Raw genomic sequence first — 44,642 nt, 5'->3', positions numbered from 1 at the left:
TGTTGTTCAAGCACCCCGAGGGAGGCCCACCGCTCTCCCTCATACAAGTTGACGATTTAAGAGGAAAAACCCATCAGGGAAGGTGGCCGTACTCAGGCAGTGCGGCTTTCGCTCTCGTCGTCGAGTCCATGACCTTGGATTCCTTCGTGACGTGTGCGGGGAGCATAGCACAGGCTCCAGGCGTGGTAGCCAGACGGCTGGTCGTCACGTCAAGTCCATGCGCAGGGGCCCGTAGCCACTGAGCAGTCTCGGACCGTCGCGGACCACCCACCACCGCTGTCCCACTGTCGCTGTCGCTGGCAGGTGAGCCCGCTAGGAGACGGTGACCGTCGTGGAACGTCCAAATGTTTTACCTCAGATTTCTGAGGCCCTACCCACGCTGAACGGTTCGGCGGCCCCACCGCCGGGGGTAAGTCCACCCGCACGGGCTTGCGCGATACGGGCGGGGGCTAGTCAATCTGCTTCAGTCGGCGAGGTGACCTGTCTCGACCTAGGTTGGTCTGGAGATCCTGCGCAGGGCGAAGAGGAGGAGTATGGGTGGGGTCCAGCATAAAGGCGGACGCTCAGGAGCGAACAGTCACGCCAAGGGCCGACCAGCCTTCGCGGAGGTGTACAGCGGCTGAGTAACGGCAATCGAACGGCAACCGAAACCCGACACCAGGCCCTAACGCAAAAAGGGCTCAGGCTATTTTTAGCCTAAGCCCTTCTTTTTATTGGCTCCCTGGGACGGGCTCGAACCGCCGACCTAGTGATTAACAGTCACGAAGCCGATACATGAACGACACCCCATCGGTTACGATATTTTACGATTAGACAACACCTTACGGAACCACCCGCCCCCGCCTTGTGCTATGATTTACGCTGAGTCACCACCGAAAACCATGCTTCCTGGTGACTCAATGGTGACTCAGTTGGTGACTCAAACTCAACGGCGGGCGGACCCACATGAAACTGACCAAGCGCGGCATCGACGCGACAACCTACAGCGGCGACAACAACGCCCGGCACGTCTTGTGGGATGACGAGGTTCCCGGTTTCGGCCTGCGCCTCTACCCGAGCGGCAAGAAGTCTTTCATCCTGTCCTACCGGACTGGCGGCGGAACCAAGCGACTGTTGACCATCGGCACCTATGGCGTCTTGACCCTGGAACAAGCCAGACAGGCGGCGCGTTCCGAGCTGGCGAAGGTCGAGACCCAAGGCGCGGACCCGCTGGCGGATCGCGAGAAAGAGCGGCGCGGCGAGACCGTGGCGGATCTTTGCGCGGCCTACATGGAGCGACACGGCAACGCCAAGAAAAGCGCCGACGCGGATCAACGGCGGATCGATCAACACATCCTGCCCCTGTGGCGCACCCGCAAGGCGAAGGCGATCACCCGCGCGGACGTGGCGGCCCTTCATGCCAAGATCGGCAAGGCCCACCCCTACGAAGCCAATCGGACCCTTGCCCTGCTGTCGAAGCTGTTCGAGCTGGCCCGGCGCTGGGGTTTCGTCCCGGACGGACACCCGAACCCGGCGCGCGACATCGACCGATTCCGGGAAGCAAAGCGCGACCGTTGGGTAAGCCCCGCGGAGCTGCCCCGGCTGGCGGAAGCGATCAACGCAGAACCCAACGAGACCGCCCGCGCGGCTTTGTGGCTCTACCTGCTGACCGGCGCCCGGAAAACCGAACTACTGACCGCACGATGGGATCATGTGGACTGGGACCGCGCCGAACTGAAGCTACCGGACACCAAGGCTGGACGTGTCCATTACATCCCCTTGAGCGGCCCGGCCCTTGCCCTGTTGCGGGCAATCCCGCGGACCGAGGGCAACCCCTTTATCCTGGTCGGACGCGGCCCCCGGAAGGCGACCACCGAAGAAAAGGCGCAAGCCCCGGCGCATCTGATCAATGTCGAAAAGGCGTGGGCGCGCGTAAAGACCGCGGCAACGCTGTCGGCATGGCGAGAAGACGCCCGCGCGGCGGCACTGATCGAGCGGTTGACCGCAGAGCGTACCCGCACCCGCAGCAAGCACACGGCCAAGGATTACAGCCCGACCCCGAGCCTAGCCGAGATCCGAGCGGCGGCGGCGGCCGAAGGCGTGGAGCTGCCCCCGGCGATCGATGATGTTCGCCTTCACGATCTGAGAAGGACGGTCGGAAGCTGGCTAGCCCAAGCCGGTAACTCGCTGCACCTGATCGGCCGCATTCTGAATCACTCCAACACGTCAACCACCGCGGTTTATGCCAGATTCGGTGAAGACTCGGTACGGGCGGCCCTTGAGCAACACGGCGCCCGGATCATGGGCGCGGCGGGACTCACTCCCACCGCAGACGTGACCGAGATCAAGACCAAGCGCACGGCATAGCCCGCAACGCAATAGGCCCCGAGGCGGCACCACCCGCCCCGCGGCCCACCATCACCAACCTGATGCAGAGGCTAGGCAATGGCCGAAGACAAGCATACCGCGCCCGAGGTCTTCTTTGACTGTGGCCTATTCGATGAAGCGGCCCGCGGCAATCGTGAAGCCGTGCGCGTGCTGGCGAAAAACGCGGCGCACAGCCTGAGATTGAAGAACGAACGCGAGGACCTGACCCGTTGGCTTATGGATTGTCTCGGGCGCGTGGCGGCCGGCGAGGAACCCAACCGAGCATTCGGCTGGACCGTCGGCAACCGCCCGCCCATCAAACGCGAACTGTTGAATTGGACGCTTGCGCGGTATGTCTCGGACCTAAGAGCCTGCGGACACTCGCGGAAAGATGCCCTGGATAAAGTCGGGCGTGCGGCGAACATGGACGGGCGCAAGGGCGGTGCCCTGGAAGCGATCTACGACCAGTTCAAGGGCGTAGCCTTCGAGGATTTGGCATGGACCCCCTTGCCTGCCGACTACTCGGAAAGGACCGCCAGCATCGAAACCCGCCTGTCGAACATCCTCGCAAGCGAACCACCGAAGTAACCCCCCGCCCTTCTTTCTGCCGACACGGTGCCCCTCTATCGCAAATGATGCCCCCGTCATGTAACCGACGAGGCATCAGCCAATGACCGCAGCACCCATTACCCGACTGAACACAGAGCGAGAAGAAGCCGACCGGCTCAACGCGAGCGTGCGCACTTTACAGGCGTGGCGGACCCGCGGCGACGGACCGCCGTTTCTAAAGCTCGGGCGCGCTGTTCGTTATGACCCCCGCAAGACGGACGAATGGCTCGCGACGCGCGCCCGACGCCACACGGCCGACCAAGGCGAAGCGATCCAGTAGGCGGCCGACATGCAGACCACCCCCGTTCCTGATTTGATTGCCCGAGCGCAATCGCGCCACGGGATGACCGGCGCGACGTTGGCGGCACACATCGGCATCAGCGGCGCCCACCTTTCGAGCGCGCGGCACGGCCGGTATCGGCTATCGGCCGACGTGACCGATCGACTCGCGGCGCTGGCCAATGCCGAACCCGCGGCGGCCCCGCCCGATCTGTTCGAGGCGGCGACCACAGCCCCCGCGGCGCCAGCACCCGCAACGACACGCGAGCCCCCCGCCGACAACACGGGTTTCGTTGACATCGCGGCGACCGCCCGCGCGGCCCTGGACTGCGCCGAATCGGTCCTGTCTGCGTGGCTACCCGAGGGCAAGCGCCAAGGCCCCGAGTGGGTTTCCCGTAACCCGACCCGCCACGACACCAAGCTCGGCTCTTTCCTGGTCAACATCACCACCGGCGCGTGGTCGGACTTCGCGACCAACGACCGCGGCGGCGATTTGGTAAGCCTCGTGCGCTACCTGGACGGCCTGCCGACCCAAGGCGAAGCGGCGCGCAAGCTGGCAAGCTGGCTCGGAATCGCCCCGACCGACCACCCGGCGACGCGCCACAACGGCACCGAAAGGCCCGCAGCGAGCCCGACCCGAAAGACCGCAGCAACCCATGCCCCGATCCCGAGTGAGGCACTGGCGGCCCGCCCCGAGGCTCACCCGACGCTCGGGCGGCCGATCGCGACTTGGGCATATCGGGACACTGCCGGGCGGCCGATCGCGTTCGTTTGTCGGTTCGATCTGCCGGGCGGCGATAAGACATACCGCCCCCTGACTCACGGCCCGGACGGTTGGACCTGGACCGCACCACCCGAACCGCGGCCCCTTTACGGACTTGATCGGCTGGCGGCCCGGCCCGATGCCCCGGCAATCCTGACCGAGGGCGAGAAGGCGGCCGACGCGGCGGCGGCGCTGATGCCCGATTGCGTCACTGTGACGACAATGAACGGCGCCCAATCCCCCCAGAAAGCCGACTGGTCGCCATTCAATGGGCGCGTGGTGCGGATCTGGCCTGATGCCGACGCACCCGGCGCAGCCTACGCCGAAACCGCGGCACGGCTCGCCACCGAAGCCGGCGCGGCTGCCGTCGAGATCCTGGACCTGTCGAGTCTGGCTATGGACCCGAGCACCGGCGAGGTGCGCAATCTGCCCGCGGGATGGGACGCAGCCGATGCGGCGGCGGACGGCTGGACCCCCGAGACGTTGGCCGGCGCGGCACGCTGGAACCCGCACATCGGCCCCGACACGGCGACCCCACCCGCAACGACCCCGAGCCCCGACGCATGGCCGGCGCCCCGACCCCTGCCCGAGCGCGGCGACATGGCCGAGGCGGCGGCCTTTCCCCTTGATTTGTTGCCTGCCCCCTTGCGAGACGCGGCCCGAGAGGTATCGCGGTTCTGCAAGGCACCCGAGGCGTCGGCCGCACTGGTCGGCATCGGCGCCCTTGCAACGGCGATCGGTAAACGCGCGATGATCGAGGAACGGCCCGGACTGCTTCACTACCCCGCGCTTTTCCTGGTCGGAATCGCGGCGAGCGGCGAGCGGAAAAGCCCAGTCTTCCGGGCAATGGCTCGCCCGTTGGAAGACTGGACCGAGGCACAGGCGGAAGCATGGGAAGCCGACGCCCGCCGAGCCCGAGCCCGCAACGCGGCGATTGACGCGGCCGTTGCCAAGGTCAAGAAACAGGCCGGCTCGGACGTGGACGCGGCAACGCGCGAGATCGAGGAATTGGACGCGAAACGCGAGGAAATACCGCCTTATCCCCGGCTTTTTACGACGGATTGCACCGAGCAACGCCTATTTCAATTGATGCACGAGCGCGGCGGCGCCTTCGCGGTCCTGAGCGCCGAAGGGCGGCCCGTGGTCGACGCAATCAACGGGAAATACTCGGGCGACGGGCGCACGGGCGACGCGATCTATTTGGCTGGCGTGTCCGGCGACGCAATCACCAGAGACCGAGTAGGCGGCGAGGGCGGCCCCGAGGATCGAGTCATATCGCGGCCCTGTCTCAGCGTTTGCATCCTTATCCAACCCGATAAATTTTTGGAAGCGGCGGCCCATCCTGCCCTGAGATCGAGCGGCGCACTTGCCCGGATCTGGCCCGTGTGGCTGCCGTCCCTGGTCGGCACACGCATCGAGGCCCCCGACGAGGCCGGTCTATCCGGCGAGGCAATGGCCCCTTTCAACGCCTTGATTCGACGCCTGCTATCCCACAACCCGCCCGAGGACGAGGACGGCCGACCCGCCCCGCACCGCGCGACCCTAAGCCCCGCAGCGGCCGAGGCCCGGCGCCTGTACCACAACGCGATAGAGCAATTGATGGGCGAGGGCGGCGAGCTTTCGGACGTGCGCGACATCGCGGCCAAGGCGGTTTCGCAGACTGCCAAACTGGCCCTTGTCCTGCACCTCGCTGCCGATGCCGAGATCCTTTCCCGGCCCGCAAGCGCGATCGACGCGGCCACGTGGGCGACCGCGCAAGCGATCGGAACATGGTTCTTCGAGGAAGCCGTCCGCGTTCAACGGCTCGCCGACGAAGACCCCGCCCTAGACGCGGCGAGGCGCGTTATTCGTTGGCTTGCGGCCGAGCGGCGGCAGACCGTCAACACGACCGACTTGATGCAGACCGGCCCCCGGCCCCGGCCCAAGGCCCGCGAAGCAATCGCGACGCTTGATCTGTTGGAAGACTTCGGATGGGTTCGAGCCCAAACCGAGCCCCCCAAGAGGCGCCCGATCTATCTGGTGCACCCAAAATTAGCCACCCTAGCCAAATTAGCCGGGAAAGCCTTATGAGAAAAGAAGCGACGCGAAACCCGGAAACGCCCGAGCTGGCTAATCTGGCAAATTTGGCTAATCAAAAAGCCCCCGGTTTTTTGACCTTGACCGACCTATGCCGAGACCTTGCGGTTGACCCCACAACGCCCAAGGCCCGCGTGTCGGTCGGGGAGCTGGCGACGATCCTCGCAGCCGGCGACATCCCGCCCGCCCTGGTCGATCGGTTCGCGGTCGCGATCGGCAAGGCGCACGGCCGATGAGTGGACTTCAAGCCTTGCGAACGCTGGCGGCCCAAGCGATCGAGCACGCCAGCACCACACCCGAGCCGAAGACCCTACACCCGGACGACGCCCGGCTCGCGGCGGCCTTTCTGGACCACATCGCGGAACACGACCCGGCATTGAGAGCCGAGTATCAGGCGACCATCGCGGCCGACCAGAGGCTGATCCTTCAAATGCATGAGGCGTGCATCGCGGCCGGGATCGCGACCCGCGAGCCACCGAGCACAACCACCCAACCAAACCGAGGCACCCGCAATGACCCGACCCGCCGAGATCGACGCCCTTGAAGGATCGCTTACGTTTCAAAGGCTGGCCCGAATGTCCCACACGTTCCCGCTTGACGCGACCGACGCCGAGGACTTGAAGACCGCAATTTCAGTTTGCGCGCTGCATTTGATCGAGGCGATCGACCGGAACAGGATCGTGTTTCGCGACGATGAGGACAACGCAATGTTGCACGGCCTGTTGCTCGCGAGTTTCGAGACGCTGGCCGATGGACGATTTTCGACCTGGACGCGACAGGCGGCCGTGAACTAGGGCCGAAACCCCCAAGAACCGCCCGCAATGCGCTAGTTCCGGATACGTATCCGGAACTAACGAGTGAACTAGGGCCGAAACCCCCAAGAACCGCCCGCAATGGCACCACAAACCAAGAGGAACCACCCTTCCCAACCAGACCCCGAGCCTTGTCGCGCTTCACGTCGAGATCGACGGCAACGCATTGAGCGTTGTCGAGGCGCCCATCCTTGCATGGGCGATCCAAGGCAAGGAGCCGACGCCCGTGACCGTCGCACCCACCGGCGCACTGTACGCGGTACTCGACAAGGACACCGGGCGCGCGTGGGGCATGGAACGACGCTATCCGTCCCGCGCGGCGGCCGAGCAAGGCTTGCTCGCACTGGCGAAGCTGGCGCTTTCTCAAGAGGACATCCCGCAGATGCACGCCACCCGAGCGGCTATGACGTAGACGGAAAACACCCGCGAAACCCGCCCGGAATTGAGCCTAAATCATTCCGGGCGGCGCCCTGTCTCACCAGGCGCGGCGGCCCGCGTCTCAGTCTGGACGCGCGCGATTATCACTTGGACACCACCGGCATTGATTCAGAATCGAGGAAAACCATTGGTTCTTGAATCAGTGCGGCGACCCATGCGGCGGCGATTTTCGACGGCAAGCCTGCAACCAAGTCTGCAACTGACCCGGCCACCGGATCGGAGGCATGAGGGGAGGCGGCTTTTTTTAGCGTTTCCGCCGGCCACCAGCCCGGCCACTTCGCCACTTCGAGGCCCCGCTTTTTTTAGGGCGACGGGCGGCAACATGCGCGTCAACTTCGGGCGCGGACGCAGCCCCGGCGAGCCTGCCGAGCACCAGCCACAACCGAGGCTAGGCCCCGAAATCCATCCTGCCGGTGACTCTATGGTGACTCAAATGAAAACGGCCTAGGCGGATTTCGCCTAAGCCGTTGTTTTATTGGCTCCCTGGGACGGGCTCGAACCGCCGACCTAGTGATTAACAGTCACCCGCTCTACCGACTGAGCTACCAGGGATCTATGGGAGCCCGTAATGTTAGCCGGGCGCCCGATTAGAGTCAACTTCGGCGAGAGGCCGCTTTCAGGCAACCGCAGCGGCGATCCGCTCCAATGCCTGCTCCAGATTTGCGCGGCTGGTGGCGATCGAGATGCGCGCGTAGCCGTTGAGGCCGAAGGCGGAGCCGGGCACGAGGGCCACGCCCGCCTTCTCGATCAGGTATTCCGCGAAGTCCAGGTCGTTGGCGATTCCGGGGAGCTTATCGATCGCCCCTTGGACCTTCGGGAAGACGTAGAAGGTACCGTCGGTGGGCAGGCATTCGATGCCGGGGATCTGGTTGAGGCGCTCGACCACGAAGTCGTGGCGCTCGTGGAACGCCTTGAGCATGACGCCGATGCACTCTTGCGGGCCTTCCAGGGCGGCTTGGGCGGCGACCTGCGAGATGGATGTCGGGTTGGATGTGCTCTGGCCCTGCACCTTCTTCATGGCCTTGATGATCTCGGCCGGGCCGCCGGCATAGCCGATGCGCCAGCCGGTCATGGAGTAGGCCTTGGAGACGCCGTTGAGGACCAGGGTCCGCGGGTAGAGCTCCGGGCAGGCGTTGACGATGTTGACGAAGGGCTCGGGGCTCCAGCGGATGTGCTCGTACATGTCGTCGGTGGCGATGAGTGTGCGCGGGAACTCGCGCAGGACCTCGCCGAGCGCTTCGAGCTCCTCGCGGCTGTAGCCCATGCCGGTGGGGTTCGAGGGGCTGTTGATGACGACCAGGCGGGTCTTGTCGGTGAGTGCGCCCTTGAGCTGTCCGGGGGTGATCTTGAAGCGCTGATCGGCCCCGGCGTGCACGAGCACGGGCGCACCGCCGGCCAGCAGGACCATGTCCGGATAGGAGACCCAGAAGGGCGCCGGGATGACGACCTCGTCGCCCGGATCCAGGAGCGCTTGGGCGAGGTTGAAGAAACTCTGCTTGCCGCCGCAGGAGACCAGGATCTGGTCGTGGTTATACTCAAGCCCGTTCTCGCGCTTGAACTTGTCGATCACGGCCTGCTTGAGCTCGGTGGTGCCGTCCACCGCAGTGTATTTGGTGAAGCCGGCGCGGATCGCGGCGATGGCCGCTTCCTTGATGTGATCGGGCGTGTCGAAGTCCGGCTCGCCGGCGCCGAGCCCGATGACATCCTTGCCCGCGGCGCGCAGGGCCTTGGCGCGGGCCGTGATGGCCAGGGTGGCGGAGGGTTTGACAGCCTGAACGCGCGCGGCAAGCTTGATGGTCATCGGGTGTCTTCTCTGGGCTCGTGTGGTGAGGGTCGTCGTTGTTGTGACTGGACATGCGGTGTCTCGCTCCCAATCATAACGAAACCGCAAACACCCGGCACGCACTCCGATGTCCGAACGCCCCTTTCAACTGGTCTCGCCGTTCGCCCCCGCGGGCGACCAGCCCGAGGCGATCCGTCGCTTGGTGGAGGGCCTGAACGACGGCGAGTCGGCCATGACCCTGCTCGGCGTGACGGGCTCGGGCAAGACCTTCACCATCGCGAACGTCATCGACCGGGTGCAGCGCCCGGCCTTGATCCTGGCGCCGAACAAGACGCTCGCCGCCCAGCTCTACGGCGAGATGAAGGAATTCTTCCCGCACAACGCGGTGGAGTATTTCGTCTCCTATTACGATTACTACCAGCCCGAGGCCTACGTCCCCTCGACCGACACCTATATCGAGAAGGACTCCTCGATCAACGAGCACATCGAGCAGATGCGTCTCTCGGCCACCAAGGCGCTGCTGGAGCGTCCCGATGTCATCATCGTGGCGAGCGTCTCCTCCATCTACGGCTTGGGTGACCCGGACGCCTATCTGAAGATGGTGCTGCATCTGAACCGCGGCGATCTGATCGATCAACGCGCCCTGCTGCGCCGGCTTGCCGATTTGCAATACCGGCGCAACGAGATCGAGCTCTCGCGCGGCACCTACCGGGTACGCGGGGACGTGATCGACATCTATCCGGCCGAGTCCGACGACGAGGCGCTGCGGGTCGAGCTGTTCGACGAGGAGATCGAGTCTCTCTCGCTCTTCGACCCGCTGACCGGGGAGCAGCTGCGCAAGGTCCCGCGCTACACGGTCTTTCCGAAGACACACTATGCCACCCCGCGCCAGACCATCCTGAACGCGGTCGAGCAGATCAAGGTCGAGCTCAAAGAGCGGCTGACCTGGCTGCGGGACAACGACAAGCTCGTCGAGGCCCAGCGCCTGGAGCAGCGCACCCTCTTCGATCTGGAGATGATGCTGGAGGTCGGCTACTGCTCCGGGGTCGAGAACTACAGCCGCTATCTCTCCGGACGCGGACCCGGAGAGCCGCCGCCGACCCTGTATGACTATCTGCCTGCGGACGCCATCGTCGTCATCGACGAGAGTCATGTCACCGTCCCTCAGCTCGGCGGCATGTACAAGGGGGATCGGTCGCGCAAGGAGAACCTCGTCGACTACGGCTTCCGGCTGCCCTCGGCGCTCGACAATCGCCCGCTGCGCTTCGAGGAGTTTCAGGCCCGCCAGCCGCAGACCATCTATGTCTCGGCCACCCCGCGCGACTACGAGATCCGGCACTCGGGCGCCGTCGTCGAGCAGGTGGTGCGCCCGACCGGCCTGGTCGACCCGGAGGTGGAGGTTCGCCCCGCCCTGACCCAAGTCGACGATCTGCTCTCGGAGATCGGGCTGCGGGTCGCCGTCGGCGAGCGTGTGCTGGTCACCACCCTGACCAAGCGGATGGCCGAAGACCTGACCGAGTATCTCAACGAGCACGGCGTAAAGGTCCGCTATCTGCATTCGGACATCGACACGGTCGAGCGTGTCGAGATCATTCGGGACCTGCGGCTCGGCGAGTTCGATGTCCTGGTCGGGATCAATCTGCTGCGCGAGGGGCTCGACATGCCGGAGGTCTCGCTTGTCGCCATCCTGGATGCGGACAAGGAGGGTTTCCTGCGCTCGGAAGGCTCATTGATCCAGACCATCGGACGTGCCGCGCGCAACGCCAACGGCAAGGCGATTCTCTATGCCGATCGCATCACCGGCTCCATGGAGCGCGCGATCGGCGAAACCGAACGGCGCCGCGCCAAGCAGATCCTCCACAACACCGCCGAGGGCATCACGCCTCAAACCATCCGCAAGGCGGTCGCCGACATCATGGAAGGCGCCATCCCGGGCGCACCCATGAAGGCGCGCCAGTATGCCAAGGTCGCCGAGGAGATCATCGAATACGCCAGCCTGACACCGCAGCAGATGGCCAAGAAGCTCAAGGCGTTGGAGAAGACCATGTACCAGCACGCGAAGAACCTCGAGTTCGAGCAGGCCGCCGCCGTTCGGGATAAGATCAAGGAGTTGCAGGGACGCGGGCTTGCGGCCTGACGTTTAGGGTTGAAATCGAGGCACCGGGCACTCGGCCCGGCCCCGCACTTTTACCGGGAGATGCCGATGCCGAAAAACGACCTTTACGACGCCGACATCGTCGCCTGGGCCGAACAACAGGCGCACTGGCTGAGGGCCGGCGCATTGGACCGGCTCGACCTCGAGCATCTCGCCGAGGAGATCGAAGACGTGGGTAAGAGTGAACAACGCGAGCTGGCCAATCGCTTGTCGCTCCTGCTTGCTCATCTGCTGAAGTGGCAATTCCAGCCGGAGCGTCGGGGCAGCAGTTGGCAGCGCACGATCCGCGAGCAGCGCCGAGCCATCAAGGCCAGACTCGACCGAACCCCCAGCCTCAAGGCCATGTTGCGTGACGCGACTTGGCTGGACGAGATCTGGGCCGACGCGGTTGCCGACGCCGTCGGCGAGACGGGGCTCTCGGCGTTCCCGGACGACTGTCCGTGGCGGCTGGCCGACGTGCTCGAGGTGGATTGGCTGCCCCCCGAGTGAGACTCGTCGCGCCGGAACGCGCCAGCCATCATCGGGGGTCAGCTCAGGACCCCTCGGATGCCATGCCCCGGCCGACCGATCGCAGGGCAGACCGAAGGACTCGGCGCGTCTGTCACAGGTTGCTTGGGCTTGCGCCGAGGCCGGACCACGCGGGAGCGACGCGGCGGGCGTTGCGGCCGGACACGCGTGCGCCGCGGCCGCCCATCGGCATCGTCGGGGACGCGCTCGAAGACCATGCACACAAGGCTCAGGATCACGAAGAGACCGGAAAGGCACAACAGGATGACAAAGAGGTCGGCAAGGGTATTCATCGTCGGCTCCGCGGGGTTTGCACTGGACGGAACCACAGCATGCCGCGAGGGGTGGCTCAAAACGTGAGCCCGCGGACCCCGATGCGCGACCGTTCGTCGGCCGGGCGCCGTCGGCGTCGCGCCGAACGACGATTCGGTGTTTTTCGGGGAGAACAGGGACGGGTGTTAGACTGGCTGCGAGCGCAGAGCGCACCGAGCCCGAAAAATCCATGCACGACATCCACGACACGACCCGACCGGCGACCTCCGCACGACTGGCGATCCTCTTGCGCCACGCGACGGCCGAGACACATGATGCGGTCGAACGCTTGCCCCTGATGGCCCGACTCACGTCGCCGAGCGTCACCCGCGAGGACTATCTCGATTATCTGCATGCCTTGGCCGAGGTTTACGCGGCCCTGGAAGGCAGCCTGCTCGACGCCCTGGACGAGGCGATTCGCAATGACCTGGGGGTTCGGCCCAAGCTGCCGGCGATCCTCGAGGATCTTGCCGAGCAGGGTCAGCCGCACATTCCGCACCCATCGACGCAGCTCGCCCCGACCGGTTCAGGTGCCGCGCTCGGCGGTCTCTATGTCCTGGAAGGCGCGACGCTCGGCGGTCGGGTGATCGCGAAACATCTGCGACGCTGTCTCGGTCCGGCGCTGGGCTCGGCCGGTTTCCTCGACTTCCACGGCGAGCAATCCTCGGCGGCCTGGAAACGGTTCGCGAGCATCCTCGACAGCCTACCTGCGCACGGCCGAATGGATCCGACCGAGGTGATTGCGGGGGCCTGCACGACCTTTTCGATGGTTCATCGGATGCTCGAAGGCGCAGGGGCGCCGAGCGCACCAGCGCAGGCCGGCCCCGAGCACGCCGGACCGCGGGGTTCGGGGGGCAGATGCCTTGCGGCCTCGATCGCTGCACACCACGAGGATTGATGAAGGACGAGGAAAAAGCGCCGGAGACGACCGGGGTGGACGCCGGATTCGAGGATGGATCCCCGGCGACGCCACGCGAGCCGACGCCGCAATCGCACGTTTTTTGCGTCCAGCCCATCGGCCATGACCGACACCCACTCAAGCGCGTGGGCCGGTTCCTGCTCAAGGGGCTCGGCAATCTGGTACTGCTCTCGATCGTACTGGTCTTGACGCTGCGCTGGCTCGACCCGCCGGCATCCGCCTTCATGCTGCGGCACGCCTACAACCTTTGGCGGCTCGACCAGTCGCCGCCCTTCTACCACCAGACATGGGTTCCCTGGGATCGGATCTCCCTGCCGACGCGGCTCGCGGCGATCGCCGGCGAGGACCAGCGTTTTCCGAGCCACCTGGGGTTCGATCTGATCGAAATCCGCCTGGCATGGGCGGACTACAAAAACGGCGGTCGCCTGCGCGGGGCCAGCACCATCACCCAACAGGCGGCCAAGAACCTCTTTCTCTGGCCGGGATCGGATCTGCCGCGCAAGCTGCTCGAGGTCTGGTTCACGTTGCTGATGGAGATCTTGTGGCCGAAGGAGCGCATCCTCGAGGTCTATCTGAACATCGTGCAGTTCAGCCCCAACACCTACGGGATCGGCGCGGCGAGCCTGCGCTATTTCGATCGGCCGGCGAGCGAGCTGACGATGCGCGAGGCATCGCTCCTGATCGGCGTGCTGCCTGCGCCCGGACACTATCGTCTGGACAGGCCATCGGAGCGCTTGGAACGACGCGCGGCCTGGATCACCGATCAGGCGAGCCGACTCGGTGGAACCCGGTACCTGAATCGGCTTTAAACCGCGTCCCCGCTATAAGGTTGTGGATGCTCCAAACGTCGAGGTCACTCGACAATGAGCATCTCGCTCTGGACGCGGTTTAGGTGATTTCAAGCTACAGCACGCGTCGGCGCATCACGGCATCCGCAAGCTCATGCAGCATCGGTACCGTATCGTCCCAGCCGATACAGGCGTCGGTGACACTTTGACCGAAGACCATCCCGTCGCTGCTCCCCAGATCCTGCCGACCGCCGACCAGGTGGCTTTCGATCATGACGCCCATGATGCCGCGATCCCCGCGCGCGATCTGACCGGAGACATCCTGGCAGACGCGGATCTGTTTCTCCGGGCGCTTGCGGCTGTTGGCGTGGCTGAAGTCGATCATGATCTTGGGCTTCAGGCCGGACTCGATGATCTGCTCCGCGGCCGTGCTCACGCTCTCGGTGTCGTAGTTCGGCCGCTGGCCGCCGCGCAGGATGATGTGGGTATCGACGTTCCCGGTCGTGCTGAAGATCGCGGACTGACCTTCCTTGGTGACCGACATGAAGACGTGCGGACGCGCCGCGGCATGGATGGCATCGATGGCGACCTTGACGTCCCCGTTGGTCGCGTTCTTGAAACCCACCGGACAGGACAAGCCGGAGGCCAGCTCGCGATGGCCCTGGCTCTCGGTCGTACGCGCGCCGATCGCGCCCCAGCTCACCAGATCGGCGATGTATTGCGGGCTGATGAGGTCGAGGAACTCGGTCCCGGCCGGGATCTGCATGCTGTTGAGGTCCAGCAGGAGTTTGCGGGCGATGCCGAGACCCTGATTGATCTCGAAGCTGCCGTCCAGGTTCGGGTCGTTGATCAGACCCTTCCAGCCGACCGTGGTCCGCGGCTTCTCGAAATAGACGCGCATGACGATCAACAGGCGATCGCTCAATTCATCGCGAAGGATCTGGAGACGCTCGGCGTACTCGAGGGCGGCGCGGGGATCGTGAACCGAGCAGGGACCCGCGACGACCAACAGGCGATCGTCCCGGCCATGGAGGATCTGCTGAATGGCGCGGCGCGTGGAATAGACGGTCTCCGCGGCCGCCTCCGAGATCGGGAATTCCCGGTGCAGGGCGCTCGGTGAGCGGACTTCTTTGATTTCGCGGATGCGCAGATCGTCGGTCTTTTGCATGGGCTGGGGTTACAACGGCGTCGAAAGACCCGGAGTATAGCCCAATCGATCCGATCGCCTCGTCTCGATGCTCACGCAATGCCTGCGCACACCACAGGAAACGGGCGCGATCGCGCGCCGGCAGATCAAGGTGATTGCCGAGTCGGAAACAACCACCCTGCAGGCATCCCGGCTGCCCATGCGCGGAAGGCATGACGGGGTGTGCGTGCGAATAAATTCGCACCTACACGCCGGTAGCTCCTTTCCCGGGAATCGCCTAAGACAACTTCCGGGCGTTGACCCACTCGATGCTCGGACCGAAACGCCCGTGGCGGACCCGCACCAGCCCGGCGTAGTCGATGCGGATGCGGTACCAGCGGCGCGCATCCGCTCCGAGCAGGTGTCCGACCAGGGCGCGCATCACGCCGGCGTGGCAGACGATCAGCAGACGGCGGCCCGGATAGGCGGCCAGATGACGCGCATAGGCGTCGGAGACGCGCGCAAGCAGGCGCTCCAGCGGCTCGGCGCCGGCCGGGCGCTCGCCGACGGGATCGCGATAGAAGGCGGCGAAGCGGTCGGGCTCTTCCTCGGCAACCGCGCTGCGGGCCCGCCCTTCCCAGGCGCCCATGCCGACCTCGATCAGGCTGGGGTCGACGACAAGCGGCAATCCATTGCGCCCGGCGAGATCCGCCGCAAAAACGCGACAGCGCGACATCGGCGAGCTGATGATCTGGTCCCAAGGCGCCGCCTCGCCGAGCGCCTCGGTCATCTGCGCCCAACCCGTCGGGCTGAGCCGGTCGTCGGTCCCGTTGCCGCGATAGCGCGCACCGCCGACAGGCTCGCCGTGACGGATCAGATCGACCAGGATCTCGGACATGGGCAGACATGGCAGTCGGAGAGGCAAGGCGCTAGAGTGTAGCGGATATCAACCAGGACAGACCTTATGAAGAGCAAGATCTACGAGGGCATCGACAAGCAGGAAGGCGGCGCCATGACCCCGACCGCCAACATCATCCGAGACGCCTGGGTATTCGGCATCATCCCGGAGGATCAGACCTGCGCGGGCTGGACCGTTCAAGGGATAGAGGACCTCTACGACAAGGTCACCGAGGCGTGGCACCCTTACGGGCATATGGTTTCCAGACTCCCGCCCGATCTACAGGAACGTCACTCACGGATCTATTCCGAAGCGATAGAAAAGGCACGCGCAGCCGGCTGGGATCCGGAGCTCGGCGACAGCGACTGAGCGGACGCAGCTCCTCGGAGCGGCCGAGCGAGATTCGGATCCACGGGGCATCGCGACATGGCCGATTATCTGATTCGCGAGACCTTCTTTCGACCCGACGAAGCGGTCGCGCACGAGCAGACGCGGATCCCGGCAGCACTCTACAACGGCCTGCAGCTGCTCCTTCGACGCAGCGCCGGGAGCGCCGTCTTCATCCCGATCAGGTCGATGCAATATCAGGCCGTGGTCGATCGCGAGGAGGTGGTCTTTGTCGACAGTCACGGCGGTTATGCCTATCAGGACGGAGAAGGCGGTCGCCTGATCCGGATTGCCTGGCGACCGGCGGTCGGACGGGAGTCCATTTCGAACCCCGTCAATTGCGAGATCGTCTATTATTTTAGGGATATGCGGGAGACTCAGACGCGACTGCTCGGCGAGATCCAGCCGGTCATCAAGCAGATGCTGGAACGGCAGCGAAGTACCGGCGGACCGACACCGGCCCCGCGGGTGTTGCCCCTGAGGCGCCCCGCTTAGAGCCGCAGCGCAACCGAGCCCGAAGACGGGCTCCGACCGAAGCATGACAACAACAAGACGTCCCTTGGTCTGGACGACACAGCGGACCCTGCGCCCGACCCATTTCCCGGCGGGCGCGACCCTTCGGTGCCCGATACCGAGGCGCCGACTGCACGACGGAGGACCCGATGACAAGGCTTTTGACTTGGCACGACGAATGGTCTCTCAACATCGACGTCCTGGATGAGGAGCATCGAGGGCTGATCGAGCACCTCGCGGACATCTGTCACCGTTTCGGTCCCGAGGCATCCCCGCGACGCTCCGGCGACGCCTGCGCCCTCATCGATGCCCTGACCGATCTCGGCGAAGCCGTGCGGGAGCATTTCAAACGGGAAGAAGAACTGATGCAGACGGTCGGCTACGAGGACGTCGCCGAGCACCGCACCGAGCACGCACTCTTGATGGCCGAGTACACCGATCAGCTACGCCATTGGCGGGCGGAGGGCATCGACGTCTTCCACGAGGAGGCGCAGGAAGACGCACGCGACTGGATCCTGGACCACATCCTGGGCGCGGATCGCGATTTCGCGAAGGCATTCCACGAGATCGAAGACCACCTGACCTCTGCGGGGCACTGCCACGACGTGGCGGCGCGGGCGCGTCTCAACGCGGCCCGAAGATATCCTTGAGCATCTGCACCGTGGTCTGACGCCCAAGCTCGCCGATCGCCGTCGTCAGCGGGATCTCCTTGGGGCAGACCCGCACGCAGTTCTGCGCATTGCCGCAATCGCTCAAGCCGCCCTCGGCCATGATGGCGTGCAGACGTTGTGTCTTATCGTAACGCCCGGTCGGATGGGCGTTCATCAGCCGCGCCTGCGCCAGCGGGGCGGGGCCGAGAAAGGCGGAATGCGGCCCGAACTGCGGACAGGCGGCCATGCAGCAGCCGCACGACATGCAGCGGCTGTAGAGATAATTCGCCGCCCACTCGCCCGGCCCGATGCGCGGGGCGCCTTCATGTATGTCCCACACGCCGTCGATCTTGATCCACGCCTTGACCTGCTTCAGACCCTGATCGATCCGACTGCGATCGACCAGCAGATCGCGCACGATCGGAAACCTCGGCAAGGGCTCCAGCCGGATCGGCTGCTCGAGCTCCGCGACGAGTGCCGAGCAGGAGGGGCGCGGGACGCCGTTGATGAGCATGGCGCACGCGCCGCAGACCTCCTCCATGCAGTTGTGCTCCCAGATGACCGGATCGACCCGCTGGCCCGAGATCGTCACCGGGTTCTCCCGCAACGCCATCAGCAGCGAGACGATGTTGTGGTCGGGATGGCCGGGAATCGCAAATTCCTGCCAATAGGATGCGCTGTCGGGACGATCCTGACGGCGGATGTGCAGACGGATCGGCTGCTCGATCATCGGTAATCCCTCGGCTCGGTCGGCGCATAGACGCTCAGGTCGACCTCCTGGTAGCTGAGTCTGGGCCCGTCCTCGGTGTGCTCGGCGATGGTGGTCTTGAGCCACTGCGCGTTGTTCGCGTACCAGCGATTGCGATACGCCTCGAACTCGGGGTCGCCCGCAAAGGTCCCCTCCGGGATCGGGATATGGAAGGCGGGCTTGTAATGGGCGCCGCGACACTCGTCGCGAGCCAGCGCGCCCTTGGTCACCACGGCGGCCAGCTCGATCATGTCGCGCAGTTGGCGCGCGAAGGCCAGACTTTGATTCGCCCAGGTGCTCGATTCCCCGAGGCGGGCCTTGCTCAGGCGCTCCTGCAGCATCTGCAGCTCGCCGAGGGCAGATTCCAGCTCCGGGTTCGAGCGCACCACTCCCACTTTGGCCGTCATGAGCGCGCCGAGATCCTTCTGGATGAGATAAGGCGTGTCGGCCCCCTCGGCCCGCATCAGCTCGGTGTTGATCGCCTTCTGTCGCGCGACCTCGGCCTGCGGGATCGCCGGAGCCAGCGCTCCGCGATCGGAGGCGAGCCCCTTGAGATAGCTCACCACCGACTCCCCGGCAACGCGTCCCGAGTAGCTTGCCGAGAGGAGCGAGTTGGCACCCAGTCGGTTGGCCCCGTGATAGGCGTAGTCGCACTCGCCGCAGGCATAGAGTCCGGGGATGTTGGTCGCGTGATTGCGCGGGCTGTCGGGTTGGATCCCGCCGTCGGCGGAACGCTCGAAGTCGACCCAAAGACCGCCCATCCCGTAATGCGCTGCCGGAAAGATCTCCATCGGCTCGGTCATCGGGTCGACACCGGCGAATTTGCGATAGATCTCCAGGATGGCGCCCAGGCGCGAGCCGATGAAAGCCGGATCCAGGTGTGTCAGATCCAGATAGACCCGGTCGCCGCCGTCGGCGCCGATGCCGAGACCCATCTGTCGGGTGACGGTCCAGATGGCGCGCGCCGCCTCGTCGCGGGCGACCGTGTTGCCGTAGGCCGGGAAGAACTCCTCGAGGAAATAGAAGCGCTCGGCCTCCGGGATGGTCTTGGGCGGACGCCGGTCGCCGGGCGTCTTCGGCACCCAGATGCGCCCGCCCTCCCCGCGCGCCGCCTCGCTCATCAGCCGGTTCTTGTCGTGCCCCATCATGGCCGTGGGATGGAACTGGAAGAACTCGGCGTTGGCCATCCAGGCGCCCTGTCGGTAGCAGCGGCTCGCCGCGGCACCGGTCGAGTTGGTCGAGGTCGTGCTCTTGGGCGCATAGAGCTGGCCCATGCCGCCGCTCGCCACGACGACCGCGTCGGCCGCGAAGGCGCGCACCTCCAGACTTCTCAGTTCCATCGCCACGATGCCGCGACAGACGCCGTCGGCATCCAGCAGCAGGGACAGAAACTCCCACCACTCATGCTTGACGACCTTGCCCTCGGACTCCAGTCGCCGGACCTGCTGGTCGACGCCGTAGAGGAGCTGTTGTCCGGTGCTGGCGCCCGCAAAGCAGGTCCGCTTGTTCTTCACGCCGCCGAAGAGACGCTGATCGAGCAGACCCTCGGGCGTGCGCGAGAAGGTCACGCCCATGCGCTCGAAGGTACGGATCAGCCCCGGTGCATCCTCGCACATCGCCTTCACCGGCGGCTGATTCGCCAGATACTCGCCGCCCTTGATGGTGTCGATGATGTGCTGACGGATCGAGTCGTGCTGCCCCTTGGTGTCGAGCACGGCATTGATGCCGCCCTGCGCACAGACCGAGTGACTGCGCTTGACCTCGAAGAGCGAGAAGAGCGTGACCGGAAAACCCGCGTCGGCGATCCGCAAGGTCGCCCAAAGCCCGCCAAGGCCGCCCCCGATGACGATGACGTTCGGCGTGCTCATGACAGAAACCCCATCAGGCCATGGATACCCATCGCCGCCAACAAGACACCGATCAGGACGCAGACCCAGCCGAACAGCGTTTGCCCACGGACCGAGGTCGTGAGTCCCCAGACGATCGCCATCGAGGCGAGCCCGTTGGCCAGATGAAACACCGAGAGCAGCAGACCGACGAGATACAGCCCGAGCATCCAGGGCTGGATCAACATCGCCTGCATGTGGGCGAAAAGATCGTCGCCCACGCTCGGATCCCAGAAACCGGCGATACGCGTCATCCCGACATGCAGCAGCAGAAAGAGCAGGATGCCGATGCCCGAGACCCGCTGCATCCAGTAGAGCCGATTGCGCGTGTAGCTGTAGCGCGCGAGCTCCGCACGCATCTGAGCCGTGATCACCAGACCATATCCGGCGTGGAAGAGCAGCGGCAACGCGATCACGAAGATCTCCATCAAGGGTAGATAATTCATGCCCTTGAGCGCCGCGACGACATGCTCGTTGTAATGCTCCGCACCGAAGCGCGACTGAGAGTTCTCCCAGAGATGGAAGATCAGGAAGGCGCCGACCGGGAGCAGACCAAGCAGGGAGTGCAGACGACGCAGGAGGAAATGCGGGTTGTCGATGGATGCGGACATGGGCGATCGGACAGCGGGGATCAGGGGACAGCTTACCCGGATCGGGCCGCCGGGGATCTGATCGGGCTCAGTCGGGAGTCAGATTGCCCTGAAGCGAGGCTAGCCCTGCTGCTTAAGGAACACCAGCCGCCCGTCCGATGCCAAGCCGCTAAGCCGGCGGATGCCGGTTCTACACGCAGGCATGACTCACGCTGCGAGTTTCACATCGGTAAGCGGAAAGTCATCGCCCTTGAAGAGTAACGGCTCATCAAGGGCACGGGCCAGGGCATAGGAAAAACAGTCACCGAGATTCAATCCTGCCGGGTGACGGCCCTTGCCGAAGCGGCGGAAACCCTCACGAGCCAGCCGTGCCTGTGCCATATCGAAGGCCACGAACTCGGTACCGGCGGTTGCCAGAAAGAGGTCCAGATCGCGAATACCTTCCGCACCCCGGCGTGCCTCGATGACGATCGACAACTCGACAAAGCTTGCGGTCGACAGGCGCCGTTGGCTTGCGGCTTCGATCAACTCATTGAACGCCCGGCGCTCGGGCTCGTCTTGCAGAATCGCCAGCAGGGCCGAAGGGTCGATGACCATCAGCGTGGCAGGCCATTGGCGTCGTAACCGAGAATGTCCTCGGCGGACCTCGGATCGAGCAGAGGCAGACTGGCGGAATGGCGGGCAATCGCGTCGAGCTCATCTGCCAGTCGGGACCTTCCAGGCGCCCGCTCAAGGCGCTCCAGGCGCTCGCGCAGGGCTAAGGTGACCGCGGTCGTCTTGGTCTCGCCGGTCAATGCGGCGACCCGCTCGGCGAGGCGTTCAGCCTCTGCATTGCGAATGTTGAGTGCCATAGGATGTCCAGTGTGTAGCCATCGATGGGGCAGTGTAGATTGCCATGCCGCCAGCCTGCAAGTGTTCGCTTCAGAACGGATTTCATGAGCCCCTGCCGGAACGCCCGACGCTCGGACTGACCCAATCTCGCATGGTCGCTCACTGAAGATCGACCCACTCCCAGTGGTTTTGCGGGTGTGTGGTTTTTCCGGGAATCGCCCGGCTCCGACAATGAGAACCCCCAACCAGCCGCGTCAGGGCTCGGACCGCCTGGGTTGCGGCAGCTCGCCTTCAACCATAATCGGCTTGATCGCATGCAGGATGTTGGCGAAGAGATGGCTGTGCTCGGCTTCTTCGCGGGCCAACAGGGCCTTCATGTGCTCGCGGCGGGTGGGCATGGAGAAGCAGGCGGGGCAAGAGTCCATGACGACCGGGAGGCACGCACGCTCGGCATAGTCGGCGGTCTGACGCTCTCGGCAATAGACCAGCGGGCGGATGATGCGCACGTCGCCCTCGTTGTTCAGATAATGGGCCTTCATGGTACGCAGTTGCCCGCCGTGGAAGAGCGACATCAGGAGACTCTCGGCGAGGTCGTCGAGATGCTGGGCCAGGGCCAGCACGCCGTAGCCCTGCTCGCGGCAGATGCGATACATGATGCCGCGCTTCATGCGCGAGCAGTAGGCGCAGAAGGAGTCGCCGTCCATGTGCTCCTTGGCCTGGTCCATCAGGGGCTGCTGCTCGTAGAACCAGGTCACGCCCAGACTCGTGTAGTAGTCCTTCAGGTGCTCGGGGTCGAATCCCGGCACCTGCGGATCGACGGTGAGCACCGCCAGATCGAAGCGCACCGGGGCGTAGGTCTGCAGGTGCTTGAGGATGTGCAGCAGGGAGAGCGAATCCTTCCCGCCCGAGACGCCGAGCAGGATGCGGTCGCCCTCGCCGATCATGCGGAAGTCCGCAATGGCGCGACCGACGAGGCGCAACAGGGACTTCGGGGGCTTGGGCTGATTGCGGTCGGAGGGGCTCATACGAGGGTCGTCTTCGCGCGTTGCGCGCTTTGGCGGTTCAGGTTCGGGACCTTGGAACGGCGGGTTGTCAGGAAGGCGAACCGATGGACCTCGACCTGCCAATCGGTCTCGTCGGCAATCAAGAGGAGACAGGAGGGTCCGCCGTAGGTGCGGGTTCGACCTGCCGCGCCCGGATTCAATACCCAGGGCGCCGTATCCATGTCCAGAACCAGCCGATGGCTATGCCCGTAAACGATCGCCCGAGCCTTCGGGAAGCGGGCCCGCAGCCGAGCATGGCGGTCGCGCGCCGGACCCTGATGGCCGTGGATCACGACCAGGTAACCGCCCGGCAGCGCAAGCTCGACCCATTCCGGGAGCTGACGCAAGAGGTCATGATCCCGCTCCGGCCATCGGCGCGAGACATCGTTGTTGCCGCAGACGGCGAAGACGCGTCCGAGCCCGGGCTGCATCCGGGCGAGGATATCGGCATTGCCGATGTCCCCGCCGTGGATCGCCAGATCGCAGGTCGTGACCAAGTGCTCGACACGCGCGTCAAGATCCCCGTGTGTATCGGACAGGATCGCGAGGCGCAGGCTGCGGCCGGGTATCCGGGCGATCGCCCCCGCAGCGCCGGAGCCCATCGTTCTAATCCATCGTCAGCGCAAGCTTGCCGGTCACGTGCCCCGTCTCGATGCGCTTGTGCGCCTCCTGAGCCTGCGCGAGCGGGAAGGTCTCGGAGACATGGATGCGCAGATCACCGTGGTCGATCAGATTGGCGCAACGGCGCAGGATCTCGCCCTGATGGGTGCGCGCCCGCGGCACATCACGGAGCATCGGGGTGAGCATCAGCTCGAGACTGATCCGCAGATTGCGCACGCGCGCCTCTTTCAGATCCAGATCCGGCCCCGGATCCAGGATGGTCACCAGGTCCCCGTAGTGCGCCATCGCCGGGATGGTCTTGCGGAAGACCTCGGGGCCGACGGTATCGAGCGCGATATCCACGCCATGCCCTTCGCTCCAGTGCATCACGGAGTCGACCAGATCCTCCTCCTTGTAGTTGATGCAATACTCGGCGCCGAGCGCATGGGCGAAATCCGCCTTCTCCGGGCTGCTCACGGTCGTGCAGACGCGCGCGCCCGCCGCCTTGGCGAGCTGAATGGCCACATGCCCGACCCCGCCAGCGCCGGCGTGGATCAAGACGCGTTGGCCCTCCACGAGACGCGCCCGGTCGTGCAGCGCCTCCCAGGCGGTCAGCAGCACCAGCGGCGCCGCGGCGGCCTCCACGAAACCGATCTCGCGCGGCTTGGCCTGCGCCAGATGGTTGTCGAGCAGGATATACTCGGCATAGTTGCCGACCGGACCGCCGATCCCGCCCCAGCAGAACCAGACCTCGTCGCCCGGCTTGAAACGCGTCACCGCGTCGCCTGCCGCCTCGACCACGCCGGCCCCGTCGCAGCCCAAGACCGCCGGCAATCCGTTTGGCAGCAGGGGTCCGTTGTTGCGGATCTTGGTATCCACCGGATTCACACCGGCAGCCTTCAGCCTGACCAGGATGTCGTCCGGCCCGCCGATCTCGGGACGAGGCCGATCGACCAGTTGCAGAACGGCCGGTCCGCCGGTCTCGCGCATCTCGATTGCCTTCATGGACGTTTCACCTCGTGTCGTAAGTCTTCTGAATCCACTACCGACGGCAGCACTCACCGGCATGCTAGCCCCATCGACAGGTCCGGCACAATCCGAGGACCACGCCGAGTCTCGCCCCATCGCCAGCCTTTGTACCGGAGTACCCTGCATGCCCAACACAGCCAAGACAAAGCCCGCCAAACCGCCCTTGATCGTGCGCAACGCCCGTGTCAAGGACATCCCGGCCATCCGCGCACTCGATGCGCGGGTCTACGGGGCGAGCGGCATGGGCTCCTATTCGCGGGCGATGCTCCTGGGGCAGATCCATAACTTCCCCGAAGGCCAGTTCGTCGCCGAGTTCGAAGGCGCGATCGTCGGCTATTGCGCGACCTTCCTGATCGACGCCGACATCGCGCTCAAGCCGCATACCTGGCACGAGATCACCGGCGGCGGCTATGCCTCTCGACATGACCCGGAGGGCGACTATCTCTACGGCATGGAGGTGTGCGTCGATCCCGCCTACCGCGGCCTGCGGATCGGCCAACGCTTCTACGACGAGCGCCGCAAGCTCGCCCGCGCTTGGGACGTGAAGGGGATCGTCTTCGGTGGACGAATTCCCAATTTCACCAAGCTGCTGCGTCGTTTCGGCACACCCGAAGCCTATCTCGAAGAGGTCAAATCCGGCCGCTTGCGCGATCCGGTGCTGACCTTCCAGATACGCAACGGCTTCGAGGTACTCGGCCTGCTGCCGGGCTATCTCCCCGAGGACAAGGAGTCGGGCGGCTATGCCGTTCACCTGGTCTGGCGTAATCCCAATGCACCGGACGAGAAGGAAGAGCGGCGCGCGAAGAGCTACGGCGCGCGACTCCAGGATACTGTCCGCGTCGCGACCGTGCAGTACATGCAGCGCCGTGTCGGCTCCTTCGACGAATTCATCGATCTGGTGCGCTATTTCGTCGATGTGACGGCGGATTATCGCGCCGACTTCGTCGTCTTTCCGGAGCTGTTCTCGCTGCAGCTTCTGTCCATGGAGGATCAGCAGCTCACGCCCGCCGAGTCCATCGAGGCCCTGACCAAGTACACCGAGCCGCTCAAGGAGGCGCTGAGCAACATGGCAGTGCGCTTCAACATCAACATCATCGGCGGCTCGCACCCCACCCGCATGCCCAACGGTCGGGTCGAGAACGTCTGCTACGTCTGTCTGCGCAGCGGCGAGGTGCACGAGCAGGCGAAGATCCATCCGACCCCCAACGAGGTCTACTGGTGGAACATCGAGGGCGGCCACGCACTGAACGCGATCGACACGGACTGCGGCCCCATCGGTGTCCTGATCTGCTACGACGCCGAATTCCCGGAGCTCGGCCGTCATTTGGTGGATCAGGGTGCCAACATCGTCTTCGTGCCCTTCTGCACCGACGAGCGTCAGTCCTACCTGCGGGTGCGCTACTGCGCCCAGGCGCGCGCGATCGAGAACCAGTGCTATATCGCCATGTCCGGCAACGTAGGCAACCTGCCGAACGTGCACAACATGGATATCCAGTACGCCCAGAGCTGCATCCTCACGCCCTGCGACTTCCCCTTCGCGCGCGACGGGGTCGCGGCCGACACCACGCCCAATGTCGAGACGGTCGCCTTCGCCGATCTACGCCTGGAAGCCCTGCGCGCCGCACGCAACTCGGGGACGGTCCAGAACCTGAAAGATCGCCGGCACGATCTCTATACGACCGTGTGGCGGGAGCGTTGACGACACGCCGGATCAGCGGTTGTCCGTGCCGGTTGTGTCCGGCTTGTCGCAGCCCACTTTTGACATCGTCAGCCAGCATATGCGGCTCGGCGGCGCCCTCCTTGGGGACCTCAAGGCGATCTTTGCCTGTTGCACGGGCGGTTGCTATCGGCCACTCGATCCGCCGATCGGTTCGTCGTGGCGGATATGGCGCTCGCAGGGCGCGCCTATGATCCCAATGCCGATTTGGGGCACCCTGCTGGAGAAGGCGGCAACGGACAACGGCTTCGACTTGGAGGGGAAGCGGGAGGGGGAATTGAATTCCCTTCGCGAGCAGTCAGACCAGCCTGCGCATCTGGCTCCGCGTCCTGGACGGCCCGCTTTGCGGGGTTGCCCTTTCTCGTCGGGAGATCTGCCGGGCCCTGGCCGACCCGGGAGCACCCTGGACGGCCCCGTTGCCGCCGGGCGCCTGTGCTGCGCTTCGCCTAGGCGACGTGGCGTCGCTTCACCGCCTGATCCGGCACGCTTTTCAATTGTCGCGGACGCTCCCGGATACGCCGCTGCAGGCGTTCCTCCAATGGACGGCGTCGCTGCCGAGAACGACGGAGGCGGAGCGACTGGTCGTCCAACGCGTGGGTCAGGATCTGTTCCGCAACGGCCTGCTCGATTATTGGGATGGCGTCTGCGCGGTGACCGGGCTCGCCGTACCCGAGCTCCTGCGCGCGAGTCACATCAAGCCTTGGGCGGACTGCGGCACCGACGCCGAACGCCTGGACGTGTTCAACGGCCTGCTGCTTGCCCCCCAGCTCGACGCCGCCTTCGACCGCGGATTCCTGACCATCGACGACGCCGGCCGGGTCACCGTCTCGGACCTGCTCGGTCCAGCCCCGAGGCAAATCCTGAGGCTCGAAAAACCGCTTCGGGTGCACCGACTCGACGACAAACATCGGGCCTTTCTGGCGTGGCATCGGGAGCACGTCTTTATCGCGGCGGGGTCAGACCGATCTTGAGTAGCTGTCGGCCGGTCGCCGGCTATGCGTTTGCTGACAGACGCAGTCAGCCTATGGTCAGCACCCCTGCGTTACCTTGCACCCAAGGTCGCGACTCCTCGCGATCAAACCCCTTCAAGGCAACCGCCGGAGCGCGAACCATGAACACCTCTTCAATTCAGCATCCCGCACAGCCGAGCACGTTTGGCGTCATGCGGACACGTAGCGGTCTCGCGACCAGGGGTGTCCGTACCCCATCCGCCCGGCCGCGGCCGACGTTCGTTTCACGCCGCGCGGTCGAGCCGACGGTGTCGATCGAGGAGGCGATCGCACGTTACCTGACCGATCAGCCCCCGCAGCTCTATCGCAGCGGCGCCTGATCGCCGCGTCAGGGATCAGGGCAGCGCCGCCTTGGGGAACACCGCGTCCTTGATCTGCTCCGCGGTCAGTGCGGGGGCGCACTCCAAGATGAAGCGCACGGCATAGTCGCGCAGATAGTGACCGCGCCGTAGGCCCAGGCGGGCGGTATTGACCTCGAACATGTCCGGGGTGTCGAGCAGGCAGAGGCCCCCGTCGCGGGCAGGGTTGAAGGCCATGGCGGCGATGATGCCCACACCCATCCCCAGCTCCACGTAGGCCTTGATGACATCGGCGTCGAGCGCGGACATGACGATGTCCGGGACGACGCCGGCGCGGGCGAAGGCGGCATCGATGCGCGCACGACCCGTGTTCCCCGGATAGTAGGTAATGATCGGATAGTCCGCAATCGCGCTCAGGATCAGGGGCGAGACGTCGGTCAGCGGATGGGTGGTCGGGACGATCACCGCATGCTTCCACCGGTAGTAGGGGAAGCTGACCAGATCCTCTTCGCTCCCCAGCGCCTCGGTGGCGATCCCGATGTCCACCTGACCGTCGCGCAACAGGCTGACGATCTCCCCCGGCCCGCACTCGTGGAGCTCCAGATAGACCTTCGGGAACGCCTGCTTGAACCGAGTCACCACCGCAGGCAAGGCATAACGGGCCTGTGTGTGGGTCGTCGCGATGGCCAGGTGACCCGTATCCTGCTGCGCGAATTGCTCGCCGAGATGCTTGATGTTCTGGGTGTCGATCAGGATGCGCTCGACGATCGGCAGCAGCTCTTTGCCGGGCTCCGTCAAACCGAGCAGCCGCTTGCCGCGGCGCACGAAGAGCTCCATGCCGAGCTCGTCCTCCAGATCCTTGATGTGTTTGGAGACACCGGATTGTGCGGTATAGAGCGCGTTTGCGACCTCGGTCAGGTTGAAGTTGCGGCGGACCGTCTCGCGCACGATTCGCAGTTGTTGGAGGTTCATCTCAGGCGGCCTGACTCGGGAAGACGCGAATCTGCGACGGGACCAGCCGCACCCGTTGCCCGCGGGTCAGCGCCAAGGCGTCGACCTGCGCACGCGGCATGACGACCTCGTAATGGGCTGGCTCTCCGCGCACCGCGGCACCCGGTAGACTGTCGAGCTCCACCCGGACGTCGGCGCCGAAGATCAGGACGCGCTCGACGACCGCCGCGACCCCGTGCGGCGTGTCCGGATCGGTCACGATCCTCAGCTCATGGGGACGCGAGAACGCCACCGCTTCGGCGCCGTGGATCACCTGTGTCTGCTCATGCGGCAGGGTCGCCTCGCCGACGCGCAGATGCGGCCCCTCGATGCGTCCGTGAAAGACATTGACCGCGCCGAGAAACCCGTAGACGAAGGGGGTGGCGGGGGCCTCGTAGACCTCGGCCGGGGTGTCGACCTGCTCGACGCGGCCACGGTTCATCAGGACCACCCGATCCGCCACCTCGAGGGCCTCTTCCTGGTCGTGCGTGACGAAGATCGAGGTCACCTGAAGCTCGTCGTGCAATCGCCTCAGCCAGCGGCGCAGCTCCTTGCGAACCTGGGCATCGAGCGCACCGAACGGCTCGTCGAGCAGCAGAACGCGCGGCTCGACGGCCAATGCACGGGCCAGCGCGACGCGCTGGCGCTGACCGCCGGACAACTGTGCCGGGAAGCGCTCGGCCAGCGCGTCGAGCTGGACGAGATCGAGCAGGCGATGGACCCGCCGGCGAATCTCGGCGTCGTCGGGACGTTCGCGCCGCGGCTTCACGCGCAGCCCGAAGGCGACGTTCTCAAGCACGGTCATGTGACGAAAGAGCGCATAGTGCTGGAAGACGAACCCGACCCGGCGTTGGCGCACATGGGTATCGGAGGCATCCTCGCCCTCCAGGATGACGCGGCCCGAGTCGGCTGTCTCCAGGCCCGCGATGACACGCAACAGCGTGGTCTTGCCGCAACCCGAGGGTCCCAGCAGCGCCGTCAAGGCACCGGTCGGGAAGTCGAGCGACACCTGATCCAGCGCGACGAATTCGCCGAATTGCTTATGAATCTCTTTGACTTGGATGCTCATGGATGGGTCCTTAGATGGTGTCCCGAAGTCCTCGCTCGACCTTCCATTCGATGAAGGTCTTCAGCCCCAGGGTCACCAGCGCCAGCAGCGCCAACAGCGAGGCCACGGCGAAGGCCGCGGCGAAATTGTATTCGTTGTAGAGGATCTCGACGTGCAGGGGCATGGTGTTGGTCTGGCCGCGGATATGGCCGGAGACGACGCTCACCGCACCGAACTCGCCCATCGCACGGGCGTTGCACAGGATCACGCCGTAGAGCAGGCCCCATTTGATGTTGGGAAGTGTCACCCGCCAAAAGGTCTGGAAGCCGGAGGCGCCGAGCACGACCGCCGCCTCTTCTTCCTCCCGGCCCTGCGCCTCCATCAGCGGGATCAGCTCGCGCGCGACGAAGGGGAAGGTGACGAAGACGGTCGCCAGCACGATGCCGGGGACGGCGAAGATGATCTTGATGTCGTGCGCGAACAACCAGGCCCCGAACCAGCCGTGCGCTCCGAACAGGAGCACGAAGATCAGGCCCGCGATCACGGGCGAGACCGAGAAGGGCAGATCGATCAGGGTGGTGAGAAAACGCTTGCCGCGGAACTCGAACTTGGCGATCGCCCAAGCCGCGGCGACCCCGAACACCAGATTGACCGGCACCGAGATGGCCGCCACCAGCAGCGTCAGCCGTACCGACGCCAAGGCATCCGGGTCGGTGATGGCCGTGAGATAGGTCAGCCAGCCCTTGCGCAGGGCCTCGGTGAAGACCGCGATCAGCGGCATCAGCAAGAACAGCAGGAAAAAGGTCAGCGCCGCCGTCAGGATCAGCCACTTCACCCAGTCCGTCTCGCGGGTTGCAGGATTTGTCTCGTAACGACGGGCATCGCCCCGCCCGTACAGGGTGCCGACGGCAACCATCAGCGATTCCTCCCGGTCCGCTTCGCGCTCCAAGCCTGCAACAGGTTGATGGCCAGGAGCATGAGAAAGGAAAAGACCAGCATGACGACCGCCACGGCGGTCGCGCCGGCATAGTCGTACTGCTCGAGCTTGGTGATGATGATGAGCGGCGTGATCTCGGACACCATCGGAATGTTGCCGGCGATGAAGATCACCGACCCGTACTCGCCGACCGCCCGGGCAAAGGCCAGCGCGAAACCGGTCAGGAGGGCCGGCAACAAGGTCGGCAGAAGTACCTTGGAGAAGGTCTGCAGCCGGTTGGCGCCCAAGCTCGCCGCGGCCTCCTCCAGCTCGGTCTCGAGGTCTTCGAGGATGGGTTGAACGGTGCGCACCACGAAGGGGACGCCGATGAACACCAAGGCCACCAGCACACCGAGCGGGGTGAAGGCGACCTTGATGCCGAGCGGCGCGAGCAGGCTACCGATCCAGCCGTTGCCGGCATAGAGCGCGGTGAGGGCGATGCCGGCCACCGCGGTCGGCAGCGCGAAGGGTAGATCCACCAGCGCGTCGATCAGCTTCTTACCCGGGAAGCTGTAGCGAACCAGCGCCCAAGCCAACATCAGACCGAAGACCGCGTTGATCGCCGCCGCCAGCAGCGACGCACCGAACGAGAGCTTGTAGGTAGCCACCACCCGCGGGGAGGAAACAATGGCCCAGAATTCGCTCCCGGACAGGGTCGCCGACTCGAGAAAGACCGCCGACAGCGGAATCAACACGACGAGCGACAGATAGACCAGAGTATAGCCGAGTGCGAGGCCGAAGCCGGGTAGCACGCGGGTCTGGCGCGTCGGGTTAAAGAAGGTCGCAACGCCCATTATGGCTTTACCGGGGTCGGGCCGAGGGTGCCGACATCGGCGAAGGGCATGGAATCCAATGTCATGGCGGCAGATCTCGGGAGTCGGAGTACACCTTCAGGCTAGTGCAAGACGCACCTCTCCGGAACCGTCGAATCCTGCTTTGGTTATCAGGTTTGACGATAAGAGCGATTGTCGCGGGTTCGCGCCGAGCCGCGTCTGCTGCGCCGCCGGCGAGACCTGCAAGGCCGAGCCGATGCGCATGCGCTCGCGTCGCGCAGAACGCAATTTAAACGATAAGGTTTGCGGATTTCGTTGGTGGGCACGGCTCGACGACGGTGCTTCAATCCTGGTCACACGATCCCGTTTCGACAGCCAAAAGGACCCGACCATGACCGTCACAATGCCCCCGAAATCCATACTCGCCGCCGCCGTGCTCGGCCTGTCGACCCTCGGCATGGCACACGCCGAGACGACCCTGCTCAACGTCTCCTACGATCCGACGCGCGAGCTTTACCAGGAATTCAACCCGGCCTTCAGCAAACACTGGGAGGAGAAGACCGGCGAGAGGGTCAGGATTCAACAGTCGCACGGCGGGGCCGGCAAGCAGGCCCGCGCGGTCATCGACGGATTGGAAGCCGATGTCGTGACCCTGGCGCTGGCCTACGACATCGATGCCATCGCCGAGACCGGTTTCCTGGCCAAGGACTGGCAGTCGCGACTACCGCTGAACAGCTCGCCCTACACCTCGACAATCGTCTTCCTGGTCCGCAAGGGCAATCCGAAAGGGATCAAGGACTGGGGAGACCTGGTCAACGAGGGGGTCGCCGTGATTACGCCCAATCCCAAAACCTCGGGCGGCGCGCGCTGGAACTATCTGGCGGCTTGGGCCTGGGCCGAAAAGGAATACGGCGGCGACGAAGGCCGGGGGCAGGACTTCATCGCGCGACTCTACAAGAATGTCCCGGTGCTCGATTCGGGTGCCCGCGGCTCGACCACCACCTTCGTGCAGCGCGAGCTCGGCGATGTCTTCCTCTCCTGGGAGAACGAGGCGTTCCTCGCACTCGAGGAGTTCGGCGAGGACAAGTTCGAGATCGTCGTTCCATCCCTGTCGATCCTCGCCGAGCCGCCGGTCACGGTCGTGGATCGCACGGTGGACAAGAAGGGAACACGCGAGGTCGCGACGGCCTATCTGGAATTCCTCTACTCGCCCGAGGGCCAGGAGCTTGCCGCCAAACACTTTTATCGCCCCACCGATCCCGAGGTCGCGGCACGGTACAAGGATCGGTTTGTCCAGGTCGATATGGTGACGATCGAAGCCCTGGGCGGCTGGAAGGCCGCCCAGGAGAAGCACTTCGCCGACGGCGGCATCTTCGACCAAATCTACAGCGTTCGCTGACTAAACCGCGTCCAGAGCGACATGCGTAGTTTTCATTGTTCGTTTAGCTTCGGAGATATCCTTGATCCCAGTGGGACGCGGTTTAGAATTTAAGATTTTCAATACTTTAAACCGCGCCGGCTCCGACAGTCGTCGGAGCCGGCGCGGCCAAGCCATCCAACAAATTACGCATACCGCACCGGGCGCGGTTTAAAACGACATCGACAAGGACTCGATGATCGCCTCGGCCGCCTCCTCGGCCGAGAGCCGGGTCGTATCGATGCGGATCTCGGGTGCTTCTGGCGGCTCGTAGGCGCTATCGATGCCGGTGAAGTTCTTGAGATCGCCGCGACGCGCCTGCTCGTAAAGGCCCTTTTGATCGCGGCGCTCGGCCACCTCGATCGGCGTGTCGATGAAGATCTCCACGAACTCCCCTTTCGGGAAGAGCTGTCGGACCATGCGCCGTTCGCTGCGGAAGGGCGAGATGAAGGCCGTCAGGACGATCAGCCCGGCGTCGGTCATGAGCTTGGCCACCTCGCCGATGCGTCGGATGTTCTCGACCCGGTCGGCATCGGTGAACCCCAGATCCTTGTTTAGCCCCTGACGGACATTGGTGCCGTCCAACAGAAAGGTGTGGCGCCCCATGGCGTGCAGCTTCTTCTCGACCAGGTTGGCGATGGTCGTCTTGCCCGAGCCCGACAGCCCGGTGAGCCAGAGCAGTCGCGGCTGCTGATTCTTGATGGCGGCGTGGGCGGTGCGGTCCACGTCGATCGTCTGCCAGGGCAGATTGTGGCTGCGTCGCAGGGCGAAATGGATCATGCCGGCGCCGACGGTCGCATTGTTCAGCCGGTCGATCAGGATGAAACCGCCCAGGTCCGGATTCTCCGCATATGGCTCGAAGGGGATCGCCTTGCTCGTGGCGATGTTGCACACCCCGATGCCGTTCAGCGCCAAGGTCTTGCCCGGCTCATGGGCCATCGTGTTGACGTTGACCTGGTATTTCTCGTCGGTCACCGTGACCGTCGCCTGCGTCGTGCCGATCTTCATGATGTAGGCACGACCCGGGATCATCGGCTCTTCAGCCATCCAGACGATGGTCGCCTCGAACTGATCGGCCACTTCGAGCGGTTGGTCGGCCGGGGTGATGACTTGACCGCGCGAGCAGTCGATCTCGTCGGCCAGGGTCAGGGTGACCGATTGGCCGGCGCCGGCCTCGCTCAGATCGCCGTCCAGGGTGACGATACGCGCGACGGTGGAGGTGGTGCTGCCGGGCAGGATGCGCACGGCGTCTCCCGGTTTGATCCACCCACTGGCGATCTGGCCCGAGAAGCCGCGGAAATCGAGATTCGGACGGTTGACCCATTGCACCGCCATGCGGAACGGCCGCTCGATCATCCGGGTCTGGTCGATCTCGACCGTCTCCAAATACTCGAGCAGGGTCGGGCCTTGATACCAGGGCGTGGCGTCGCTCTTGGACGTAATGTTGTCGCCCTTGAGACCCGAGATCGGGATCGCCTGAAAGCTGCCGACCCCGATCTGGTCCGCGAATGCACGGTAGTCGCCGATGATGCCGTCGTACCTCGCCCGATCGTAGTCGACCAGATCCATCTTGTTGATGGCGAGCACGATGTTGCGGATGCCGACCAGATGGGCCAGATAGCTGTGGCGCCGCGTCTGGGTCAGCACGCCCTTACGTGCGTCGATCAGGATGACCGCGAGATCCGCCGTCGAGGCGCCGGTCACCATGTTGCGCGTGTATTGCTCATGGCCGGGCGTGTCCGCGACGATGAATTTGCGCCGGTCGGTGGCGAAGAAGCGATAGGCGACATCGATGGTGATGCCCTGCTCGCGCTCCGCGGCCAGACCGTCGACCAGCAATGCGAAATCGATCTCCTGGCCCTGGGTGCCGACCCGTTTGGAATCCGCTTCGAGCACGGCGAGCTGGTCCTCGAAGATCATCTTGCTGTCGTAGAGGAGCCGGCCGATGAGTGTCGATTTGCCGTCGTCCACGCTCCCGCAGGTGATGAAGCGCAGCATCGTCTTGTGCTGATGCTTCTCCAGATAGGCATCGATATCCCGCGCGATGAGCTCATCGGTCTTGTAGATGTCGTTGGCCATCAGAAGTACCCCTCCTGCTTCTTCTTTTCCATGCTGGCGGATTGGTCGTGGTCGATGGCGCGACCCTGGCGCTCGGACGTCGTGGTGAGCAGCATCTCCTGAATGACCTCGGTCAGGGTCGTGGCCTCGCTCTCGACCGCGCCGGTCAGGGGATAGCAGCCGAGCGTGCGGAAGCGGATCGAGCGCATGCGGACCTCTTCGCCGTCCCGCAACGGAAAGCGATGGTCATCGACCATCAGAATCAAGCCGTCGCGGATCACGGTCGGGCGCGGGGCACTGAGATACAGCGGGACGATCTCGATCTGCTCAAGATGGATGTATTGCCAGATGTCGAGCTCGGTCCAATTGGACAGCGGGAAGACACGGATGCTTTCGCCCTTGGCCTTGCGAGCGTTGTAGAGCTTCCAGAGCTCGGGGCGCTGATTCTTCGGATCCCATCGGTGATTGGCCGAACGGAACGAGAAGACGCGCTCCTTGGCCCGGCTCTTCTCTTCGTCGCGACGCGCGCCGCCGAAGGCCGCATCGAAGCCGTATTCGTCGAGCGCCTGCTTCAAGCCTTCGGTCTTCCACAGATCGGTGTGCAAGGAGCCGTGATCGAAGGGGTTGATGCCGCGCGCGATCGCCTCCGGATTCTGATAGACGAGCAGCTCCATACCCGCATCGCGCGCCGCCTTCTCGCGCAGCCGGTACATGTCCTGAAACTTCCAGGTGGTATCCACATGCAGGAGCGGAAAGGGCGGCGTGGACGGATGGAAGGCCTTCTTGGCCAAGTGGAGCATGACGGCGGAATCCTTGCCGACCGAGTAGAGCATCACGGGGCGCTCCACCTCGGCCACCACCTCGCGCATGATGTGGATGCTTTCGGATTCCAGGCGTTGCAGGTGCGTGAGGGTCGGCATCAGGTTCGGACCGGGGCTGTGGGTTACGAGGATCGGATACGGGTGTCCGCGGAATGTCCGCGCGGGTCGTGGCGGCCCGCACGCGCGGGGGCATCGGCCGCGCGACTTCGAGTCTATCAGGTCCCGCTCGGCCGTCGCGCTAGGGATTTCAGCGCAAACCTCGGGGTCTGCCCGATACCCTCCTCATGGCAGACACGGCCGCTCTTCACAATGCGGCGGATCAGGTTCCGGGCGAGAGCGTGATGCGCGTGGCCGTTCAGCCACCCCGAGACAGTGCGAGCCTGCCGTCCGTCCGATCCATCAGGGCTCCGGGCTTGACGAGCCGACTCGACTACCCCAACCTTCAGTTTGTGTAGCAACAGCGTCCTTGAACGCGAAAGCTCGCGTCAACTCGCATTTGAGCAGCAAGGCATTTCGTCGTCAGCGATGGCGCCTTTGCTTCACATCCGATCAATCTTGAAGGTGCCGATCCCTCCAAGGCCGATCGGGCCTGGATCTAGACCATGCTCGGACGTGCCGCAGCCCCGAAGATGCGATTACTTCGGATCCTTTTAGGGTCCAGTCTCGGATTGACGAGAGAGGAGCGCGGCAGCCCGTGCACTGTTCGTCGGGGGCGACGCGGCGCGGCGCGGCGCGCCGAACCATTCCTGTGGGCATTGATAGGCTTCGCGTTTGCCGGAGGCTGCTTCGGGGCCGACGTTCGGCTCACCTGGAATCCGGTGAATGACCCTCGAGCGTCGAGATACCAGGTCCATTTCGGACAAGCGAGCCGGACATACGCAGGCTCGGTGGACACAACCGAAACGACCGCCGTCATCGGTGGCCTCACCCCCGGTCAGCTTCACTATCTCGCTGTGCGCGCCTGCACGCGAGACGGTCTTGTATGCAGTGAGTTTTCGAACGAAGTCATTGCCGCCATCGCGGCCGACGGGGAAGCGCTGCCGGTAGAGCCCTGCTGGGCCTGCTTGCCGAACGAAGGAGGCTGGCGTGCCACCTTGAATTGAGCCTGATCTGCGTCGAGGCTGACTCGCTTCACGTTCATCGAACCGCACTCGCGGACGCGAACCGCATTCACCGGATACAATCTCGACACCCGAAACAGTGACTCGTCGATATCTCCCCTTGCTCGTCGTTGCTGCGACGACGACCGCCGCTTTCGTACTCACTCCGGACGAGCAGGCGCGGCCGATCACGCAAGCGATCGAGCGTCAGCCGATGGCGCAGCCGGGCGACGCTGCGCACACCGACGCGACTACGCCGGAGCCCGTCGCCGCGGTCATCCCGCTGACAGCGGAGGCCGCATTCCCGTCTGAGAAGCATGGCGCAGAGACCTTCCGGATCAAGGAGCCAGCCGAGCCGCAGCGCAGTCACGACATCGGTGATCCGATCCCGGTCGAAGAGACAGGCCCAGCTACCAGAACCGACCTTGTCCAAATCGGAGAACCCATGGACGCCGATGCGCCCGCCCCCGAGTCTTTTTACGCTGCGGAACCCGCGCCGATCCAGATCGGTCGGACCCTTGACGTGAACGAACCGGATGTTTGGTATCTTCCCCGAACATCCACCGAGGTCATCGAGATCGGCACCCAGCTCGACGCCGACTCTCCATGGCCGAACCAAAACCAGGAACGGGAGCCCGTGGACATCGGGCCACCAATCGAGGCCGAAGGATTCGGAACCGTGCTTTGATGAGTTGATCATGCGGGTTTCGGTGCGAAACCCGGGCGCTTCGGCCGCCGTATAGTCGTATATGGGTATACGGGCCGACGCACAGCATCGTCCGCTCTTCAATGCCTTCAAACACGGCAAAATGCCGGGGGCACCGATGAATTTCGTTTCGATCACCAAGAAAGCAGCCGTCGCAGCTGTCCTGCTTATGCTGTTGCCGAGCGGCTCGGTCTTGGCCGCCGAGGCCATGGTTACGTCCCAGGTCAATCGGGTCTTGATTTCAGCCGACAGCACTTATGGCGGCTGCATGGCATTCTTGAGCTCCAATCCGCAAAACCACTTGCCGTCGTGCCTTGCAGACTGGGTCAGCTTCAGTTGCAGCGGCCACTTCACGGATGCGGTCAGAGGGTTTCGGATGTTGGACCAAGCACAGCTTGCTCTGGCCACGAACAAGAGCGTCATGGTCGTGGTGGACGACAGTCGCCGCCACAACGGCTATTGTTTCGCCTCTCGCATCGATGTGCTCCGATAACTTGCGTCGGGAGGGTTCCGATCGCATTGGAGGTCAAAGCGCGATGGACGTGCACCGATCAGGGCGTCACGATCGGCCTAGCCCCGGACACAGGTAAAACCTGACCCGGGATTCTCGTCGAGGTCTACCCGCGGAACTCAGCGCCGCCTCTGTTGGCTGTGTAGCCGTGCCAGAAGCTCCAGCAAGGGAGCCGCCTTGTCGTAGGTCTCGCGATACTCGGACTCGGGGTCGGAGTCGGCCACGATGCCGCCGCCCGCCCAGAGGCGAATGACACCGGCCGAATGGACCAGGGTGCGGATGGCGATATTGGTGTCCATGGTGCCGTCGTAGCCGAGATAGCCGATCGCGCCGCAGTAGATACCGCGACGGTGTGGCTCCAGCTCCTCGATGATCTCCATGGCGCGGAGCTTGGGCGCGCCTGTGATCGACCCGCCCGGAAAACAGGCTCGCAGGAGATCCACCGCGTTGCGCCCATCGGCGAGACGACCGCGGACCGTGCTGACCAGATGATGAACCCGCGTATAGCTCTCCACCTCGAAGAGCGTCGGGACGTGCACACTGCCGATGGCGCAGACCTTGCCCAAATCGTTGCGCAGCAGGTCGACGATCATGAGGTTCTCGGCACGATCCTTGGTGCTCCGGCGCAGTGACTCCGCCAGCCTCCGATCCTCGGCGGGATGGCTCCCGCGCGGCCGTGTCCCTTTGATCGGCTTGGTCTCGACCCGGTCGCCGCGCACCCGCAGGAAACGCTCGGGCGAGGAGCAGAGGACTCTGCAGTCGGGTGTCGCAAGATAGGCCCCGAAAGGCGCAGGATTCAGTCGCCGTAGACCCTTGTATGCCTGCCAGGCGTCGCCCTGCGCCGGGGCAGCGAAGCGTTGGGCGAAATTGACCTGGTAGCAGTCGCCCTCGTGCAGGTAGTGGCGGATGCGGTCGAGTGCGCTCAGATACCGAGCGCGGCTCAGGTTGGACCGAACGGGTGCCAGGACACGAAAGGCACCGGTCGCGGGATCCGCCCCGGACAGGGCGCGGATCAGACGCCCGAACACTTCGTCGAGACAGGCCGAATCCTGCGCAACGAGCCGGGAACGGCCGCGCACGTGATCCACCACCAAGGCCCAGTCATAGATCCCGATAGCCATATCCGGGATGCCCTCCGCGTCTTCCGCCACGCTCGGGAGACGTTCCAGACGGCGGGCAAGATCATAAGCGAAGTAGCCGATCGCGCCTCCCCAGAAGGGCAAACCGGGGATGCGGGGTCGCCGCGGCCCAAGCGCCGCGTCCAGCAACGCGAAGGGATCCGCGGGGGAGCTGCGCACGCCTTGCGCGTCGCGAATCTCGGTCCGATCCCCATGCGTCACCAAGGTGACACGCGGGTCGGCGGTTAGGATATCGTAGCGTCCCAGCGTACTCGCCGGCCGGCCACTGTCGAGAAAGACCGGCCAAGCGCGGCGGACCAGAGTCTCGAAGACGGGACTGCTGTCGGGGCGATAGGGAAACTCGCGTACACAGGGGGGCATCAACCTGAATCCGGCAATTGGAGGCGCTTGGGCGTAAAGCTTGCCTTGGACAGCAGGCTTCCGTGACATCCTGATCGCTCGCCCGGTCGGTCGCCACTCCGATTTCACCCATGATGTCTCGGGTCCCGACCGCTGAAGTTCTCGCCCGACACCAGGGAGCCGCCCCCGATGAACCGCTTGCGCCCGTCCGACCACCGCCCACGCACCTTCATCGACCTCTTCTCGGGTGCCGGTGGCATGAGCTACGGCTTTCACGCGCACCCTTCGTTCCGGGTCGTCGCCGCATTCGACGGCGAGCGCGGCAAGCCGAGCAGCGGGAAGGGCCGCTCCGGATGCAACGAGACGTTTCGGCACAACCTTGATCTCGCGCCGACCTCGACCGATCTCGCCCATGTCGACGATGGCTTCATCGAGGCAGCGCGAGGAGACATCCTCGGCGGACGGGATCTGGACGTCTTGTCGGCGTACCCGCCCTGCACCGGATTCTCACGGGCCAATCCGAACAACCATCTGGATGACGACGAGCGCAACAGCCTGGTGGTGCGCACGACGCGATGGGTGCGCCTTCTTGTGCCGCGGGTTCTGGTCATGGAGAACGCGCGGGAGCTCTTGAAGGGCAACTTCGCGCATCACTTCCGCGAGCTTCGGCGGCAGCTCGAACGAATGGCCTACGACGTCCACGCAAGCATCCACATGCTCGACAGGTTCGGGCTTCCCCAGCGTAGAGAGCGCGCGTTGGTGGTCGCGACCAGACTTCCGATCGGCGCGAAGGGCCTCGAAGACCTCTGGCAAGGCTACGAAATCGATCGAAAGGCCACCCACGTGCGCCGATGCATCGGTCACCTACCGCCGGTGTCTGCGGGAGAGCGCCATCCGGAGGACCCCTTCCACGTCTCGCCCGGGATGAACGGCACAACGCTCGCCCGCATCCATGCGATCCCCGTCGACGGAGGCTCGTGGATCGACCTTCGGGACCATCGGGACGCGGACCTTCTCATGACGCCCGCGATGAAACGCTACGTTGCGGCCCGGGACTTCGGGTCCCACCCGGATGTTTACGGGCGAATGGCCTGGGACCGACCGGCAGTCACGCTCAAGCGCGAATGCGCACACGTCGGCAACGGTCGCTACAGCCATCCGGAGCAGGATCGCCTCTGCACCCTCCGAGAGCTCGCGCTGCTGCAGGGTTTCCCCGAGCATTACCGGTTCGGCGGCGGATCTTTGTCCAACCAGTACCGCCACATCGGAGATGCGGTCCCGCCGCTGATCTCCCATCAGCTTGCCCATGTCGTTGAGTGGATGTTCACGGGCGAGAAACCCAACGTCGCTGACTGCGTGCTGCCCGGCACCAGCCTGCGCGCGGACGACATCCAGCCGGCGGCGATCCAACCCCGTCGAAGCAGCCTAGCAACCGAAGCTCGACTCGAGGTTTCCGCCGCTTCGCCCCGTCGAATCTAGGGATGCCCGCCGGAGCCCGAGCCTTTCCGCGACGCGTCTCCTGCTGGATCCGCGTCGTCGAAAGGCTCGACCCCGTCGCGCTCGCAACGCTCGAGCAGCTCGGCCAAAATCCCGACGCCGGGCACCGCGAGATTCGGTGGCGCGACGTCGGCCAGCGGGACCAGCACGAAGGCACGTCGGGCCATCTCCGGATGCGGGATCGTCAGGCCGGGCTCGTCGATCCGCGCGTCGCCGTAAATGAGGATGTCGAGATCCAGAATACGCGGCCCCCAACGGGTGCCGTCGCGCCGACGGCCGTGGGCCAGCTCGATCCGATGGAGCTCCGCCAAGAGTGCCTGGGGTGCCAGGCGGGTCTCGAGACGGGCCGCCGCGTTGATGTAGTCGGGTTGGCCGGGCGGGCCGACGGGTGCCGTCCGATACAGGCGCGAGGCGGCCTGCAGACGGCTTTCGGGCAGCGCGCCCAGCTCGCCGATGGCCGCCCTCACCTGCCGCTCGGGCTCCTGCAGATTGCTGCCGAGGCCGATCCAGACGGCGACCGGCGCACCGAGGGTCAACCGACCGGGGGAAGAGTCAATCAGGGTCATGGAAGCCGCCTCGAACGCATCCGCAAAAAGACCGCCCCCGGCATCCGTTCTCGCGGATGACCGGGGGCGGTCGGCGCACACGCGATGGTGTGCGATCGGGCGCTCCAGGCGCCTTGTCTATTACGCAACCTCGATCCGCCGACGCTCCGTCTTCTCGGTCTTCGGCAGATGGATCTCGAGCACACCGTCCTTGAACTCGGCCTTGGCCTGCTCCAGGTCGACATTCTCGGGCAGACGCAGCGACCGTACGAAACTGCCGCGCGCGATCTCGGACCGGTAGTAGGTGCCCTTCTCTTCGGTCTTCTCATGCTTGCGCTCGCCCTTGAGCGTCAACACCTGGCCAACCAGCTCGATCTCGAGATCCTTCTTCTCGACGCCCGGCACCTCGGCGCGCAACACAAGCTCCTCTTCGCGGTCGATCAAGTCGACCTTCGGGGTCATCTCAACCGCATGCTCAAGGCGCACCCACTCCGGCCACATCTCACGGAACGGGTGCATCCAACCGTGACGCCAACCGCGCTGCGGGCCGCCCAGCATCAGGTCGTCGAAGGCGCGATCCATCTCGTCGAAGAGTGTCATCTCACGACGCGGGACCGCTTCGCCAATCGCTTTGCTCTTGGTTTTCATGGCAGTCCTCCTGTCTTCTATTCCCACTTAAAGTATAGCTCAGAGGCCAAGGCTTGCTCCCTTCCCTCGCCTGAACCACATTACGGCTGCCATGGATTGATCGTGTCGAGACCGCAATCCTCGAAGTCGACGACGTTACGTGTCGCCAAGCGACCTCCCCGGGATTGGGTGATGGCAGCGATTTGCGCGTCGAACTGCGAAATCGGACGGCCCATTCGCTGTCGCTCCGCCACAATGACTGAGTACGCAGTCGCTGCGTCACTGTCGAAGGGCAGGACGCGTCCGCTAAAGTCCTCTGCAAAGAGGGCTGCTACGGCCATCTCCAACTGTCGGCGACGTTGTCCGTTCGGAAGCAGCCCGACACCAAAGAGCATTTCCGCCTGAGTAACGGTGGTCGTGAACAAAGTCTCAAGCGGCTGAGAGGCAGTCCAATCGATGACGGCAGGCTCCGGCTTTGCGCGCAGCAGCTCCGAGAGCACATTGGTGTCGAGGACGATCACTGGCGACTCAACCGCCTAGAGCGGGCGGCTCACGCATATCTTCGCGCTCCGGTTGCGGGAGCTCGACGTCACCAAGCGGCCCGAACCGGGCGCGAATGCATTGGACCAGATTGGCTCCTGCGGCCTTCTCCTGACCGAGCACGGTGCGCAGAATGGTGCGAGCCTCGTCTTCCATGGAACGACCGTGGCTGGCCGCACGCATACGCAGCTGCGCCTTGATTGAATCGTCGAGGTTGCGGATCGTGAGGCTGGCCATCTCTCTATTCCCGGTTTCGAAGACGATTTCATCGTAATCATTGATATCAATGAAATCAAATCAGGGTCGGCAGAAGTCGTTTCGACGCGCGGCGGACGCGATCGGATGCATGGGGTCTTCCGGTGCGATAGGATCCATTGCAACCCCATACCTGATGCAGCGTTCTTATCGTAAGGCCGCCATCGGATGTGGGTGACGAACCACTTTGAGTCGCCGCCAGCACGCGCCCTTGCGAACGTTTCACCGAAACGAGGAAACGGAGCATGTCGAATCCAGCCGGCAAGCCATCCCATCCTACGCCGGATCCTTGGCACGGTACCGACTATGCGCACCACTCCGGTTTACAGGCGGCGATGGCCGACGAAGTGCTCGCGCAGATGCAGCTGCGCGGCGATGAGCAGGTGCTCGACCTGGGCTGCGGCGACGGCAAGATCAGCGCGCGCATCGCCGCGCGGCTCGCCGGCGGTGCCGTGCTGGGCGTGGACGCATCGGCCGACATGGTCGCCTACGCGCAACGGCAATTCGGCGCCGACCAATTGCCGAACCTGCGCTTCGAGGTGGCCGACGCGCGCCGCCTTGGTTTCGAAGCCCGCTTTGACCTCGTGGTCTCGTTAAACGCCCTGCACTGGGTGCCGCAGGCGGCCGATGTGTTGCGCGGCATCTGCCGGGCACTGAAGCCGGAGGGACTGGCGCGCTTGCGCTTGGTCACGCGCGCCGCGCTCGCCAGCCTGGAAGAGGTGGCCGAGGAGGTTCGCCGAGAGCCGCACTGGGCCGGCGCTTTCGCGGGTTTCAGCGATCCCTATCTGCGCCTGAGCGCCGAGGAGTACGCAGCACTGGCGGAAAGCCTGGGCCTGAAGCAGGTGTCGCTGAGCAGTGAGTCGAAGCGCTGGGACTTCGGTACCGAGGAAGCCTTCTTCGGCTTCTGCAACGCCGGGTTCGGCGCTTGGACCCAGAGGTTGCCCGAGGCGCGGCGCCGAGCGTTCGTCGAGGAGACGATGCGGCGCTATCTCTCGGTCATTGATGGTGCGCTTGGCGAGCGCTTCGTCTTCCACTTCACGCAGACCGATGTAGTCCTGGCGCCGGCCGGTAGCGCAACATCGGTCGACTGATGCTTGAGACTCCATCCCAGAGTAAGCGCACCGCGGAGGCAACGGGGCACCCGGTTGTAAACAAGTTGGGTCGGCGCGGGTAAGCCGACCAAAGAGATCACCATCGGGCATAAGAGCAGGGTGCCGACACAGCCATGACCAACCCCCGCCTCATCGGACTGACCGCGTTCGCGATGATCCCGCTGGCCGCGAACTCCTGGCTGTGCCGGGCGGCACTGCGCGACACTGCGATCGACGCGGCCAGCTTCACCTCGATCCGATTGATCTCGGGCGCGCTGATGCTCTGGCTGCTCGTGTGGCTGAGCAGCAAGGCACGCGCGGGTGCGGGCAACTGGCCTTCGGCGTTCGCCCTGTTCGGCTACGCGGCGCTCTTTTCATTCGCCTACCTGAGCTTGACCGCGGCGACCGGCGCATTGCTCTTATTCGGCACCGTGCAGGTGACCATGATTACACTCGGACTCCGCGGCGGTGAACGGCTCGACGGTATTCAGATCGCCGGTGTCGCGCTTGCCTTCGCCGGGCTGGTCGGCCTGCTGTTGCCGGGGCTGTCGGCACCGCCGTTGGGCGGTGCGCTGATGATGATCGGCGCCGGCATGGCCTGGGGTGTCTACTCGGTGCGCGGCAAGGGCGCGGGTGACCCGATCCGCGTCACGGCAGGCAACTTCCTGCTGACCGTGCCGATCACGGTGCTGTTGAGCCTCTTGACCATCGCAGACGTCTCGGTGGATATGATCGGCGCGGGGTATGCCGTCGCCTCGGGCGCACTGACCTCCGCACTCGGCTATGCGCTCTGGTATCGGGTTCTGCCGATGTTGCGGGCGACGAGCGCGGCCACGGTCCAGCTCAGCGTGCCGGTGATCGTCGCGATCGGCGGTGTCGCCCTGCTCGGCGAGCCGATCACGCTGCGTCTCGTGCTCGCCTCGACAGCGGTGCTCGGCGGGATCGCCTTGGTCATCCTGGAGCGCGACCGGATCCGTGGTCGGCGATAGATCCTTTCTACTGAGTGCGGTCAGCGATTTTGATGGTTTCGCGATCAAGTTGCGTGATAGGGGTCGGCGAAGCGCTCCCCCGGTCTCGCGCGGCCGGGGTGTGGGC

The 44,642-nt window shown here is 64.7% G+C and carries 48 protein-coding genes and 1 tRNA gene; 24 read left to right on the top strand and 25 right to left on the bottom strand.

The features are described from left to right. Positions 1 to 945: 945 nt before the first annotated feature. The 8 genes from BLV04_RS20795 to BLV04_RS20765 all read left to right on the top strand — a co-directional run bounded on the left by BLV04_RS20795 (position 946) and on the right by BLV04_RS20765 (position 7,297). Positions 946 to 2,346: a tyrosine-type recombinase/integrase gene (locus BLV04_RS20795; protein WP_093037074.1), complete on the top strand. Its 1,401-nt coding sequence runs from the start codon at positions 946 to 948 to the stop codon at positions 2,344 to 2,346. A gap of 78 nt (positions 2,347 to 2,424) precedes the next feature. After that, the gene (locus BLV04_RS20790) at positions 2,425 to 2,934 is read left to right on the top strand and encodes a hypothetical protein (protein ID WP_093037071.1); all 510 of its coding nucleotides are present in this window, start codon (positions 2,425 to 2,427) and stop codon (positions 2,932 to 2,934) included. 82 nt (positions 2,935 to 3,016) lie between these two features. Beyond that, entirely contained in the window at positions 3,017 to 3,235 is a 219-nt protein-coding gene (locus BLV04_RS20785) for a helix-turn-helix transcriptional regulator (protein ID WP_093037069.1), read from the top strand. Positions 3,236 to 3,244: 9 nt separating this feature from the next. Then, a complete protein-coding gene (locus BLV04_RS20780) occupies positions 3,245 to 6,067 on the top strand; it encodes a DUF3987 domain-containing protein (RefSeq protein WP_139191997.1) in 2,823 nt (940 codons plus the stop codon). 86 nt (positions 6,068 to 6,153) lie between these two features. After that, complete coding sequence (locus tag BLV04_RS25085; protein WP_175534731.1) at positions 6,154 to 6,309, top strand: hypothetical protein; 156 nt, start codon at positions 6,154 to 6,156, stop codon at positions 6,307 to 6,309. Continuing rightward, a complete protein-coding gene (locus BLV04_RS20775) occupies positions 6,306 to 6,617 on the top strand; it encodes a hypothetical protein (protein WP_093037063.1) in 312 nt (103 codons plus the stop codon). The genes BLV04_RS25085 and BLV04_RS20775 overlap by 4 nt, the downstream gene beginning before the upstream one ends. Further along, the gene (locus BLV04_RS20770; protein ID WP_093037059.1) at positions 6,586 to 6,867 is read left to right on the top strand and encodes a hypothetical protein; all 282 of its coding nucleotides are present in this window, start codon (positions 6,586 to 6,588) and stop codon (positions 6,865 to 6,867) included. Before BLV04_RS20775 ends, BLV04_RS20770 begins: the two co-directional genes overlap by 32 nt. 244 nt (positions 6,868 to 7,111) lie before the next feature. Beyond that, positions 7,112 to 7,297 carry a hypothetical protein gene (locus BLV04_RS20765; protein ID WP_139191996.1) on the top strand — a complete coding sequence of 62 codons (186 nt, stop codon included), beginning with the start codon at positions 7,112 to 7,114 and terminating at the stop codon, positions 7,295 to 7,297. Between the two features lie 109 nt (positions 7,298 to 7,406). Here the strand turns inward: BLV04_RS20765 and BLV04_RS24585 are convergent, their stop codons facing one another. From BLV04_RS24585 to BLV04_RS20755, 3 genes are all read right to left on the bottom strand, one after another. Further along, on the bottom strand, positions 7,407 to 7,607 hold the full coding sequence (locus tag BLV04_RS24585) for a hypothetical protein (protein ID WP_139191995.1): 201 nt from the start codon (positions 7,605 to 7,607) through the stop codon (positions 7,407 to 7,409). 192 nt (positions 7,608 to 7,799) lie between these two features. Then, positions 7,800 to 7,875 (bottom strand) — tRNA-Asn (locus BLV04_RS20760). A gap of 64 nt (positions 7,876 to 7,939) precedes the next feature. Beyond that, a complete protein-coding gene (locus BLV04_RS20755; RefSeq protein ID WP_093037053.1) occupies positions 7,940 to 9,124 on the bottom strand; it encodes a pyridoxal phosphate-dependent aminotransferase in 1,185 nt (394 codons plus the stop codon). Between the two features lie 109 nt (positions 9,125 to 9,233). On the opposite strand from BLV04_RS20755, the gene uvrB reads away from it, so the two are divergent. Both uvrB and BLV04_RS20745 read left to right on the top strand, forming a co-directional pair. Beyond that, the gene (gene uvrB / locus BLV04_RS20750; protein WP_093037050.1) at positions 9,234 to 11,243 is read left to right on the top strand and encodes an excinuclease ABC subunit UvrB; all 2,010 of its coding nucleotides are present in this window, start codon (positions 9,234 to 9,236) and stop codon (positions 11,241 to 11,243) included. A 66-nt stretch (positions 11,244 to 11,309) separates the two neighbouring features. Next, the gene (locus BLV04_RS20745; RefSeq protein WP_093037047.1) at positions 11,310 to 11,750 is read left to right on the top strand and encodes a DUF29 domain-containing protein; all 441 of its coding nucleotides are present in this window, start codon (positions 11,310 to 11,312) and stop codon (positions 11,748 to 11,750) included. A 38-nt stretch (positions 11,751 to 11,788) separates the two neighbouring features. Here BLV04_RS20745 and BLV04_RS20740 read toward each other — a convergent pair whose 3' ends face one another. Then, entirely contained in the window at positions 11,789 to 12,061 is a 273-nt protein-coding gene (locus tag BLV04_RS20740; RefSeq protein ID WP_093037044.1) for a hypothetical protein, read from the bottom strand. Positions 12,062 to 12,270: 209 nt separating this feature from the next. Between BLV04_RS20740 and BLV04_RS20735 the strand changes: the two genes are divergently transcribed. Together BLV04_RS20735 and mtgA are read left to right on the top strand one after the other, a co-directional pair. Beyond that, on the top strand, positions 12,271 to 12,978 hold the full coding sequence (locus BLV04_RS20735) for a biliverdin-producing heme oxygenase (RefSeq protein ID WP_093037041.1): 708 nt from the start codon (positions 12,271 to 12,273) through the stop codon (positions 12,976 to 12,978). Next, positions 12,978 to 13,808 carry a monofunctional biosynthetic peptidoglycan transglycosylase gene (gene mtgA / locus BLV04_RS20730; protein ID WP_093037038.1) on the top strand — a complete coding sequence of 277 codons (831 nt, stop codon included), beginning with the start codon at positions 12,978 to 12,980 and terminating at the stop codon, positions 13,806 to 13,808. The genes BLV04_RS20735 and mtgA overlap by 1 nt, the downstream gene beginning before the upstream one ends. Positions 13,809 to 13,902: 94 nt before the next feature. Here mtgA and BLV04_RS20725 read toward each other — a convergent pair whose 3' ends face one another. Next, positions 13,903 to 14,955: a 3-deoxy-7-phosphoheptulonate synthase gene (locus BLV04_RS20725; RefSeq protein ID WP_093037035.1), complete on the bottom strand. Its 1,053-nt coding sequence runs from the start codon at positions 14,953 to 14,955 to the stop codon at positions 13,903 to 13,905. A 256-nt stretch (positions 14,956 to 15,211) separates the two neighbouring features. Further along, positions 15,212 to 15,811, bottom strand: a complete 600-nt coding sequence (locus tag BLV04_RS20720) for a histidine phosphatase family protein (RefSeq protein WP_093037032.1) — start codon at positions 15,809 to 15,811, stop codon at positions 15,212 to 15,214. Positions 15,812 to 15,877: 66 nt separating this feature from the next. Here BLV04_RS20720 and BLV04_RS20715 point away from each other — a divergent pair, with 66 nt between their 5' ends. The 3 genes from BLV04_RS20715 to BLV04_RS20705 all read left to right on the top strand — a co-directional run bounded on the left by BLV04_RS20715 (position 15,878) and on the right by BLV04_RS20705 (position 17,361). Continuing rightward, positions 15,878 to 16,180: a hypothetical protein gene (locus BLV04_RS20715; RefSeq protein ID WP_093037029.1), complete on the top strand. Its 303-nt coding sequence runs from the start codon at positions 15,878 to 15,880 to the stop codon at positions 16,178 to 16,180. Positions 16,181 to 16,237: 57 nt separating this feature from the next. Beyond that, a complete protein-coding gene (locus BLV04_RS20710; protein ID WP_093037025.1) occupies positions 16,238 to 16,693 on the top strand; it encodes a hypothetical protein in 456 nt (151 codons plus the stop codon). A 167-nt stretch (positions 16,694 to 16,860) separates the two neighbouring features. Then, positions 16,861 to 17,361 (top strand): bacteriohemerythrin, encoded by a 501-nt coding sequence (locus BLV04_RS20705; protein ID WP_093037022.1) that lies wholly within the window; start codon positions 16,861 to 16,863, stop codon positions 17,359 to 17,361. On the opposite strand, the gene sdhB is transcribed toward BLV04_RS20705, so the two are convergent. The 8 genes from sdhB to BLV04_RS20665 all read right to left on the bottom strand — a co-directional run bounded on the left by sdhB (position 17,336) and on the right by BLV04_RS20665 (position 24,064). Further along, on the bottom strand, positions 17,336 to 18,091 hold the full coding sequence (gene sdhB, locus BLV04_RS20700; RefSeq protein WP_093037019.1) for a succinate dehydrogenase iron-sulfur subunit: 756 nt from the start codon (positions 18,089 to 18,091) through the stop codon (positions 17,336 to 17,338). The two genes, BLV04_RS20705 and sdhB, sit on opposite strands and share 26 nt — an antisense overlap. Continuing rightward, on the bottom strand, positions 18,088 to 19,977 hold the full coding sequence (gene sdhA, locus BLV04_RS20695; protein ID WP_093037016.1) for a succinate dehydrogenase (quinone) flavoprotein subunit: 1,890 nt from the start codon (positions 19,975 to 19,977) through the stop codon (positions 18,088 to 18,090). The genes sdhB and sdhA overlap by 4 nt, the downstream gene beginning before the upstream one ends. Further along, on the bottom strand, positions 19,974 to 20,606 hold the full coding sequence (locus BLV04_RS20690; RefSeq protein WP_093037013.1) for a succinate dehydrogenase/fumarate reductase transmembrane subunit: 633 nt from the start codon (positions 20,604 to 20,606) through the stop codon (positions 19,974 to 19,976). Before BLV04_RS20690 ends, sdhA begins: the two co-directional genes overlap by 4 nt. 186 nt (positions 20,607 to 20,792) lie before the next feature. Next, entirely contained in the window at positions 20,793 to 21,182 is a 390-nt protein-coding gene (locus BLV04_RS20685; RefSeq protein WP_093037010.1) for a type II toxin-antitoxin system VapC family toxin, read from the bottom strand. Continuing rightward, positions 21,182 to 21,436 (bottom strand): type II toxin-antitoxin system VapB family antitoxin, encoded by a 255-nt coding sequence (locus BLV04_RS20680; RefSeq protein WP_093037007.1) that lies wholly within the window; start codon positions 21,434 to 21,436, stop codon positions 21,182 to 21,184. Before BLV04_RS20680 ends, BLV04_RS20685 begins: the two co-directional genes overlap by 1 nt. A 234-nt stretch (positions 21,437 to 21,670) precedes the next feature. Further along, on the bottom strand, positions 21,671 to 22,441 hold the full coding sequence (locus BLV04_RS20675) for a PP-loop family protein (protein WP_093037004.1): 771 nt from the start codon (positions 22,439 to 22,441) through the stop codon (positions 21,671 to 21,673). Further along, positions 22,438 to 23,061, bottom strand: a complete 624-nt coding sequence (locus BLV04_RS20670) for a metallophosphoesterase family protein (protein WP_093037001.1) — start codon at positions 23,059 to 23,061, stop codon at positions 22,438 to 22,440. The genes BLV04_RS20675 and BLV04_RS20670 overlap by 4 nt, the downstream gene beginning before the upstream one ends. 4 nt (positions 23,062 to 23,065) lie before the next feature. Beyond that, the gene (locus tag BLV04_RS20665; RefSeq protein WP_093036998.1) at positions 23,066 to 24,064 is read right to left on the bottom strand and encodes a zinc-dependent alcohol dehydrogenase family protein; all 999 of its coding nucleotides are present in this window, start codon (positions 24,062 to 24,064) and stop codon (positions 23,066 to 23,068) included. 148 nt (positions 24,065 to 24,212) lie between these two features. Here BLV04_RS20665 and BLV04_RS20660 point away from each other — a divergent pair, with 148 nt between their 5' ends. The 3 genes from BLV04_RS20660 to BLV04_RS24580 all read left to right on the top strand — a co-directional run bounded on the left by BLV04_RS20660 (position 24,213) and on the right by BLV04_RS24580 (position 27,135). Then, on the top strand, positions 24,213 to 25,787 hold the full coding sequence (locus BLV04_RS20660; protein ID WP_093036995.1) for a carbon-nitrogen hydrolase family protein: 1,575 nt from the start codon (positions 24,213 to 24,215) through the stop codon (positions 25,785 to 25,787). Positions 25,788 to 26,299: 512 nt separating this feature from the next. Next, positions 26,300 to 26,776 (top strand): HNH endonuclease, encoded by a 477-nt coding sequence (locus tag BLV04_RS20655; RefSeq protein WP_175534730.1) that lies wholly within the window; start codon positions 26,300 to 26,302, stop codon positions 26,774 to 26,776. Between the two features lie 140 nt (positions 26,777 to 26,916). Beyond that, the gene (locus BLV04_RS24580) at positions 26,917 to 27,135 is read left to right on the top strand and encodes a hypothetical protein (protein WP_139191994.1); all 219 of its coding nucleotides are present in this window, start codon (positions 26,917 to 26,919) and stop codon (positions 27,133 to 27,135) included. Between the two features lie 15 nt (positions 27,136 to 27,150). Here BLV04_RS24580 and BLV04_RS20650 read toward each other — a convergent pair whose 3' ends face one another. Genes BLV04_RS20650 through cysT form a run of 4 tightly spaced genes read right to left on the bottom strand, consistent with a single transcriptional unit; the run spans position 27,151 to position 30,922 of the window. Then, complete coding sequence (locus BLV04_RS20650) at positions 27,151 to 28,086, bottom strand: CysB family HTH-type transcriptional regulator (RefSeq protein WP_093036989.1); 936 nt, start codon at positions 28,084 to 28,086, stop codon at positions 27,151 to 27,153. Between the two features lies 1 nt (position 28,087). Beyond that, entirely contained in the window at positions 28,088 to 29,173 is a 1,086-nt protein-coding gene (locus BLV04_RS20645) for a sulfate/molybdate ABC transporter ATP-binding protein (RefSeq protein WP_093036986.1), read from the bottom strand. 10 nt (positions 29,174 to 29,183) lie between these two features. After that, the gene (cysW, locus tag BLV04_RS20640) at positions 29,184 to 30,068 is read right to left on the bottom strand and encodes a sulfate ABC transporter permease subunit CysW (RefSeq protein WP_093036983.1); all 885 of its coding nucleotides are present in this window, start codon (positions 30,066 to 30,068) and stop codon (positions 29,184 to 29,186) included. Next, the gene (gene cysT / locus BLV04_RS20635; protein ID WP_093036980.1) at positions 30,068 to 30,922 is read right to left on the bottom strand and encodes a sulfate ABC transporter permease subunit CysT; all 855 of its coding nucleotides are present in this window, start codon (positions 30,920 to 30,922) and stop codon (positions 30,068 to 30,070) included. Before cysT ends, cysW begins: the two co-directional genes overlap by 1 nt. A gap of 370 nt (positions 30,923 to 31,292) precedes the next feature. Between cysT and BLV04_RS20630 the strand changes: the two genes are divergently transcribed. Further along, positions 31,293 to 32,300 carry a sulfate ABC transporter substrate-binding protein gene (locus tag BLV04_RS20630; protein ID WP_281241878.1) on the top strand — a complete coding sequence of 336 codons (1,008 nt, stop codon included), beginning with the start codon at positions 31,293 to 31,295 and terminating at the stop codon, positions 32,298 to 32,300. Positions 32,301 to 32,489: 189 nt separating this feature from the next. Here BLV04_RS20630 and cysN read toward each other — a convergent pair whose 3' ends face one another. Together cysN and cysD are read right to left on the bottom strand one after the other, a co-directional pair. Continuing rightward, positions 32,490 to 34,397, bottom strand: coding sequence for a sulfate adenylyltransferase subunit CysN (gene cysN / locus BLV04_RS20625; protein WP_093036977.1), 1,908 nt, complete (start codon positions 34,395 to 34,397; stop codon positions 32,490 to 32,492). Then, positions 34,397 to 35,296: a sulfate adenylyltransferase subunit CysD gene (gene cysD / locus BLV04_RS20620; protein WP_093036974.1), complete on the bottom strand. Its 900-nt coding sequence runs from the start codon at positions 35,294 to 35,296 to the stop codon at positions 34,397 to 34,399. The genes cysN and cysD overlap by 1 nt, the downstream gene beginning before the upstream one ends. Positions 35,297 to 36,511: 1,215 nt before the next feature. On the opposite strand from cysD, the gene BLV04_RS20610 reads away from it, so the two are divergent. Both BLV04_RS20610 and BLV04_RS20605 read left to right on the top strand, forming a co-directional pair. Continuing rightward, entirely contained in the window at positions 36,512 to 36,985 is a 474-nt protein-coding gene (locus BLV04_RS20610) for a hypothetical protein (protein ID WP_139191993.1), read from the top strand. Between the two features lie 136 nt (positions 36,986 to 37,121). Continuing rightward, a complete protein-coding gene (locus BLV04_RS20605) occupies positions 37,122 to 37,496 on the top strand; it encodes a hypothetical protein (protein ID WP_139191992.1) in 375 nt (124 codons plus the stop codon). A 137-nt stretch (positions 37,497 to 37,633) separates the two neighbouring features. Here BLV04_RS20605 and pabB read toward each other — a convergent pair whose 3' ends face one another. Further along, positions 37,634 to 39,013, bottom strand: a complete 1,380-nt coding sequence (pabB, locus tag BLV04_RS20600) for an aminodeoxychorismate synthase component I (RefSeq protein ID WP_093036963.1) — start codon at positions 39,011 to 39,013, stop codon at positions 37,634 to 37,636. Positions 39,014 to 39,181: 168 nt separating this feature from the next. Between pabB and BLV04_RS20595 the strand changes: the two genes are divergently transcribed. Then, positions 39,182 to 40,471 (top strand): DNA cytosine methyltransferase, encoded by a 1,290-nt coding sequence (locus tag BLV04_RS20595; protein WP_093036960.1) that lies wholly within the window; start codon positions 39,182 to 39,184, stop codon positions 40,469 to 40,471. Here BLV04_RS20595 and folK read toward each other — a convergent pair. The 4 genes from folK to BLV04_RS20575 all read right to left on the bottom strand — a co-directional run bounded on the left by folK (position 40,468) and on the right by BLV04_RS20575 (position 42,438). Then, the gene (gene folK, locus BLV04_RS20590; protein ID WP_093036957.1) at positions 40,468 to 41,055 is read right to left on the bottom strand and encodes a 2-amino-4-hydroxy-6-hydroxymethyldihydropteridine diphosphokinase; all 588 of its coding nucleotides are present in this window, start codon (positions 41,053 to 41,055) and stop codon (positions 40,468 to 40,470) included. The genes BLV04_RS20595 and folK overlap by 4 nt on opposite strands. Before the next feature lie 120 nt (positions 41,056 to 41,175). Continuing rightward, positions 41,176 to 41,682 (bottom strand): Hsp20/alpha crystallin family protein, encoded by a 507-nt coding sequence (locus BLV04_RS20585; RefSeq protein ID WP_093036954.1) that lies wholly within the window; start codon positions 41,680 to 41,682, stop codon positions 41,176 to 41,178. Positions 41,683 to 41,762: 80 nt separating this feature from the next. Further along, entirely contained in the window at positions 41,763 to 42,182 is a 420-nt protein-coding gene (locus BLV04_RS20580) for a type II toxin-antitoxin system VapC family toxin (RefSeq protein ID WP_093036951.1), read from the bottom strand. Between the two features lie 7 nt (positions 42,183 to 42,189). After that, positions 42,190 to 42,438 (bottom strand): FitA-like ribbon-helix-helix domain-containing protein, encoded by a 249-nt coding sequence (locus BLV04_RS20575; RefSeq protein ID WP_093036947.1) that lies wholly within the window; start codon positions 42,436 to 42,438, stop codon positions 42,190 to 42,192. A 263-nt stretch (positions 42,439 to 42,701) separates the two neighbouring features. Between BLV04_RS20575 and BLV04_RS20570 the strand changes: the two genes are divergently transcribed. Together BLV04_RS20570 and BLV04_RS20565 are read left to right on the top strand one after the other, a co-directional pair. Beyond that, a complete protein-coding gene (locus tag BLV04_RS20570; protein WP_093036944.1) occupies positions 42,702 to 43,547 on the top strand; it encodes a class I SAM-dependent methyltransferase in 846 nt (281 codons plus the stop codon). Positions 43,548 to 43,681: 134 nt separating this feature from the next. Then, a complete protein-coding gene (locus tag BLV04_RS20565; protein ID WP_093036940.1) occupies positions 43,682 to 44,536 on the top strand; it encodes a DMT family transporter in 855 nt (284 codons plus the stop codon). Positions 44,537 to 44,642: the final 106 nt, after the last annotated feature.

Source organism: Thiocapsa roseopersicina (genome assembly GCF_900106925.1).
Taxonomy (GTDB): Bacteria; Pseudomonadota; Gammaproteobacteria; order Chromatiales; family Chromatiaceae; genus Thiocapsa; species Thiocapsa roseopersicina.
This window is presented reverse-complemented; position numbering and strand designations above follow the sequence as displayed.

Bases quoted from the DNA above. Each gene is read 5' to 3' on its own strand.
- BLV04_RS20665 (WP_093036998.1), bottom strand. From the start codon at position 24,064: ATGAAGGCAATCGAGATGCGCGAGACCGGCGGACCGGCCGTTCTGCAA.
- BLV04_RS20780 (WP_139191997.1), top strand. From the start codon at position 3,245: ATGCAGACCACCCCCGTTCCTGATTTGATTGCCCGAGCGCAATCGCGC.
- BLV04_RS20645 (WP_093036986.1), bottom strand. From the start codon at position 29,173: ATGAGCATCCAAGTCAAAGAGATTCATAAGCAATTCGGCGAATTCGTC.
- BLV04_RS20740 (WP_093037044.1), bottom strand. From the start codon at position 12,061: ATGAATACCCTTGCCGACCTCTTTGTCATCCTGTTGTGCCTTTCCGGT.
- BLV04_RS20575 (WP_093036947.1), bottom strand. From the start codon at position 42,438: ATGGCCAGCCTCACGATCCGCAACCTCGACGATTCAATCAAGGCGCAG.
- cysW (WP_093036983.1), bottom strand. From the start codon at position 30,068: ATGGTTGCCGTCGGCACCCTGTACGGGCGGGGCGATGCCCGTCGTTAC.
- BLV04_RS20565 (WP_093036940.1), top strand. From the start codon at position 43,682: ATGACCAACCCCCGCCTCATCGGACTGACCGCGTTCGCGATGATCCCG.
- mtgA (WP_093037038.1), top strand. From the start codon at position 12,978: ATGAAGGACGAGGAAAAAGCGCCGGAGACGACCGGGGTGGACGCCGGA.
- BLV04_RS20680 (WP_093037007.1), bottom strand. From the start codon at position 21,436: ATGGCACTCAACATTCGCAATGCAGAGGCTGAACGCCTCGCCGAGCGG.
- BLV04_RS24580 (WP_139191994.1), top strand. From the start codon at position 26,917: ATGAACACCTCTTCAATTCAGCATCCCGCACAGCCGAGCACGTTTGGC.
- BLV04_RS20775 (WP_093037063.1), top strand. From the start codon at position 6,306: ATGAGTGGACTTCAAGCCTTGCGAACGCTGGCGGCCCAAGCGATCGAG.
- BLV04_RS20745 (WP_093037047.1), top strand. From the start codon at position 11,310: ATGCCGAAAAACGACCTTTACGACGCCGACATCGTCGCCTGGGCCGAA.
- cysD (WP_093036974.1), bottom strand. From the start codon at position 35,296: ATGCCGACCCTCACGCACCTGCAACGCCTGGAATCCGAAAGCATCCAC.
- folK (WP_093036957.1), bottom strand. From the start codon at position 41,055: ATGACCCTGATTGACTCTTCCCCCGGTCGGTTGACCCTCGGTGCGCCG.
- BLV04_RS20725 (WP_093037035.1), bottom strand. From the start codon at position 14,955: ATGCAAAAGACCGACGATCTGCGCATCCGCGAAATCAAAGAAGTCCGC.
- BLV04_RS20790 (WP_093037071.1), top strand. From the start codon at position 2,425: ATGGCCGAAGACAAGCATACCGCGCCCGAGGTCTTCTTTGACTGTGGC.
- BLV04_RS20785 (WP_093037069.1), top strand. From the start codon at position 3,017: ATGACCGCAGCACCCATTACCCGACTGAACACAGAGCGAGAAGAAGCC.
- BLV04_RS20685 (WP_093037010.1), bottom strand. From the start codon at position 21,182: ATGGTCATCGACCCTTCGGCCCTGCTGGCGATTCTGCAAGACGAGCCC.
- BLV04_RS20755 (WP_093037053.1), bottom strand. From the start codon at position 9,124: ATGACCATCAAGCTTGCCGCGCGCGTTCAGGCTGTCAAACCCTCCGCC.
- BLV04_RS20675 (WP_093037004.1), bottom strand. From the start codon at position 22,441: ATGAGCCCCTCCGACCGCAATCAGCCCAAGCCCCCGAAGTCCCTGTTG.
- BLV04_RS20720 (WP_093037032.1), bottom strand. From the start codon at position 15,811: ATGTCCGAGATCCTGGTCGATCTGATCCGTCACGGCGAGCCTGTCGGC.
- BLV04_RS20735 (WP_093037041.1), top strand. From the start codon at position 12,271: ATGCACGACATCCACGACACGACCCGACCGGCGACCTCCGCACGACTG.
- BLV04_RS20570 (WP_093036944.1), top strand. From the start codon at position 42,702: ATGTCGAATCCAGCCGGCAAGCCATCCCATCCTACGCCGGATCCTTGG.
- BLV04_RS20605 (WP_139191992.1), top strand. From the start codon at position 37,122: ATGAATTTCGTTTCGATCACCAAGAAAGCAGCCGTCGCAGCTGTCCTG.
- BLV04_RS20650 (WP_093036989.1), bottom strand. From the start codon at position 28,086: ATGAACCTCCAACAACTGCGAATCGTGCGCGAGACGGTCCGCCGCAAC.
- BLV04_RS20690 (WP_093037013.1), bottom strand. From the start codon at position 20,606: ATGTCCGCATCCATCGACAACCCGCATTTCCTCCTGCGTCGTCTGCAC.
- BLV04_RS20585 (WP_093036954.1), bottom strand. From the start codon at position 41,682: ATGAAAACCAAGAGCAAAGCGATTGGCGAAGCGGTCCCGCGTCGTGAG.
- BLV04_RS20715 (WP_093037029.1), top strand. From the start codon at position 15,878: ATGAAGAGCAAGATCTACGAGGGCATCGACAAGCAGGAAGGCGGCGCC.
- BLV04_RS20630 (WP_281241878.1), top strand. From the start codon at position 31,293: ATGACCGTCACAATGCCCCCGAAATCCATACTCGCCGCCGCCGTGCTC.
- BLV04_RS20705 (WP_093037022.1), top strand. From the start codon at position 16,861: ATGACAAGGCTTTTGACTTGGCACGACGAATGGTCTCTCAACATCGAC.
- uvrB (WP_093037050.1), top strand. From the start codon at position 9,234: ATGTCCGAACGCCCCTTTCAACTGGTCTCGCCGTTCGCCCCCGCGGGC.
- cysT (WP_093036980.1), bottom strand. From the start codon at position 30,922: ATGGGCGTTGCGACCTTCTTTAACCCGACGCGCCAGACCCGCGTGCTA.
- BLV04_RS20610 (WP_139191993.1), top strand. From the start codon at position 36,512: ATGGCGCAGCCGGGCGACGCTGCGCACACCGACGCGACTACGCCGGAG.
- BLV04_RS20770 (WP_093037059.1), top strand. From the start codon at position 6,586: ATGACCCGACCCGCCGAGATCGACGCCCTTGAAGGATCGCTTACGTTT.
- BLV04_RS20710 (WP_093037025.1), top strand. From the start codon at position 16,238: ATGGCCGATTATCTGATTCGCGAGACCTTCTTTCGACCCGACGAAGCG.
- BLV04_RS20595 (WP_093036960.1), top strand. From the start codon at position 39,182: ATGAACCGCTTGCGCCCGTCCGACCACCGCCCACGCACCTTCATCGAC.
- cysN (WP_093036977.1), bottom strand. From the start codon at position 34,397: ATGGCCAACGACATCTACAAGACCGATGAGCTCATCGCGCGGGATATC.
- BLV04_RS20660 (WP_093036995.1), top strand. From the start codon at position 24,213: ATGCCCAACACAGCCAAGACAAAGCCCGCCAAACCGCCCTTGATCGTG.
- BLV04_RS20795 (WP_093037074.1), top strand. From the start codon at position 946: ATGAAACTGACCAAGCGCGGCATCGACGCGACAACCTACAGCGGCGAC.
- pabB (WP_093036963.1), bottom strand. From the start codon at position 39,013: ATGCCCCCCTGTGTACGCGAGTTTCCCTATCGCCCCGACAGCAGTCCC.
- BLV04_RS20670 (WP_093037001.1), bottom strand. From the start codon at position 23,061: ATGGGCTCCGGCGCTGCGGGGGCGATCGCCCGGATACCCGGCCGCAGC.
- sdhB (WP_093037019.1), bottom strand. From the start codon at position 18,091: ATGATCGAGCAGCCGATCCGTCTGCACATCCGCCGTCAGGATCGTCCC.
- sdhA (WP_093037016.1), bottom strand. From the start codon at position 19,977: ATGAGCACGCCGAACGTCATCGTCATCGGGGGCGGCCTTGGCGGGCTT.